This is a genomic window from Lactobacillus equicursoris DSM 19284 = JCM 14600 = CIP 110162 (assembly GCF_001434815.1).
Lineage (GTDB): Bacteria > Bacillota > Bacilli > Lactobacillales > Lactobacillaceae > Lactobacillus > Lactobacillus equicursoris.
Genome location: NZ_AZDU01000003.1, coordinates 1 through 57265, shown reverse-complemented (window position 1 = coordinate 57265; position 57265 = coordinate 1). Strand labels below are relative to the sequence as shown.

Annotated in this window: 57 protein-coding genes, 1 tRNA gene and 2 riboswitches (1 of these 60 cut by a window edge); of the genes, 32 read left to right on the top strand and 26 right to left on the bottom strand. The window is 47.2% G+C overall.

What is annotated here, in order from left to right; all coding sequences use genetic code 11:
• Positions 1 to 518, bottom strand: partial view of an MFS transporter gene (locus FC20_RS01430; RefSeq protein ID WP_056945283.1) — the start only. It extends 967 nt beyond the left edge of the window; the window shows 518 of its 1485 coding nt (coding positions 1-518); it begins with the start codon at positions 516 to 518; the stop codon falls past the left edge of the window.
• A 182-nt stretch (positions 519 to 700) separates the two neighbouring features.
• Positions 701 to 790: riboswitch (TPP riboswitch) on the top strand.
• Between the two features lie 13 nt (positions 791 to 803).
• On the opposite strand from FC20_RS01430, the gene FC20_RS01425 reads away from it, so the two are divergent.
• The 3 genes from FC20_RS01425 to FC20_RS01415 all read left to right on the top strand — a co-directional run bounded on the left by FC20_RS01425 (position 804) and on the right by FC20_RS01415 (position 3343).
• Positions 804 to 2174, top strand: a complete 1371-nt coding sequence (locus FC20_RS01425; protein ID WP_201779597.1) for an ATP-binding cassette domain-containing protein — start codon at positions 804 to 806, stop codon at positions 2172 to 2174.
• 11 nt (positions 2175 to 2185) lie between these two features.
• Positions 2186 to 2839: an energy-coupling factor transporter transmembrane component T family protein gene (locus FC20_RS01420; protein WP_039944205.1), complete on the top strand. Its 654-nt coding sequence runs from the start codon at positions 2186 to 2188 to the stop codon at positions 2837 to 2839.
• Positions 2840 to 2974: 135 nt separating this feature from the next.
• Positions 2975 to 3343, top strand: coding sequence for a pyridoxamine 5'-phosphate oxidase family protein (locus tag FC20_RS01415; protein ID WP_008462823.1), 369 nt, complete (start codon positions 2975 to 2977; stop codon positions 3341 to 3343).
• 84 nt (positions 3344 to 3427) lie between these two features.
• Here the strand turns inward: FC20_RS01415 and FC20_RS01410 are convergent, their stop codons facing one another.
• From FC20_RS01410 to yycF, 11 genes are all read right to left on the bottom strand, one after another.
• Positions 3428 to 3895 carry a hypothetical protein gene (locus FC20_RS01410; RefSeq protein WP_051011268.1) on the bottom strand — a complete coding sequence of 156 codons (468 nt, stop codon included), beginning with the start codon at positions 3893 to 3895 and terminating at the stop codon, positions 3428 to 3430.
• Between the two features lie 13 nt (positions 3896 to 3908).
• Positions 3909 to 4805 (bottom strand): hypothetical protein, encoded by an 897-nt coding sequence (locus FC20_RS01405; RefSeq protein WP_008462827.1) that lies wholly within the window; start codon positions 4803 to 4805, stop codon positions 3909 to 3911.
• A gap of 140 nt (positions 4806 to 4945) precedes the next feature.
• Entirely contained in the window at positions 4946 to 5749 is an 804-nt protein-coding gene (locus tag FC20_RS01400; protein ID WP_008462828.1) for a helix-turn-helix domain-containing protein, read from the bottom strand.
• Positions 5750 to 6113: 364 nt separating this feature from the next.
• Positions 6114 to 6827 carry a hypothetical protein gene (locus FC20_RS01390; protein ID WP_008462832.1) on the bottom strand — a complete coding sequence of 238 codons (714 nt, stop codon included), beginning with the start codon at positions 6825 to 6827 and terminating at the stop codon, positions 6114 to 6116.
• A 152-nt stretch (positions 6828 to 6979) separates the two neighbouring features.
• Positions 6980 to 7459 carry a 23S rRNA (pseudouridine(1915)-N(3))-methyltransferase RlmH gene (gene rlmH, locus FC20_RS01385; protein ID WP_008462834.1) on the bottom strand — a complete coding sequence of 160 codons (480 nt, stop codon included), beginning with the start codon at positions 7457 to 7459 and terminating at the stop codon, positions 6980 to 6982.
• Between the two features lie 519 nt (positions 7460 to 7978).
• A complete protein-coding gene (locus FC20_RS01380; protein ID WP_008462836.1) occupies positions 7979 to 9262 on the bottom strand; it encodes a S1C family serine protease in 1284 nt (427 codons plus the stop codon).
• A 103-nt stretch (positions 9263 to 9365) separates the two neighbouring features.
• Positions 9366 to 10163, bottom strand: a complete 798-nt coding sequence (locus tag FC20_RS01375) for an MBL fold metallo-hydrolase (protein WP_054667941.1) — start codon at positions 10161 to 10163, stop codon at positions 9366 to 9368.
• Between the two features lie 8 nt (positions 10164 to 10171).
• On the bottom strand, positions 10172 to 10972 hold the full coding sequence (locus FC20_RS01370) for a two-component system regulatory protein YycI (RefSeq protein WP_039944215.1): 801 nt from the start codon (positions 10970 to 10972) through the stop codon (positions 10172 to 10174).
• Positions 10972 to 12543, bottom strand: a complete 1572-nt coding sequence (locus FC20_RS01365) for a hypothetical protein (RefSeq protein ID WP_039944217.1) — start codon at positions 12541 to 12543, stop codon at positions 10972 to 10974. Before FC20_RS01365 ends, FC20_RS01370 begins: the two co-directional genes overlap by 1 nt.
• Positions 12533 to 14434: a cell wall metabolism sensor histidine kinase WalK gene (gene walK, locus FC20_RS01360; RefSeq protein ID WP_056945282.1), complete on the bottom strand. Its 1902-nt coding sequence runs from the start codon at positions 14432 to 14434 to the stop codon at positions 12533 to 12535. The genes FC20_RS01365 and walK overlap by 11 nt, the downstream gene beginning before the upstream one ends.
• A 41-nt stretch (positions 14435 to 14475) precedes the next feature.
• Complete coding sequence (yycF, locus tag FC20_RS01355; protein WP_008462856.1) at positions 14476 to 15204, bottom strand: response regulator YycF; 729 nt, start codon at positions 15202 to 15204, stop codon at positions 14476 to 14478.
• 124 nt (positions 15205 to 15328) lie between these two features.
• Here yycF and FC20_RS01350 point away from each other — a divergent pair.
• The 5 genes from FC20_RS01350 (at position 15329) to FC20_RS01330 (ending at position 18911) form a co-directional block, all read left to right on the top strand.
• Positions 15329 to 15401 (top strand) — tRNA-Lys (locus FC20_RS01350).
• 61 nt (positions 15402 to 15462) lie between these two features.
• The gene (locus tag FC20_RS01345) at positions 15463 to 16251 is read left to right on the top strand and encodes a lysophospholipid acyltransferase family protein (protein WP_008462859.1); all 789 of its coding nucleotides are present in this window, start codon (positions 15463 to 15465) and stop codon (positions 16249 to 16251) included.
• Positions 16252 to 16282: 31 nt separating this feature from the next.
• Positions 16283 to 17104 (top strand): glycosyltransferase, encoded by an 822-nt coding sequence (locus FC20_RS01340; RefSeq protein ID WP_008462860.1) that lies wholly within the window; start codon positions 16283 to 16285, stop codon positions 17102 to 17104.
• A gap of 63 nt (positions 17105 to 17167) precedes the next feature.
• The gene (locus tag FC20_RS01335; protein ID WP_008462862.1) at positions 17168 to 18037 is read left to right on the top strand and encodes a 1-acyl-sn-glycerol-3-phosphate acyltransferase; all 870 of its coding nucleotides are present in this window, start codon (positions 17168 to 17170) and stop codon (positions 18035 to 18037) included.
• A gap of 304 nt (positions 18038 to 18341) precedes the next feature.
• Positions 18342 to 18911 (top strand): hypothetical protein, encoded by a 570-nt coding sequence (locus tag FC20_RS01330; RefSeq protein WP_008462864.1) that lies wholly within the window; start codon positions 18342 to 18344, stop codon positions 18909 to 18911.
• 417 nt (positions 18912 to 19328) lie between these two features.
• Here FC20_RS01330 and FC20_RS01325 read toward each other — a convergent pair whose 3' ends face one another.
• The 4 genes from FC20_RS01325 to FC20_RS01310 all read right to left on the bottom strand — a co-directional run bounded on the left by FC20_RS01325 (position 19329) and on the right by FC20_RS01310 (position 23949).
• Positions 19329 to 20519, bottom strand: a complete 1191-nt coding sequence (locus tag FC20_RS01325; protein WP_008462867.1) for an ATP-binding protein — start codon at positions 20517 to 20519, stop codon at positions 19329 to 19331.
• Positions 20520 to 20665: 146 nt separating this feature from the next.
• Positions 20666 to 21412, bottom strand: coding sequence for an alpha/beta hydrolase (locus FC20_RS01320; RefSeq protein WP_008462869.1), 747 nt, complete (start codon positions 21410 to 21412; stop codon positions 20666 to 20668).
• 173 nt (positions 21413 to 21585) lie between these two features.
• Entirely contained in the window at positions 21586 to 22053 is a 468-nt protein-coding gene (locus tag FC20_RS01315; RefSeq protein ID WP_008462872.1) for a hypothetical protein, read from the bottom strand.
• Between the two features lie 18 nt (positions 22054 to 22071).
• Complete coding sequence (locus FC20_RS01310) at positions 22072 to 23949, bottom strand: flavocytochrome c (RefSeq protein WP_039944225.1); 1878 nt, start codon at positions 23947 to 23949, stop codon at positions 22072 to 22074.
• 144 nt (positions 23950 to 24093) lie between these two features.
• Between FC20_RS01310 and FC20_RS01305 the strand changes: the two genes are divergently transcribed.
• Positions 24094 to 25026, top strand: coding sequence for a LysR family transcriptional regulator (locus tag FC20_RS01305; RefSeq protein ID WP_008462877.1), 933 nt, complete (start codon positions 24094 to 24096; stop codon positions 25024 to 25026).
• Between the two features lie 52 nt (positions 25027 to 25078).
• Here FC20_RS01305 and FC20_RS01300 read toward each other — a convergent pair whose 3' ends face one another.
• From FC20_RS01300 to FC20_RS01280, 5 genes are all read right to left on the bottom strand, one after another.
• Positions 25079 to 26272 carry an MFS transporter gene (locus tag FC20_RS01300; protein WP_008462879.1) on the bottom strand — a complete coding sequence of 398 codons (1194 nt, stop codon included), beginning with the start codon at positions 26270 to 26272 and terminating at the stop codon, positions 25079 to 25081.
• A gap of 140 nt (positions 26273 to 26412) precedes the next feature.
• Positions 26413 to 27345, bottom strand: coding sequence for a shikimate dehydrogenase (aroE, locus tag FC20_RS01295; protein WP_056945281.1), 933 nt, complete (start codon positions 27343 to 27345; stop codon positions 26413 to 26415).
• An 81-nt stretch (positions 27346 to 27426) separates the two neighbouring features.
• Positions 27427 to 28185 (bottom strand): type I 3-dehydroquinate dehydratase, encoded by a 759-nt coding sequence (aroD, locus tag FC20_RS01290; RefSeq protein WP_008462890.1) that lies wholly within the window; start codon positions 28183 to 28185, stop codon positions 27427 to 27429.
• Positions 28186 to 28210: 25 nt separating this feature from the next.
• Positions 28211 to 29428 carry an MFS transporter gene (locus tag FC20_RS01285; protein WP_008462892.1) on the bottom strand — a complete coding sequence of 406 codons (1218 nt, stop codon included), beginning with the start codon at positions 29426 to 29428 and terminating at the stop codon, positions 28211 to 28213.
• A 22-nt stretch (positions 29429 to 29450) separates the two neighbouring features.
• Entirely contained in the window at positions 29451 to 30383 is a 933-nt protein-coding gene (locus FC20_RS01280) for a shikimate dehydrogenase (protein ID WP_008462895.1), read from the bottom strand.
• Positions 30384 to 30589: 206 nt separating this feature from the next.
• On the opposite strand from FC20_RS01280, the gene FC20_RS01275 reads away from it, so the two are divergent.
• The gene (locus tag FC20_RS01275; RefSeq protein WP_008462897.1) at positions 30590 to 31510 is read left to right on the top strand and encodes a LysR family transcriptional regulator; all 921 of its coding nucleotides are present in this window, start codon (positions 30590 to 30592) and stop codon (positions 31508 to 31510) included.
• Between the two features lies 1 nt (position 31511).
• On the top strand, positions 31512 to 31757 hold the full coding sequence (locus FC20_RS10225) for a hypothetical protein (protein ID WP_156402934.1): 246 nt from the start codon (positions 31512 to 31514) through the stop codon (positions 31755 to 31757).
• A gap of 174 nt (positions 31758 to 31931) precedes the next feature.
• Here the strand turns inward: FC20_RS10225 and FC20_RS01270 are convergent, their stop codons facing one another.
• Complete coding sequence (locus FC20_RS01270; RefSeq protein WP_156402933.1) at positions 31932 to 32627, bottom strand: hypothetical protein; 696 nt, start codon at positions 32625 to 32627, stop codon at positions 31932 to 31934.
• Positions 32628 to 32693: 66 nt separating this feature from the next.
• The gene (locus tag FC20_RS01265; protein WP_008460844.1) at positions 32694 to 34529 is read right to left on the bottom strand and encodes an FAD-dependent oxidoreductase; all 1836 of its coding nucleotides are present in this window, start codon (positions 34527 to 34529) and stop codon (positions 32694 to 32696) included.
• 321 nt (positions 34530 to 34850) lie between these two features.
• Here FC20_RS01265 and FC20_RS01260 point away from each other — a divergent pair, with 321 nt between their 5' ends.
• The 3 genes from FC20_RS01260 (at position 34851) to FC20_RS01250 (ending at position 38906) form a co-directional block, all read left to right on the top strand.
• Positions 34851 to 35507, top strand: a complete 657-nt coding sequence (locus tag FC20_RS01260) for a YczE/YyaS/YitT family protein (protein ID WP_236697614.1) — start codon at positions 34851 to 34853, stop codon at positions 35505 to 35507.
• Between the two features lie 195 nt (positions 35508 to 35702).
• Positions 35703 to 36941 (top strand): MFS transporter, encoded by a 1239-nt coding sequence (locus FC20_RS01255; protein WP_008460848.1) that lies wholly within the window; start codon positions 35703 to 35705, stop codon positions 36939 to 36941.
• Positions 36942 to 37979: 1038 nt separating this feature from the next.
• Positions 37980 to 38906, top strand: a complete 927-nt coding sequence (locus tag FC20_RS01250) for an L-lactate dehydrogenase (RefSeq protein ID WP_008460850.1) — start codon at positions 37980 to 37982, stop codon at positions 38904 to 38906.
• A gap of 132 nt (positions 38907 to 39038) precedes the next feature.
• Here FC20_RS01250 and FC20_RS01245 read toward each other — a convergent pair whose 3' ends face one another.
• Complete coding sequence (locus FC20_RS01245) at positions 39039 to 39977, bottom strand: ROK family glucokinase (RefSeq protein ID WP_008460853.1); 939 nt, start codon at positions 39975 to 39977, stop codon at positions 39039 to 39041.
• A 158-nt stretch (positions 39978 to 40135) separates the two neighbouring features.
• On the bottom strand, positions 40136 to 41254 hold the full coding sequence (locus FC20_RS01240; protein WP_008460854.1) for a 5-methyltetrahydropteroyltriglutamate--homocysteine S-methyltransferase: 1119 nt from the start codon (positions 41252 to 41254) through the stop codon (positions 40136 to 40138).
• Positions 41255 to 41407: 153 nt separating this feature from the next.
• Here FC20_RS01240 and FC20_RS01235 point away from each other — a divergent pair, with 153 nt between their 5' ends.
• The 8 genes from FC20_RS01235 to FC20_RS01200 all read left to right on the top strand — a co-directional run bounded on the left by FC20_RS01235 (position 41408) and on the right by FC20_RS01200 (position 47294).
• Entirely contained in the window at positions 41408 to 42319 is a 912-nt protein-coding gene (locus FC20_RS01235; protein ID WP_008460857.1) for a LysR family transcriptional regulator, read from the top strand.
• A gap of 234 nt (positions 42320 to 42553) precedes the next feature.
• Positions 42554 to 43261 (top strand): hypothetical protein, encoded by a 708-nt coding sequence (locus FC20_RS01230; RefSeq protein ID WP_008460860.1) that lies wholly within the window; start codon positions 42554 to 42556, stop codon positions 43259 to 43261.
• Positions 43262 to 43590: 329 nt separating this feature from the next.
• Entirely contained in the window at positions 43591 to 44049 is a 459-nt protein-coding gene (locus tag FC20_RS01225; RefSeq protein ID WP_008460861.1) for a hypothetical protein, read from the top strand.
• 83 nt (positions 44050 to 44132) lie between these two features.
• Positions 44133 to 44315: a hypothetical protein gene (locus FC20_RS01220; RefSeq protein WP_008460863.1), complete on the top strand. Its 183-nt coding sequence runs from the start codon at positions 44133 to 44135 to the stop codon at positions 44313 to 44315.
• 215 nt (positions 44316 to 44530) lie between these two features.
• Positions 44531 to 45190 carry a hypothetical protein gene (locus tag FC20_RS01215; protein WP_008460865.1) on the top strand — a complete coding sequence of 220 codons (660 nt, stop codon included), beginning with the start codon at positions 44531 to 44533 and terminating at the stop codon, positions 45188 to 45190.
• A gap of 18 nt (positions 45191 to 45208) precedes the next feature.
• Complete coding sequence (locus FC20_RS10785; protein ID WP_008460867.1) at positions 45209 to 45508, top strand: hypothetical protein; 300 nt, start codon at positions 45209 to 45211, stop codon at positions 45506 to 45508.
• 408 nt (positions 45509 to 45916) lie between these two features.
• Positions 45917 to 46396, top strand: coding sequence for an S-ribosylhomocysteine lyase (locus FC20_RS01205; RefSeq protein WP_008460870.1), 480 nt, complete (start codon positions 45917 to 45919; stop codon positions 46394 to 46396).
• Between the two features lie 22 nt (positions 46397 to 46418).
• On the top strand, positions 46419 to 47294 hold the full coding sequence (locus tag FC20_RS01200) for a MetQ/NlpA family ABC transporter substrate-binding protein (RefSeq protein ID WP_008460873.1): 876 nt from the start codon (positions 46419 to 46421) through the stop codon (positions 47292 to 47294).
• Positions 47295 to 47331: 37 nt separating this feature from the next.
• On the opposite strand, the gene FC20_RS01195 is transcribed toward FC20_RS01200, so the two are convergent.
• Complete coding sequence (locus FC20_RS01195; RefSeq protein WP_008460875.1) at positions 47332 to 47763, bottom strand: peptide deformylase; 432 nt, start codon at positions 47761 to 47763, stop codon at positions 47332 to 47334.
• Between the two features lie 128 nt (positions 47764 to 47891).
• Positions 47892 to 48007: riboswitch (FMN riboswitch) on the top strand.
• A gap of 145 nt (positions 48008 to 48152) precedes the next feature.
• Here FC20_RS01195 and ribD point away from each other — a divergent pair.
• The 10 genes from ribD to FC20_RS01145 all read left to right on the top strand — a co-directional run bounded on the left by ribD (position 48153) and on the right by FC20_RS01145 (position 57193).
• Entirely contained in the window at positions 48153 to 49202 is a 1050-nt protein-coding gene (ribD, locus tag FC20_RS01190) for a bifunctional diaminohydroxyphosphoribosylaminopyrimidine deaminase/5-amino-6-(5-phosphoribosylamino)uracil reductase RibD (protein ID WP_008460876.1), read from the top strand.
• Complete coding sequence (locus FC20_RS01185; RefSeq protein ID WP_008460878.1) at positions 49195 to 49782, top strand: riboflavin synthase; 588 nt, start codon at positions 49195 to 49197, stop codon at positions 49780 to 49782. Before ribD ends, FC20_RS01185 begins: the two co-directional genes overlap by 8 nt.
• Before the next feature lie 39 nt (positions 49783 to 49821).
• Complete coding sequence (locus tag FC20_RS01180) at positions 49822 to 51012, top strand: bifunctional 3,4-dihydroxy-2-butanone-4-phosphate synthase/GTP cyclohydrolase II (protein WP_008460880.1); 1191 nt, start codon at positions 49822 to 49824, stop codon at positions 51010 to 51012.
• 62 nt (positions 51013 to 51074) lie between these two features.
• Positions 51075 to 51536, top strand: coding sequence for a 6,7-dimethyl-8-ribityllumazine synthase (gene ribH / locus FC20_RS01175; RefSeq protein ID WP_008460882.1), 462 nt, complete (start codon positions 51075 to 51077; stop codon positions 51534 to 51536).
• A 178-nt stretch (positions 51537 to 51714) separates the two neighbouring features.
• Positions 51715 to 52716 carry a D-2-hydroxyacid dehydrogenase gene (locus FC20_RS01170; protein WP_008460885.1) on the top strand — a complete coding sequence of 334 codons (1002 nt, stop codon included), beginning with the start codon at positions 51715 to 51717 and terminating at the stop codon, positions 52714 to 52716.
• A gap of 320 nt (positions 52717 to 53036) precedes the next feature.
• Complete coding sequence (locus tag FC20_RS01165) at positions 53037 to 54863, top strand: heavy metal translocating P-type ATPase (protein WP_008460887.1); 1827 nt, start codon at positions 53037 to 53039, stop codon at positions 54861 to 54863.
• A 103-nt stretch (positions 54864 to 54966) separates the two neighbouring features.
• On the top strand, positions 54967 to 55188 hold the full coding sequence (locus FC20_RS01160) for a heavy-metal-associated domain-containing protein (protein ID WP_008460889.1): 222 nt from the start codon (positions 54967 to 54969) through the stop codon (positions 55186 to 55188).
• 40 nt (positions 55189 to 55228) lie between these two features.
• A complete protein-coding gene (locus tag FC20_RS01155) occupies positions 55229 to 55783 on the top strand; it encodes a hypothetical protein (protein WP_008460891.1) in 555 nt (184 codons plus the stop codon).
• 20 nt (positions 55784 to 55803) lie between these two features.
• Positions 55804 to 56433 carry a Crp/Fnr family transcriptional regulator gene (locus FC20_RS01150; protein ID WP_008460893.1) on the top strand — a complete coding sequence of 210 codons (630 nt, stop codon included), beginning with the start codon at positions 55804 to 55806 and terminating at the stop codon, positions 56431 to 56433.
• Positions 56434 to 56554: 121 nt separating this feature from the next.
• Positions 56555 to 57193, top strand: a complete 639-nt coding sequence (locus tag FC20_RS01145) for an endonuclease III domain-containing protein (protein ID WP_008460894.1) — start codon at positions 56555 to 56557, stop codon at positions 57191 to 57193.
• Positions 57194 to 57265: the final 72 nt, after the last annotated feature.

Here is a 57265-nt window from a genome sequence, read left to right as displayed (position 1 = left end):
ATGGCGACCGGAATATTGATGTAAAAGACCCAGCGCCAGGATAAGACGTCAACGATCCAGCCACCAAAGAGTGGCCCCAGGATAGTCGCCGTCGTGAAAAAGGCCGACACCATCCCTAAAACCTTGAGCCGTTTGTAAGGGTTAGGATAGAGGTCAGAGTAGATGATGTAAGGCAAAGATACCATCCCCCCGTTGCCGATCCCAGCCAAAAGACGGAAGGTTAGCAGAAAAGGCATGGAGTTGGCTGCCTCCTGAAGGAAAGCCCCCAGCAAAAAGCAGGCTGCCGCCAGCTGGTAGGCTAGTTTATTGCCCTTCCGCTCGCCCAGCTTGCTCCACAAGGGAGTTGATACCGCCGTCCCCAGCAAGAAAATAGCTACCAGCCAGCCGGTATACTCGATCCCGCGCAAGTCGGCGATGATCCGGGGCAAGGCCGTGTTGATGATGGTGTTGTCCAGGCCCGACATGACATTAGACAGCATCAAGGCCACGGTAACAATACGGATCTGCTTTTCCTTCATTGTTCACTTCTCCTCTTTTCTAACTTCTTACCTATTAATAATAGTAAAAATCCAAACAGACCTATCTTACAACTGAAAAGGCTTACAATTAAAGGGGAGAATTGTAAAAAGCTTATTTACCACCACTACCTATTTTTTTATATTAGACAAGCATCCCTTGATCTAATATAATAGAAGAAAACGAGAACATTACGGGGTGCCATTTGGCTGAGATTATACCCATTGAACCTGGACGGATAATGCCGGCGTAGGGACAGCTGAGTCACCCCCTTTGAGGTGACTTTTATTTTGGAAAAAATTACTGTTGATCATTTAACCTTTGCCTATACCGACCAGCCCCAGCTGGCTGATATCTCTTTGGCCTTCCCTATCGGCCAGTTTTCTCTCTTGATTGGCCCGACTGGCTGCGGCAAGTCTACCCTGCTCAAGATCATGGCAGGCCTTTACCCCAAATACGGCGGCAAAGTCGCATTAGGCACGGTCGACCTGGCCGGACTCAAGCAGGCCATGATGTTTCAAGATGCCGGCGAGCAGTTCACCATGGCTACGCCTAGAGAAGAAATCATTTTTACCCTGGAAAACCTGGGCCTAGATAAAAACAGCTATGAAAAAAGGCTGGCTAAAGCTGCCGACTTTGCCCAAATCCAGGACCTGCTGGACCAAAAGATCGTAACCATGTCCGGCGGGGAAAAGCAGCGCGTGGCCCTAGCGGTCTTGATTGCCATGGACGTCGACCTCTTCTTATTGGACGAGCCCTTTGCCAGCGTCGACCCAGTGGCCCGGACCTTCCTGGTTGACCGGCTGGCCAAGCTGCGGGACCAGGGCAAGACCATCATCTTGACCGACCACCTGTTTAACGACTACCTGGGCAAGGTAGACCAGCTCTACCAGTTTAAAAACCAGCAGGTGACCCAAGTGGACAGCACTACCCGGGACCAGATCCTATCAGCCTTAGACGACATCCAGTTGGCTTTCCCTTTGCCGGCTGAAAAAAATCTCCACGATCCAGCTTTTGTCCTTAGTGACTTAACCCTTAACCCGGGTAAGCTCCTCTTAAAGCAAGACCAGCTCGCCATCCCCAAAGGTAAAGTCACCCTTTTAACCGGACAAAACGGGACGGGGAAGACCTCCCTTTTTAAAGCCATGACCAAACTGATGCCTTATACCGGCTCTTTAAAATGGGAGAGGCAAGAGGTGGCCAAGGCCAAGGAGCGCCAGTACTTCAGCCACGTGGCCCAGATTTTTCAAAATGCGACTGACCAGTTCATGGCGATCACGGTCAAAGACGAGCTGGCCATCAGCCAAAAGGGCCAGCATAACCCTTACTTCACTAAAGACCGGCTAGAAGCGGCGCTAGGTCAGCTGGACCTGACCGACCACCTGGACCAGGTGGTCTACTCCCTGTCAGGCGGGCAAAAGAAAAAGCTGCAGATCCTGCTCATGCTTTTATCTGGCCACGAGGTGCTCTTAATTGATGAGCCCCTGAGTGGCCTGGACCACAAGTCCATCGACCAGGTCCTGGCTCTCTTAAAAGAAAGCCAAAAAGCCATGGGCCAGACCATCATCGTCATCAGCCACCAGTTTTATGGTCTTAACAATTGGTGTGACTACCACTTGCGCCTGGCCGACCAAAAGCTTACTTATGTTACTGATTGAGAAAAAAAGAAATGAATCCAAGTCTAAAATTTTTGCTGACCTTAATAATTTCGCTGGAGCTCTCCTTCAGGGTCAGCCTGATTACTAATTTAATCGTGTGTGCTCTAGCTCTAATCTTTTTACTTTACAAAAAAATCAAGTCCAAGGACTTGGGGGCCATGCTCTTTGCCGCTGGCTTAGCAGCCTTCACGGTCTTCACCTCCGGCTACTGGTTTTCCGACCACCCCAACCTCTGGTATGCCCTGGACATTGCCAGCCGGGTCTTCGTCTACACCCTGACTACGGCCTGCTTGACCATCACCACGACCGCCGAAGAAATGGCGAGATCCCTTGAGCAGAACCTCCACCTACCAAGCAAGTTTGCCTACGGCACCCTGGCAGCCTTGAATATCATCCCCAAGATGGCAGCTGCCGTCAAGCAGATCCGGGTGGCCGGGATGATGCGGGGCGTTTATCTGTCTTTTTGGTCACCAACCTTGTACTTTAAAGCCATCCTGGTTGCCCTGTCATCAGCTGACAACCTGGCCCAGGGGATGGAATCGCATGGCTACGTCGAAGGGGCGCCGCGGTCAACCATTGTCGAGGTCCCTTTGACTAGTAAGGACTGGCTCTACTTCCTGGCCGGGGTCGTTTTAGTCAACTTATGCGCCTTTTTACTGCCTTAGTTCAAAAAGTAAATAAAAACTTGTAAAAAATAAATAAAACTTGACTTAGGTCAAGTTTCTTTTTTATAAAAGGGACTATAATAATCTCAGAATCAAGAGAAAAAATTGTAAGTAAACAAGAAGGGACCTATTATTATGAAGAAATTAGAAGCTACTACTTTGACTGCCGACCAACAAAAGTTCTTTAACGACGCTTTGGCCTTTGTTGCCTCCGTTGACAAGGACGGCAACCCACAAGTTGGCCCTAAGGGCTCAGTAACTGTCTTGGACGACAAGCACTTGGTTTGGAGCGAAGTAACTTTTGCTCACGTTTGGGAAAACGTTAAGGCTGGCAGCAAGGTTGCCATCGTTGTTGCCGACGTACCTAGCCACACTAACGTCCGTGTAGTCGGCACTGCTACGGTTCACGAAGGCGACGACTTCGCTAAGGAATACGCTGCTAAGGTTGGCAAGCCAGCTACTGCTGCAGCTGTAGTTGTGGAAGTTGAAGAAATCTTCGCTTAAAGTAACAAGAAGCTACAAAACATTTTCGATACAAGAAAAATCCGCCTGCTTACGCAGACGGATTTTTTGCGTGAAGTTCTAATTTTAATAGAGGAAACCAACAATTGCGCCAAGACCTAAGACAATGTCGCCGATAAAGACAACCCAATCTGACCAGTCTCTAGTCTTGAGCCGACCACGCCAAAGGTATGTCAGGTAAACCTGGTTAATAGCGACCATAATCGTTTCCAAAACCCAGTACCAGTCTAATGAGATGCCAAAAGGCGCAATGAACCGATCAACAAACAGGCATACCAGGATAAAAATGCTGATTGCCCAGGCAATAATTGGATGAAGAAAACGAGAAAACCACGGAGATAAGGTCGCAAAGATAAAAGCAAGCACATAGGCATCAAAGAATGCTTCTCTAGTACTGCCGCCAGCTCCTTCAAAAGCGTATCCTGAAGCAACTTGACCAACCAGGTTAATGACTATCCCTACTGCAGCCAAGGTCAACACCAAGCTAGAAACTAGCCACATGACCTTATCCCTTTTTGTCATTGTTAGATTCATGATTTTTCCTCCATTAATAGCTTGTTACCTTGTACTTGTAACTTGGTACAAAACTATCTGAGAAGTAGCTAGGTAATTGGTGTGGCGGAATAATACCGTGTCTTGCACCGTCTCCCCAACTCTTCTTAGTGGCACCCCAATAATATGCTAAAACTACATACTTTGAACAATAGCTCGGCGACTTTTGGAAGATTGTTGAGGTAATATGATACGTTGGATTATCTTCCTTGTACATATGTCTATATGCATACGTAGAAGCACGATCAGAATAAACAGGGTGATTATTCCGATACACAGCTACATAATCGCTTCCCTTTGTATGTTCTTTGAAAAAGGTTGCCTTAGATTTTACGTGTGCATTATTCTTTCTCCAAGAATCACCCGAAGCGTTATGAGGCTTACCAGACATTTCAATAATATAGTTAGCAGAGGTAGCCATGGCCGCATGACCAATCAGTCGACTTCCTGATGACCCCGTACCGTAACAGATAAGGATATCCCCAGCCTTCATCTTGTAACTTTTCTTAGCAGATATGAAGCTGGTAAATGGACTACCGCTCTTGCTACTTTTAACCTCTTCGGCACTCACTTCTTCAGGGTGATCGCCTGGCTTTTGAACTGGGACTTCATAATTGTCACTTGCCACGAATTGCTCAAAAGTTAACGTTGGATTGCTCTTAACCGCCTCTAGATATGCAGGGAACACAGAATTCTTACACATTTCAATGAAGTCAGCTTCTGAAATGTTATTGTTCCTAATGATCCCTTTCGCCTCACCTTCTTTGTAACACTTTACAAACTCATCGTTATTCTGAGTCGCATCAGTCTTACTATCAGCAGATGCATTTGAAGCCATTGAAGCAGCCATTAAAACCGTAGCCAATCCTGCTGCAACTACAAGCTCTCGCATATTTTTTCCTCCTAAAATGATCAACTTTGCTCTTTCACTAGTGAAAGAGCTTAATTTCAGTTCACGCCCCTACTATAGCGCAAATTAGGAGAAAAGAATTCAAAATTGCATAAATGATTTCGAATTTCATATATGAAATTCTACTGCCACCAAAAATTGAAAAAGTCTGCCACACCTGCTTCATTCAAAGCAAAATTCAGCTTCTCCGCCTTATCTGTATCTCCTACAGATAGGCTTTGGTAATACTTTGCTACCAACTTGCAGATAGCAAATTCCGGGTAGGCTGGGAAAGAATCAACGAAAGCAACAATTGGCTTAATTAACTGCTCAGATTGCTCTTGATGGCAGCGAATCATAAAACTAATGCAGATCTTTGCAACAGCAATTTGGATCTGTTCTGGATACTTTTCAATTTGTCGGTACTTATCTAATAGCTCATTCATCCAAAAAACAACCATTTCAAAGTTAAAGATATGTAGGACAATCGTAAATAGCTTTAAAGATTCTAGATTTTCCATCCAGTTGTCTTGATCAATAAAGTACTGACAAATTTTCTGCTTACTCGTCTGACTTTTATCCAGCCTCTGGCCAAGTACTTGCTTAATAGTTTCTGCTTCAACCAGCAAAATTTGATCGTGAGGATTGATTTCGAGCTTTTCTAAACTATCAAGATTACAGCCATAAAATGCCTTTTTTACGCCATCCTTGTTTTCATCAAGCAAAGCCTCTTGCCTCAGCTGACACTGCAGCATTAGTCTGGTAAAAAAGAGCCCTAGATCATAGTCGTGCTTTTGCAAAATGGCTAGCAAGTCATCTAGCTTGATTTGTTGCTCGTCTTTTTCGATGCGTAAGTACTGGGCTGGTGAAACAATATCACCAGCCATTTCCTTTTGCGTCAAGCCAAGCTCAACGCGGACTTTTCTCAACAACTTTCCGATCTTCATCATCATACTTCCCTAAGATACTTTTACACTTCTATAACTTGTATTTTAACACTCGGTAAGAGAACTGTTAAATCGCTACCAAAAAGACCAAGATCTGTTACTTGAGATCTTGGTCTTCTAATCTATTTAGCTCTTACAAGCCAATCATTCACAATTAGCACAATTCCAAATAAAGTGAATAAGATCGGCCACATCACAAAGGCATTAAAGCCCTCTTCTGCTATCTCGTAAACCAACCAGATTACAGAAACAACGCTGATTAACCATCCGCGATGCTTTCGCAACCAGCGCATCGCTGGATTATCAATCTTCTTAAAGATAAAGTAGAGGACTACTGGTAAAAAGCAAAAAAGATATCTCCACATCATTTAAGCACCTTAATTTTATATACACCAGAATAATTGATATCCATATATAAAGAACTGTGGGGATGTTTCTTATGCATGCCGTCCAAATCACTTCTAATCTTAGAGAAATAAACTGAACCTACAGTTCCAATTGCTGATGCATAGCCACTACTTACTATACTTGCTAAAGCACCAATTAACTCTACGGACATTGCCTTACTTTCCAACTCATGTTCCATCTGGTCAATAGCTTTATTACTGCGGAAATAATATCTACTTCCCCACCAAAAGTTTTTAAATGTATATGACTTAGCCTTCTTTTTAGCTTTTGCTCTCGCAAGTACTCTAAACTTTGTGTTGAAAACTACATTTTGTGAACTAGTTTCTGAAGCTTCTTTTGTGACTGGATCAATGGATAAATTATTTTTCTGAATATTTCTATTAGACTCTTCTATTACTGCCTTAGCTACTTTTATCTCCTGTTCACTTAAATTAGAACTGCTTGGAACATTCAAAACATACTGATTATTTTTGACTTCTACATAGTCGTCTAGATCATCAATTTCTGAATCTGTCAAAGTATTTTTAGATGTATTATTACTCTCAATACTAGACACAGTAGTATTTTCAGTATTATTGGTTGCTGCACCAACATTCTGAGCTGACATCAACATTGCTACTATGGTTACAGACAATAGTGACAATGACAATAATTTGAAAGATTTAATCATATAATTCCTTTCCCTGTTTCTAATGATTAACTAATTCTTATTAGAGTACGCTCTTCCAATAAAAAAGTCAACACACTTATCGCAGAAATATCGCATTTTAGCATATTTTGTTCACAATTATTCTAATTTTTAAGCCACAAACTTTAACCGCCTTATTTATGGTATGGACTCCCAGAGTTGATCATGAAGGCCCGGTAGATCTGCTCGATCAAAACTAGCCGCATCAGCTGGTGGGGCATGGTCAGCTTGCCAAAACTGAACAAGTCATCAGCTCGTTTGTTAACTACCTGGCTCGTCCCTAGGCTCCCACCGATCACAAAGGTGATGTCAGAATGGCCATATGTCGCTAGGTCCTTGAGCTCCTTGGCAAATTCCTCACTAGCCCGCTCTTTCCCCTTGATGGCCAGCACGTAGACATATTCCTTGTCCTTAATCTTGCTCAGGATCCGTTCGCCTTCCCGATTCTTGACCTCTTCCATCTGGGCTGGGCTCAAGCTCTCTGGTGCCTTTTCATCTGGCACTTGCACGATCTCCACCTTGGCAAAGCGGGTCAGCCGCTTTTGATACTCCGCAATCCCATCTTTAAAATACTTCTCTTTTAATTTTCCAACGCAAACAATTTTGATATTCATAATGCTTCTATTTTACCATAGGCTTTTCTGACTCAGCTAACCAGAAATTAACAGTCTTTAACACTTTATCAACCGCTCTTTTCCACAAGCCTTTTTCCCCTTCCTCTAGATCTAGTAGTTCTGCTAAATGTCTTGTCTAGCACTAGTTTTTTCAAAAAAATTTGGCTCAAAAGCGTGGAACACTTCCACAAGCAGCCTGTGGACTAGCTCTTTTCACAAATAATCAAGTGTAAAGCCCGGTTTACCGCCTTGAACACCTGTTTTAGCATGTTATTTCACTGTGAAACTTACACACAATCCACAGCTTATCCACAGTTTTCCACCGAACAGAAAGCCCTATTTATACACAATCCACAGTCTTTTCCACAAAATTGGGGATAACCCTGTTATTTAAAAAGGACTTGACAAGAAATAAAGCCGAACCTTTCTTTCATTCTATCTGCTTTATGTTAACAAAAAAGCCCGAGAAACTGGATTTAACAGTTGCTCGAGCTTTATTTGTTCTTATTTAACTAATAATTACTTGCTTGCTTCCAAGGTTACCGTAAAGGTCTGGCTCTTGCCATTTCTGGTAACGGTGATCTTGACCTTGTCGCCAACATTGTGGCTGTAAAGGATGCTGTGCAGGGTTGCTACGTCGCTAACCGTCTTGCCATCAGCTGCGGTAATGACGTCCCCCTTCTTGATGCCAGCCTTGGCTGCGGCGCTGCCGCTGGTTACGCTGGCAACGTACAGCCCCTTCTTCAGGCTGGTGGAGATCCCCAATTGCTTCTTGTAATAGCTGTTTAGTTCAGAGATGTCTGCGACCTTGATCCCTAATTGTGGCCGGGTGATCTTCCCCTTCTTAACCAGCTGGTTAACGATGGTTACGACTTCGTTTGAAGGAATCGCAAAGCCCATCCCTTCAACTGAATCCCCACTCGTGGAGCTGGACAGTTTCATGGAGTTGATCCCGATGACTTGACCATCTGAGTTAACCAGTGGACCACCGGAGTTACCAGAGTTGATGGCTGCGTCAGTTTGGATAACCGTCATCTGGTTAGAGTTGTAAGTGATCGTCCGGCTTGGTGAGGAGACAATCCCTTGGGTAACCGTTGAGGCATATTCTGAACCTTCTGGTGACCCGACGGCAATTACGGTTTGACCTGATTGGAGGGAACTGGAATCACCAAAGGAAGCCGTTTGGGTAACGTACTTAGAGTCAATGGACAGGACTGCCAAGTCACTGGTTGAGTCCTTGCCGACTACCTTAGCCGCAATGGTCTTGCCAGATGCCAAGATAACCTTAACCTTGGCGGCGCCAGAGATAACGTGGTTGTTAGTGACGATGTAGCCCTTGCCGTTGGAAGTCGTGTAGATAACCCCAGAACCTTCTGAGTACAGGGTCAATGACTTCTTGCTTGAGCTGGATGAACCAGAGCTAGAATCAGAATCCGAGTCCCCATAGCCAAAGATGCTGTAAAGGTCTGAGCTAGATGAAGAGCCGGACGTATACTTATAGTTCAAAACGGAAACAACCGCGTTTTGAACCTTCTTATAAGCACTAGTCATAGTCCCGTTGGTCGTGGTTGACTTGTTGACCTTGGTCGTACCACTAGTCGAAGTCGTTACTGAACCAGTATCCCCGCTGTTGACTGAGGACGTTGAGGATGATGAGCTAGTTGAGTTGCTATTAAGATTAGCTGCCGTTAGACCACCATAAGCAACCCCACCGCCGAGCAAGCCGGCAACGACGCCGACAATTGCCACTTTAGCTAAAAAACGATTATTTTCTTTTTTTCTCTTATCTTGTTCTTCAACCATAATTTATCACTCCTTGTTACTTTCCCTTATCTTAGCCAAGTTTTTTGAACTTAATATGAATAAAAGGTTTTGATTCATTTAAATACTTAAGTAAAAAAACATATTATAAATTGATTAAAGGAGTGGGCGTGTAAGGCTCTGTATCAACCAGCTCTAGGTCACTGGCCACATCAACTTCTCTTTCAGACAAGACTTTCTCTGCCGCATCCCTAGCCAGGTAGTTGATATTATTCTTCTGGCTCCGGTGAGCCAGAAAAACATGCTTGGTCCTTGCCGTAATCACATCAGCCAGGGCTTCCGCTGCCTGCTCGTTAGATAAGTGACCATGATCTGACCGCACCCGCTCTTGCAATCGCCAAGGGTAAGGGCCGCTTCTGAGCATTAGGTCATCATAGTTAAATTCCAGCAAATAGGCGTCAGCATCCGCGATTTCATATTCAACCGCTTCTGACACATAGCCCGTATCTGTCAGGCAGGCCAGGCGCTTGCCGCCGCTAGAGAAGACATAGTACTGGGGCTTGACGGCATCGTGGCTGGTGGCAAAGGCTGTCACCTCTAAGTCGCCATAGGTCTTGGTCTGCCCTGGCTCAATCACGTTGATCTGGTCTTCAGGCAGCTTGCCGATCTTGCCAGTTTCTGTAAAATACTTCCAGGTTTCTTCATTAGAAAAAGCATTCAGCTGCGGGTAGCGGCGCATCAACACGCCCATCCCGCCGCTGTGGTCGCCGTGGTCGTGGCTTAAAAAGACCATGTCTAGGTCCTCAATCGCCACGCCGACTTTGGCCAAGAGCTCCTTGGTCTTCTTGCCAGACAAGCCGGCATCCATTAAAATCTTGTGCTCTCCAGTAGTGATCAGGCTGCAATTGCCAGCTGAGCCACTGGATAATACTGTAAACTGCAAATTATCTCCTATTCATTGATGGCATTGGTCTGCATCAATTGGCCGCTAAAGGCATTGATTCTTTTTAATGCCGTACTCTTGCTGCGCTTGTTTTCAATCAAGACCAGCCAAGTTGGAACAAAAATCACGTTGCCCTTAACCTTGGTTAAGCGAGTATAGGCCGGCTTAACCCACATCACCTTGGAATTACTGGTCAGCTCCCGCGTCGTGTAAAGGTTGGTAACCGCCCGCCAAGGACTGATCGTAGCCTGCAATTCCCGGACACTGGTTAGATCATTCAAGTAGGTTTGGTAGTAGCCAGTAATCGCCTTGTTTTTGACATTGATCACTAATTGGCCCGCCCCGCTATAAAGGGTACCAAACTTAGTCTTTTGCAGGTAAACATAGGTACTGCTGTTGGACAGGCTGGAATCATAAACGTAGTCTTTGCTATGCAGAACGTAATTAGTGTCATTTTTAAAATTCTTGACCGTCATCCGTTCAAGGGCAATTGGCGTTTTCAAGGTGCCATACAGGATATTGTCACTATCAGAGTAGCTGGTAGTGAGGCCACTGCTTAAAGTCTTCGCCTTTTCCTTCAAGTCGCTCTTATTTTTAGACGCGAGGTAATAGCCAGAACCTGATTGCTTGGAAAGCTTTGGCAGAGTGATGTTGTCCGACTTCATCTCGCTTTTCAAATTAGCGGTACTCGTCGTCGAGGTCGTCGACGAAGTTAGGGTCACCGGTACCCGCCATAGTTCTACAAACAAGTAGATGTCGACTAACAGGAATAAAATGAGAAAAAGCCATTCAATTTTGCGATGGTCCATTATTGATCCCCCTCTGAATTAGTCGAACTGGAGCTGGAACTAGAGCTAGACTTGATAGCTGAGCTGCTGGACGAAGAAGCAGACGCTTGCGAGCTAGAGCTCCGGTAAGTCGGTGCTTGCCCCGTAGCTGAGCTGCTAGAAGCGGCCGCGGTACTTGAGCTTACAGCTGACGAGCTGCTCGAGCTGCTGGAACTGTTAGAACTGGAACTAGAGCTGAAACTGCTATAGACATTTGCAGAACTATCAGTCAGGGTATCTGGATTAGTCTTCGCCTGTTTCCAGCCTTCCAAGCTATTCCATTTCCCATTAACCTTAATAAAGTAAGTTGGCACCAGGGTAATCAAGTCAGAACGCTTGGCATCATTTTTAATATGGTAGCCAATCGTAATTTCTTGAATCTGACTTTCCTTGATCCCAATCTCGGTTAATTCTTTAAGCAGGCTGGCCGTCTTGAGCAGCTTTTTCTTGTGGCCGTCATATGGAATTGGGATCTGCAGGTTTAAACTGTTGAAGCTAACGCTGACAGATTCCTTTTTAAAGGTTGCCTGGGCCTGGGCCAGCTGGTCATTGACAAAAAGCGGATATCCTTCTACAAAGTTGACATAGCTGATCTTGTGGCCATCAGCTTCAAAAAAGCGCAGGTCCTGCTCGGTCAGCCCTAGCTTTCTGACGTAAGCCGCACTTTCTAGCAGCTGCTGGGTCATAGTCCGGCTCTTCTTGGTCTGGTAGACCTGATACAGGTACTGGTGGTCGCTGTTTTTGCCCGCCAAAGGCAATTGCAGCCTTTGAGAATAATCTGACGTGTAGACGGTTTGGCCATTTTTAGCCACAGACTTGCGATAAGAGCTGCCCAAGAGCTTAGAAGCATAGTAGCTGCTGGCCTGGTAGCTGATCAGGTAGCTGTATTCTTTAACTGATACGGCTTTTGAATAAAAAGGCACATAGCGGTTCTTCAGATGCAAGAAGGAAACCTTTTGCTGGTCTTCCGCCTTTTGCACGTAAGAAACCAGCTTAGTCAAAGAGCCCTTCATGATTCTCATCCGGTAGATCTTAGTGCTAATATCATTGCCAAAATAGAGGTAGTGCAGGTTGCTTTTAATCGGAACGAAGACCCGGTTAAAAAGTAGGCCGGAATTGGTCTTCTTTTTGCCAAGCAAGAGGGAGAAGTTGATCTGATCCGGATAAGCAAAGTGGATATAGTTGCTATCATCCAACAGCTTTTGGTAGTCGCTAGTTGCAGTCGACATCTTTTCAATCTTACCTAAACCCAGCTTTTCAACTTTTTGTACAAATTTTAAAGGAAGGTTTTCTTGTGCATCGTGCACCTGGTAGCGCACGCCATCCTTAAAGCTGTAAACTTGTCCAGGCGCATAAAAGGCCTGGACTCCCCGGTAGCGGCTATTGACCGTGGCCGAGCTTTGCGCCGAATCTTCATTGCTGATCTGGCTAAAGCGCTGGTCACTGGTCATCACCGTGACCCAAAGATAGATGGACAAGGCAATCACCGCAAAAGTGGCAATGTTAAGCAGAATGTCTTTGAAATTGATTTTAAGCTTGAATCTAAACCTCATCCCATTCATCCTCCTCTTCCATTGGCTCATATGGCAGGGAAATATAGAAAGTTGAGCCGTGGCCTTCCCGGCTGTCGGCCCAGATCTTGCCGCCATGGGCGTTGACGATTTCCTTGGCAATAGCTAAGCCTAAACCGGTCCCGCCTTGGGCGCGCGACCGCGCCTTGTCTGCCCGGTAGAAGCGGTCAAAAATCTTGCTTAAATCCTTGCGCGGAATCCCCAAGCCTTGGTCAGCAATACTCAAGAGGACCTGGTTTTGTCTTTGCTGCAAGCGAACGGTGATGGTCCCGCCATCTGGTGAATACTTGATGGCGTTGTTCATGATGTTGTCGATCACCCGCATCATCTGGTCGGTGTCGATTTCAATCCACAAGGCCTGGTTGCCCAGATCTCGCTTGATCACATACTGCTTGCTTTCGCTTTGGGCCTCGCCTTGGTCGTGCTCAACAATCATGTCAAAGCGGTTGAGCAGGTGGCTGACAAAGTCGGTAAAGTTGACCCATTCCAGTTCCAGCTTGGTTGTCCCCCGGTCCATTCTGGACAAGACTAAGAGGTCGTTAACCATCCGGATCATCCGCTCAGTTTCATCTTGAGTCACCTGCAAAAATTGCGGCGCAATTTCGGGATCCTTCCAGGCTCCTTCATTCAAAGCTTCAATATAGGCCCGGACGCTGGTCAAAGGCGTTCTTAATTCGTGAGACACGTTAGAAACGAACTGTCTTTGCTCATCTTCGTTTTTGATTTGCTCGGTCACGTCGTGCAAGACGCAAACGGCACCAGACACAAAACCGGTTACCCGCTTGATCAGGGTGAAGCTCGCGTGCAAGATCATTTCATCATTGGTCCCGCCATTGACCGTGACTTGCATGTCGCTTTGGCTGGAGATCAGGTCTTGGGAGGTATATTCCTCACCCAGACCCAGGATCTGGGAAATTGGCTTGTTGATAGCATCGTCAGCCTTAATGTTTAAAAAGTCCTGGGCCATCTGGTTGATGATCGACACATTGCCGTGCCGGTCAGTCGCAATCACCCCGTCGGTCATGTGGGACAAGACGCTGTCTAGCCGTCTTCGCTCTGATTCAGACTGCTCCTGAGTCTGCTCGATCCGGGCTGACAGGGTGTTAAAGGCAGCACCCAATTGCCCTAATTCGTCATTGGAGTAAATCTTGACTTGAGCGGAGTAGTCTCCGTCAGCCACCTGCATGGCCTGCTGGCGGAGCTCCTCAATTGGCTTGGTTATTGCCCGGGAAATAAACATGGAAGCCACTGCCGCTACCACTACGGCTAACAAGGAAGCCGTTAAGAACATGATGGAGACATTGCGCAGGTTGTCAAAAACGTCCGCCATGCTGGCCTTGACGTAGACGGCCCCCACAATATTGGTCCCGCTAGTTAAGGGCGTAATTTGAACCATGTAGCTACCAGTCTTGTCGCTGGTGACTGTCGTCTTGGTTTGGCCGGTATTGATGACTTCCCGGATGTCCCGGTTGTTTGACAGCTGGCCCACCCGGTCGTTTTCGTTCAAGCTAGACACGGCCCGAATGACGTTTTTGCTGTCGACAACCTCAATTTCAGAAATGGCTGAATTGTTGTAGTCGGTCACGATCTGGTTCATCATCCGGTCAGAGCTCTTACCGTTTTTCACTAATTGGTTGGTGAGCTGCTCAGTCACAATGCTCTGCAGCTGGATGGTGGTTTGGAAGTTATCGATACTGGTTTGTTCCATCTGCCGGGTAAAGTAAGCCCCGATGATTTCAATCGTTGCTAGTAACAGCAACATGAAGATCACCGTGATCTTGGTTTGGATGGAGCTCAGCAGCCACTTCAGCCAGCCACGTTTTTTCTTTTGCTTTTGCTGTTTCTTCTCTTGACTTTTCGTTTTTTTCTTCATCGTTCTACATAAAGAAAGCCACTTGATCAGTGGCTCAACTCTTATTCTTCTGTCTGCCCCTTAACAAAGTAGCCAACGCCCCGTCTGGTAACCAGGATCTTGGGCTTGACTGGGTCATCTTCGATCTTTTCTCTTAAGCGGTGAACGGTGACGTCAACCGTCCGTACGTCGCCAAAGTAGTCATAGCCCCAAACCGTCTGCAAGAGGTGCTCACGCGTCATTACCTGGTCCAGGTGCTGGGCCATGTAGTAGAGCAACTCAAATTCCCGGTGGGTCAATTCAATCTTGGAACCATTCTTTTCTACCAAGTAGGCATCTGGTTTGATCACCAGGTTGCCCAGCTGGATATCGTTATTTTCTTGCTCTTTTTCCTTTTGCTGGGTGACTTCCACGGCCTTTTGGACAATGTCCCGCCGGCGCAGGTTAGCCTTAACCCGGGCCACCAGTTCCCGGTTAGAGAAAGGCTTAGTCACGTAGTCGTCAGCCCCCATTTCCAGGCCCAAAACCTTGTCAATTTCGGCCCCCTTGGCCGTCACCATGATAATTGGCATGTCGTGGGTTTGCCGAACTTCACGGGCAACCTCCAGGCCATCCTTCTTTGGGAGCATTAAGTCTAAAATCATTAAGTCAGGGTTGTATTCTTCAACCTTTTCAACAGCTTCTTCACCATCGTAAGCTGTTTCTACATCGAATCCTTCTTTAGTCAAGTTGAACTTGATAATATCGGAGATTGGTTTTTCGTCGTCTACGACCAGAATTTTCTTAGGCATGTGAACCTCCTTACCTTGTTTATTATACTTGATTTACTGTAAAAATTAAGAAAATTACAATTATTGTAAAAAAACGGATTGCTTTTTTAAAAATTTGTGTCATAATAAATATTGTTAGTTGATCGGGTCGTTAGCTCAGCTGGCAGAGCACCGGACTCTTAATCCGGGTGTCCAGGGTTCGATCCCCTGACGACCCATAACTTTTGGCACTGCACTCGCAGTGCCTTTTTTATTTTACTACAGACGGCGGTGAAATACATGTCAAAGACCTTTTACTATCATAGCGAGCAAGACGATTTAATCGATTCAGCTGACCAGGATTATACCCTGCCGGACGATTACCAGGTTTTTAAACAGGGAATTGGCTTCAAGATTTGGAACGCGGTTGTCCGCACCTTGGCCTGTGCCTTTGCCTGGCTCTACTCCCGCCTCTTTCTCCTGGTCAAGGTTAAAGGAAAGGATAAGCTCAAGCCTTTTAAGCAGCAGAAAAAGGGCTACTTTATCTACGGCAACCACACCCAGATGCTGGGCGACCCCTTTACGCCGATGACCATCGTTAATCCTTACCGCTTTTACACCCTAGCCGCCCAGGCTAACTGGGGCATCCCCTTTTTGGGCAAATTCGTCATCCCCGTGGCCGGCCTCCCTGTTGGCAAGAAGCTCAAGCAGTCCATCCGCTTGCTCAAGGACGTTAAGACGGCCTACCAGGATAAAGGCGCAGCCGTCATTATCTATCCAGAAGCCCACCTTTGGCCCTACTACACCAAGATCCGGCCCTTTCCGGCAACTAGCCTGAACTTCCCGGTTAGCTTAAAGGCTCCCTGCTTCACCATGACGACGACCTACCAAAAGTGTAAGTGGAGGCAAAGGCCCAAGATTACCGTCTACATCGATGGTCCCTTTTACCCTGACCCATCCTTAGGCAAAAAGCAGGCCCAAGAAGCCCTAGCCAACCAGGTCTACCATACGATGGTGGACCGGTCTAAGCTGAGTGACTATTATTTTTATTCTTATGTTAAAATTGATGGTAAGAATAGTAATGACTAAAAAGACCTAAATAGAAAAGGAGGGATTGAGTATGAACTTTCTTTTTTGCGGCGACCACAATGCCGAACGTGGCGTTTTAATCGCAGTTTTATCCTTATTAAAGGCTGAGCGAGGAGAAGAAATCCACGTGTACATCTTGACCATGAAGGCCAAGAGCAAGCAGCGGAACTTCCGCCCCTTCAGCCAACACGCCGCTGACTTTATTGGCTCCTTGGTGACTGCCGACAACCCAAAGAGCAGCGTGGAACTGATCGACTGCACGGACTTGTTTGTCCAGGAGCCGCCAACAGCCAACATGGGAACCCGCTTTACCCCTTACGCCATGCTCAGACTTTTTGCCGACGAACTCGACCTGCCAGACCGGATCCTCTACTTGGACGATGACGTGATCATCCGGAAGCCAGTTGACCAGTTCTACACCCAGGACTTAACTGGCACTGAACTAGTCGGGGTACTCGACTACTTTGGCCGCTTCTTCTTCCACCACCAAAAGCGGGTCTTTGACTACATCAACTCCGGCGTCTTGCTCTTGAACATGCCAGAAATCAAGCGGACCGGCCTCTTTAAGCGGGTACGGCACTTGATGCAGGTAAAAAAGATGTTTTTGCCTGACCAAACAGCCATCAACATCCTGGCCAAGGAGAAACGCTTTGCGCCAAGAAAGTACAACGAGCAATACAAATTGCAGGCAGATACAGTCATCCAGCACTTCACAACCAGTTTCCGCTTCTGGCCCTACTTTAGAACCCAGACGGTCAAGCCTTGGGACGTGAAACGGGTCCACAGCGTCTTGCACCTGCATGAGTACGATGACTTGTTAAACGAATATCTCAAGTTAAAAGATCAACTATAGTTACACGTGAAACTTACAGGTATCACAGAGATTAAATGAAAAACAAATAGAAAGGTATACAAGATGATTATTGGTGACCACCGCCTGGACGTCATCCACAATATCGAGCTCGCCGCAAACAACCGCGACTTTACGGCGAAAACCGAAATCGGCGACCCACAAATGTCTATGGAAGAGCGGGTTAAGCTGGTTGAGGACTTCTGGGCCAAGCAGGATAAGTTCAAGACTAAGGCAGAAGGCCTAGCCGGCAACCTGATCTTGCAGGCTTTGACGCAGAAATTTTTTGGCAAGATTCAGGTAACAGGCTTAGACAAGCTGCAGCACCTGGCTAAGGGCGGGGCCATCGTAACCGCCAACCACTTCAACCAAGTTGATGCCTTAGCCGTCAACCGCCTAGCCCAAAAGTCCCACCACCGGATGGAGATCGTGATTGAAGACACCAACTTGAAGCTGCCGGGCTTCTTCAGCTTCATCATGAACAATATGGGGTCCATTCCCCTAGTGCAAAGTCCCAACTACATTGGGCGAGAATTCATCCATCACCTCAGCTACGCCTTCAACAAGGGCCACTGGGTCTTGATTTACCCAGAGCAAGAGATGTGGTGGAACTATCGCAAGCCAAGAAAGCCGCAGCGCGGGGCTTACTACTTCGCGGCTAAGTGCAACGTGCCGATTATTTCAACTTTTGTGGAGATTCAAGACCTGCCAGAAGTTGAAAAAGATAACGAGCACTTTTACCAAACGCGCTATACCCTGCACGTTTTGGAGGTGCTGTATCCGGACCCAACCAAGTCGGTAAACTTTAACGCGACGGACTTGATGGAAAAGGACTATGCCTTGAAGGTGCAGGCTTTTGAAGACTGCTACCATAAGAAGCTGGACTACGACTTCACTCCATGGGATATCGCCGGCTGGCGCGGTGAAGACGATTAATGAACAAAAGACGCAGAGCATCGAGGTGCTCTGTGTTTTGCTTTCTATTCAACTTTTTCTAGTAATTTACTGTCGACGATTTTCTCGATTTGCGCTACATCTTCGTTAGAAAGCTTGATAGTAACAATTTGCTCTAGCTTTCGGTTCTTTACATGGATTCGCCTTAAGATAGTTAACAAAGCTAGGCTAACGAGCCAGATGGCAAACGCAATTAATTCAGGATATACACTTATGAGCTTTTCACCTTCGTCCTTTTTGAAATGTGCTAGAATCAGAATATAAATTATTTTTCTAAGAGGTACTTATGGATACTACCGAAAATATAACATTTACCAGCAAGCTGACATTCTGGGATAAATTCAAATGCTTCTATCTGCTGCACCTTTACAGTCTTATTTCTTTATATAACGCAAAAAAATGGCAAAGAATATTGGGGCATCTGATTTACATTTACATTTGGATTGTCATGCCTGTCACAATCTTTTTAGATGATGACCTTGGATCAAGACTTTTCGATATTTTCTGTCTGCTTTCTTTTTTCTGGATGCCCGCAATAACAGCGCTTAAAATTGCGAAAGACGTTCCCGACAAGGTGCGGCTTATTCTTACTCCAGGAAACGGAAACAAGACCCCTGGCGCTCTAAGTTTAAAGGTTCGTTTTTCTGATACCAAAATTGACCATTTTAAAAACGCAATCTTGTTCGACACTCCCAATTTCTACTTTATCGCATGCTATGACAAATCAGCAGGCAAGAAAATGCGATTGATATATAACATAATTTCCAAGAAGCAAAACAGTGACATCTTGGCAAAATTCAACTTTGTTAAAACAATTTCTCCAGACCTCAAAAAGGTAATCAAACTGCATATCTAAACATTGTTATTGCCGATTCAATATTATTCTACTGCTAGTGCTCCAGAGGAAAATAGTTGCTGAACAAGATACAATAATCCTGCAGCAGTCCCACCCGTAGAAATGGATAAACCCACAAATGCTGAAACTGCGGTAACTACCAGAATCCTGGTTAGAATAGCCCACGCATTTGTATCAGTCTGAAGCTTAAGTTTCAGAAAAATTCCTTTCTATGCTATAATTAGGTATAGAAAAAGGCCCTTGCTGGAACAAGAGCCTTCGCAGAACCGTTAATAGCGGTGGCATTAATAATAATTAGCTAAAAAGCCGTGAACTTGCCAAAGTAATCAGCGGCTTTTTTGCTTGTCCTTTTTTCTCCGATATCAAAATAGTAAAGACGCAGAGCCTTATACATGGCTCTGCGTCTTACTTTCATATTCATTCCCCCATCAACCAATCAATAATGTTCACCTGGCTGATCCCCTGGTCGTCAAAATGCCCCGGATCTTCAGTCAAGATGATCTTGGGATAGTTGTCATCGATCAGCCGCAGACTTCTAACTTCCCGTTGGTAGGTCTGTTCATCGTCCAAAGACAGCGATACCTGGTAGTACTCCCGTCTTCCATCCTTCACCACCACAAAGTCCACCTCAGTCTGCTGCATCACGCCAACATAAATCTCATATCCCCGCCGGCGAAGCTCCTGATACACAATCGTTTCCAGCCGGCTCCCCTTGTTGGGCCGCTTCTGCCCCACTAGGGCCCGGCGCAAGCTAATATCAACTGGATAATATTTGGGATTGATGCTCAGATACTTTTTTCCGCCGATATCAAAACGGTCGCAGCGGTAAAAAAGAAAGGCATTTTCTAAGAGCTCCAGGTAAGAGGCCACCGTGTTCGGCGTCGTCTTCTCTCCCATTGAGGTCAAGGTACCCGCAATTTTCTTAGGGCTAGTCAAGCTACCTGCTGTGTATGTTAAAAAAGCTGCTAATCGTCTAACCAAAGTTGAATCGCTCTTATCTTTTCTGGCAAGCACGTCCTTGACTAAAACCGTGTTTACCACGCCATCAATGTAGTCGCGGAAACTTTCATCATCTGGCAGCTGCAAGGCAAAAGGAAAGCCGCCCCTGAGCAGGTACTGCTGGTAGCTCTCTTGCAAAGATTGATCAGGCTTAGCTTGGGCAAATTCCTTAAAAGATAAGGGATATACCGGAATTTCGATATAACGTCCAGAAAGCAGCGTCGCTAATTCACCTGACAGCATAAAGGCGTTAGAACCGGTAATGTACAAGTCAACATTGCTTTTAATAAAAAGACTATCAACTGCTTTTTCAAAATTAGGAACATTTTGGATTTCATCCAAAAAGATATAGTTCATCTGATCAGGCAGCAAGCGTTGACTTAGGTAGCGATAGAGTTCCTGGTAGTCAGTCAGCTTGGAAAAAGCTAGGTCCTCAAAGTTGATTGCTTGAATCTGCTCTGGTTGAACGCCATCAGCTAAAAGCTGTTGCTGAAACAGCTGCAACAGGCTAGATTTGCCGCAGCGTCTAACCCCGGTTAGAACTTTAATAATCTGCTTATTAGCTAATTTTTCTAGTTTTTGTAAGTAAGTTGGTCTTGGTACTAGCATAAAATCATCTCAATTAACTTCAACAAAATCGGATCTTCTAGATATATTTTAAGTTAATTGAGACAAAATTGTAAATCTACTGTTTTGTTTAAATTAATTGAGACAAAATCAAAAAAACAAGTTCTATCCGGAACTTGTTTTTTCTATTATTTAGTTAAAAAGTCAACCACTCTGGTATAAACTTCCTCGCGGTTTTGGTGCAAACCGTGGTCACTGCCTTCGATTAAGTGCATTTCGCAGTTGTCCAAGATTGCTTGGTAGTGCTTAACCGCATATGGGTTAACAATTTTATCTTCACTGCCGTGCAAAGCCAAAACTGGACCGTGGAAGGCACGCGCAACTTCAAAGGTATTGATAAACTTAGCCGTTCTAAAGTACCAGTCGTTCAGCTTAAAGTCTTTGAAATCAAGCTTAGCTGGAACATGGTTAGGATCGTAGTCAATCCCCATGCAAGTCCCGATGCGGGCATCATCAACCAAGGTGGCAGCTGGGGACATGATGACCAGCTTGTCGACCTTGTCAGCGTAAAAGCCAGCCATCATTGAAGATAAGACACCGCCTTGGGAGTGACCAATCAAGTAGATGTGCTTCACGCCGTCCAGATTCAAAACGTAATCCATTACTGCATGGTAGTCTTCCAGTTCATTATAAATGGACATGTTGTCCAGTGGTCCTTCGCTTAAGCCATGGCCGTTAAAGTCAAAGCGAACGGTTGCCAGGCCTTTTTCTTGCAATTTTTCTGCTAAAACTGGCAATAAGTCGTTAACCTTAGGGTCCATCATCCCCACAAAGCCGTAAGCCAGGATCGCAATGTCGTATTCTTTACTTTCCGGAATTGAAACCTTCGCTGCTAGCTTTAAACCGTCACGCATGATCGTGATATCTTTTTCCATTTTTACTTTTCTCCTTAAAAAATGTTACTTGTTTTTTCTATATTAGCATATTTAAAAAAATCTTTTCTGCCTTGGCTATTGCTGCTTTTGACTGCCTGATTCTGGGAAAGTCAAGAAGAGCCTAGGTAAACCTAGACTCTTTTGACGATCATAGTGTAATCATTAAAAATACTCTACTTAACGTACTTTTGCGCAACCTTTTTGCCTAAAGCTACTGCCGCAAAGGAGGCAATGTAGGAAACAATGAAGCAAGGAATCCAAGCTTCTTTGCAACCATTCAGGTAAGCCGTCATTCTGGCAGCCTTAGGAATGGCTTCGTTGTAGAAGATGCTGGCACCCGTACAAATAAAGGTGTTGAGCGTATTCAAAACAACTGAAGGGATGATGCCTTCAACCAAGCTGTAGGCCAACGTGCCTTCTTTCAGGTGGAAGAGGCCGGCAAACCAGGCACCCCAAGCGTTGTAGGGGATAAAGAGGCTGGCTAAGAAAACGATTAAGTTGATTTCTGCCGTTAATTCGAAGAGGTTAACCCAAGTAAAAGGCAGGTGGTTCAAGAAGATGATAAAAATCGCCATCACCAGCCCCATGAAGAGGGATAAAACCGTGGTTAAAATCGTACCAAAGTGGCTCTTGTAAAACATACTATTTCCTCGCTTTTTTTAGTGAGACGCGCCGCTAGCTGCGTCAACGGTGGCATTTTCTTCGTTAGCCGTGTCAGCGGCAATCCGGCCGAAGGTAAAGATGTCAGCCAATGAGTTACCGCCCAAACGGTTGCCGGCGTGCAAGCCACCAGCATTTTCACCAGCTGAGTACAGACCTGGAATGACGTGGCCTTCTTCGTCCAAAACGTGAGCCTTAGTGTCAATTACCAAACCGCCCATCGTGTGGTGGATAGCTGGCTTACGAGGGGTTGCGTAGAATGGCGCCTTTTCGCACTTCAAGTGGAAGGCACTCTTGCCAAATTCTGGGTCATGACCAGCATCAACGTAAGAGTTGTACTTCTTGATGGTGTTAACCAAGACTTCTGGGTCCATGCCTACTTGCTTTGCCAAGCCTTCCAGAGTGTCATCTCTAAAGAGGGTGCCAGCTGCCACTTGGGCATCGATCGATTCTTGAGTGGTGTTGTAAGCAGTCTTCTTGATTTCATCATCGGCAATCAAGTAGAAAAGGCCGCCGTTGGCAATCGCTGCCTTAGCCAAAGTGTCGCGTTCAGCAAATTCATTAACAAAACGCTTGCCTTCTTTATTAACCATGATGAAGTTTTCTGGTGGAGTTTGCAGACCAGTGAAGAGTTCACCCGTTACTGGGTCAGAAACTGGCATCAATTGGATGAAGCCCATCCCAGTTAAAGCAGCGCCTGCTTCTTGACCCAGGGCAATTCCGTCACCAGTGATGGCTGGGGAGTTGGTGGTGGCGATGTCGTCATCAATATGTTCCCAGTAAGTGTTGTACTTTTGCACCATCTTGGTGTTGGCCCCAAAGCCACCAGCCGTCAAGATGACGCTCTTAGCGTGAACCGTTACCTTAGAGCCATCAGTCTTTTCAGCGATGACGCCAGTTACCTTGCCATTTTCAATGATCAGGTGCTTAGCACGGGTTTCCGTCAAAACAGTTGCACCATGAGCCTTTACCCAGTCGCCTAATACGTGGATAAAGGCGTAGCCCATTGGTTCAACTGGCTTATGGCCACGACGCCACAAGGCTCCAACTGGCATGGTAACGTCACTTCTGTCAAAGTCAACGCCCAAGTCAGTCAACCACTTAACTGAGTCCAACACATTGTTAACCAGCGTGTTAACCAAGTCGTACTTACCGTGGATTTCGTTGCCATTTAAGTCAGTCCGCTTGCCGCCCAAGTAAGTTTGGATTTCGTGCAGACGAACTGAGTCAAAGAGGTAGTCAGCACCAGAGTCAACGTAGTCCTTGATTTGGTCACGAAGTTCTTCAAAGTCCTTAACGTATTCTGGATCAATTTCGCTAGTTGGCATTGCTGCCAATTCTTCCAGGGTTTCCTTTTCACCTGGCAAGGACTTAAATTGCTTTTGCCATTCTGGTTCAGCAGCGTTCATTGGACCACCAGCACGGGTAGTGTTACCACCGATTTGTGGAAACTTTTCTAAAATAACAACTTGCTTATCGTGTTGGATTGAGCGCGTAGCAGCAGCCAGACCAGCCCCGCCGGCACCGATGACAACAACGTCAGTGGTATATTCAGCATCTTCACTAGCAGCAGCTTCCGGCTTTGCCCGCTTCTTCCATTCTTCAGCATCACCGCCGGCTTCGTTAATGGCATCAGCTACCCCATCAATCACACCTTGGCTGGAAATTGAGGCACCAGAAACGGCGTCAACGTTCAAAGTTTGGCCGGCGATGATAGCTTGTGGCAAGCGCTTGAAGACTTCATCAGCGATCCCGCTAGTTTCACCGCTGGCGTCAACTTCGATCTTTTCAACCTTGTCTGCTGATAAAGTAACTTCCATTGGCATGAAGCTTGAGCCGTGTCCCTTTGCCTTAACCTTGTAGGTACCTGGATTCATTGACATAATTTTTCTCCTTTTCGTCTTTTTGTAATCGTTTACTTGTTATATGTCAATTATACGGCCAGCACTTACACTTTGGGAAATACTTGTGTTATTATAGGGAACGATAACAAAAATATTATTGACGTAAGGAATGATAAAATGCACGATCCAGACATAATGCTAACCTACCTTGAAGCCCTGCTCAAACACAGCAACTTTACCAAGGCAGCCGGCGAACTCTACATTTCTCAGCCCTACCTGACTCAACTAATCAAAAGAGTGGAAAAAGAGCTGGGGGCCACGATTGTCAACCGTAAGCAAACGCCCTTTACCCTAACGGAAGCAGGACAAATCTACTATCAATATTTAGAAAATGTGTCAGCTCAAAGACAAAAGCTCAATTCTCGCTTAGAGCGCTATAGCGAACAATACCGTGACCGGGAAATCATCCGGATCACTGTTTTGGAAACCCTGGGCACTTTTTTGCTGCCTGAAATTATTCCGCCTTTTTTAGCCAGTCATAACAATGTGAAGGCTCAGATTTTGGAAGGCTTCCCCCACCAAAGCGAAGAGCGCATCTTGGGTGACCAAGCAGAAGTCTACATGGGCCAAACGCCCGAAACCCTGGATAACAACATCCAGGCTTATATCAACGGGGGCGAGCCATATTACGTAGTAATCCCTGCGCGGTCCAAGTTCTTTATTCCGGGAGAATTCATATTGGACCCAAGCACTTATGATCTCAAGACGCTTTTGCAAGAGCCCTTTATTCTCAGTACTTCTGGCTCAGCCATCCGCCGGCAAATTAACGGGATTTTCCAAAACTACCATGTTGTGCCCCACATCGTGGTGACCTCTGATAGCGTGATTACGGCGACCAACCTGGCCATCCACGGTCTGGGTCTAACCATTTCAGCAGCCAGCATCATCAAGCGGATGCGGCAGCAGCCAATCAATCTTTACCCGATTGATCCCGACTTAATGCGCATCACCTACTTTATCGGCGTCAAAAAGGGCAAGAAACTCACGCCGGCCATTGAAGACCTGATCAAAGACTTCCAAGAAGCCAACTTAAATCCTTCAATCCATTAAAAAAGAGGCAGACTTTCGTCTGCCTCTTTTTCATGCTGTTTAAAATTAAAGATTATTTACTCTTTTCCTTGTGGCTGCTGCCTTTAACCATAATTGCCAAAATCGTGCTGACCAGCATGTTGATAACGTTCAAAATCACAATATTACGCGGAGCACTGCTGCCAGAAATACTGGTGATCCAGGCTGCAAGTGAAATAATGGCAAAGTTAGCAAAGGCGGAGAAGAAGCCGGCCCAAGACTGAGCCGTGGCCTTCATGTCCGCATACAGTTTACCTAAAACCGCCAAGGTTAATTGGTACAAGCCACTAGCCGCAAAGAAACCAACTACCAAACTAGTGACATAGAGGATCCATGGCTTTTGGATGAAGTAAGCTAGAGCCAAGCCGACTGCCGTAATCAAAGGGTAGTAAATCAAAATATCGATTTCCTTAACACCCTTTTTAACAATCAAGGAATTAAACAAGACTGCCACTGAAGCCCCAATTGCATAAACCGACTGCAGGGTACTTGGCTGGCTGATGCCGTATGACCGGGCAAGTTCTTGGTAGGTGTTGATCCATAAAAGAAAGGCTGCTGTCGTCGTGAAGCCCATCAAGATCAAGCAGACCGTGCCGACGTTAAAGCGGTGCTTTTGTGCAGGAACTTCTGCTTGGGTCTCAGTTTTGGCCTTTGCTACCTGGCTTGGGTATGGGGCAAAGATTAAAATAACCGCCAGGGCTAGGTAGAAGATCCCCGTTGCCATAAAGACCACCCGGTAAGGCAGGCCGATAAAGCCGCCCAGCATAATCGCTATTGGCAAGAAGAATTGGCCTAAGTTGATGGCAAATTTTGACATCAGACCTGCTGCTGAGGCAGCTTTCGGGAAAATCTCCATCAAGGTTGGGAAGTTGGAGGAGTTCAAGAAGGAGTTGGAAATCCCGCCAATAATCGCAATGATATAAGCTACCGTCTGGTTTGGTGCGTAAAGCAGGCCGATGTAGTAAATGGCCCAGCCCAAGTGACCAATTACGGCGCTGATCCGGCGGCCAAATTTATCTGAAACTGGACCGGTAATTAGAATGGAGATAATCCCCCCAATCCCGACAGCCCCGCCCACGGCTAAAACGCCGGCAATATTGGTATGCCAGAGCTTGGCAAATTCTGGCTTAAATTGGGCTAGAAGCGACATCCCCAGCCCCATAATAAAGTAGGAAAAGTAGATTGCAGCTGTCGTTGATCCATAGCGTTTTTCTTTAGTTTCAGTCATAGTTTCCACCCTTTCTCTCAATTAACGATCAAAGCATCTATTACTATCATATCAATCTTTAAAGCGCTTACCAAAAGTATTTTTTTAATTATTAATCAAAATATTTAATTAAAAAAGGCATCCAACTGGACGCCTTTTTGCTACGCCTCATCTACAATCTTGCTGATGTAGTCGACCGGCATCTCCTTGCCCGTCCACAGCTTAAAGGAAGCGGCACCTTGGCCAACAACCATGCCTAGGCCATTGTAGATGTGCTTCACTCCAGCCTTTTTCGCAATCTTCATCAGCTTGGTTTCCCGCGGCTGGTAGACCGTGTCGCTGACCACCATGTCCTCGTGCAGCCAAGATGGATCTTCGACTAGGGACAAATCGTCTAGTGGCGGCATCCCTACCCCGGTCGCGTCGCAGTAGATGTCGGATTCCGCAATCGACTTTTTGAAGGCTTCCTTGTTTTCCATCGCGTTCAGGCTGCAACGGCAGTCCGTCTCTTGGTTGATTAAGGCAACCTTTTCCTTAGCCGGTTCCCAGTTCCGGTCATGGATGTTAAAAATCCGGATTTCCGCAGCACCCGCCAAGGCGCTGGACACGGCAATCGGAATCGCGGCACCGCCGGCACCGGCTAGGGTAATCACCTTGCCAGCAACCTCTTGGCCGTCTTCTTTCAAGGAGTTGACCCAGCCAATCCCGTCTGTAGTGTAGCCGGTCAAGACGCCGTGATCGTTAACTACCGTATTGACAGCGCCGCACATTTCAGCCGTCTTGTCCAGCTTGTCTAAGTACGGAATAATCGCTTTTTTATTGGGCATAGAAACGTTGGCGCCCCGCATCCCCAGCATCCTAATGGCCTTCACCGCCCCTTCAAGCCGGTCACCCTCCACCTCAAAGCAGAGGTAGAGCCCGTTTAAGCCCAGCTTGGCAAAGGCGTTGTTGTGCATGGTTGGGGAAACCGAGTGGCGGATGGGGTTAGCCAAGAGGCCGACCAGGATCGTGTGTCCGTCCAGCCAGTCGGTGATGGGACCGGTCACGCCAGTAATCGCTGTTTCATTAATGTCGTTGTTTCTTTCGTCTTGCATTTTTTAGTCCTATCTGCCAAAAAGCCCCCCTGTTGCAGGAGAGCTTTTTAGCTTATTAAGATTTAGAGAGTTGAGTGAAAATTAGTGCAATTCCAAGTATTGTTCGGCGTTGCGCAGGTCTTCAATTGACAATTGACCTGGTGCTGAAACCTTGCCAACCGCCCCAAAGGAGAGGCAAGAACCGAAGACTTGACCAGCCACCCGGCTAACCTTGCCTAGGTCAGCCATGGCCATGGTGATGATTGGGTTAGCCAATTCCTTGTGCACGTCATTAGTGGCGCTGAGCAAGGTCAAAACGTCGTCAGCGCTATGCGGCATGCAGGCCAGTTTTGGCACGTCGGCGCCCAGTTCAGCCATCTTCTTCAAGCGGAATTCGATGACGTCCTTAGCTGGCACCTTTTCAAAGTCGTGGTTGCTCATGATCACTACCACGTTGTAGTTGTGGGCTTGAGCTACGATTTCCTTAACGCGCTTTTCGTCATGGAAAAGTTCTACGTCAACGGCATCACCCAAGCGGTTTACGATCACGGTTTGTACCAGGTCCAGGTATTCGTCTTCGCCCAGTTCCAAAACGCCGCCTTCGTTCTTGGTTCTAAAGGTTACCAAGACTGGCAATTCGCCGACCGTTTCACGGATTTTTTTAGCAGTGGCAATCAACTTTTCGTTGTCCTTGATGCCGGCTTCGTAGTAGTCGATCCGCCATTCCATGATGTCTGGCTTAGCGGCTGCAATTTTCTTGGAAGAAGCCAAGATTTCTTCTTCGCTAGTCCCCACGTTTGGTACGGCAATTTTTGGCAAGCCTTCGCCCAAAACCATATTTCTAACTTTTACAGTAGCCATTTTTATCCCCTATTTTTTAAAAAATCTACTTCTTCAGTGAACCGAATAAGTGCTTGTAACGAATGGCGATGAGGCTAGTGTCGATAAAGCCAAGCAAAGCAACGATCACGTCAAAGAACATAACTTCTCTCATCCCTGGCAAAGCGTTGATCACCAACGGAATGGTGAAGGAAGCGATAGAACCGGCCGTGTAGAAGAAGCCAGTAACCGTCCCCTTGCCAGCTGGGAAGAAGTCGGCCATGACAGTCAACCCCAGCTGCATTACGCCGCCGGCTGCAAAGAAACCAACCGCGAAGGCCAAGATTGCCATCAAAACAGCGTTAGCTGGGTAAGCCCACATCAAGAAGATGGCGATGAAGGCACCCAAGGTGTAAACTGGCACCAATTGGACTTCCTTGAACTTGCTGCCGATAACTGCAGTAAAGAGAACGCAGCAGATTGATCCTAATGAGTACCAGGAAACCAGGGCGTGAGCAGCGCTGTCGCTCATGTGGCTGATGGATTGACCATATTGGGTTAACATCTGGCTGACCATGTAGAAGGTAGCTTGAGAAATGTAGCCGTAAAGGATGAAGAGGGTACCGTCAAGCCACTTGTTGGACTTAACTGGTGCAGCATTTTCCTTTTGAACAGCTGCTTCAGCTTCTTCAGCCTTCTTTTCTTCAGCGGCGGCAACAGCCTTAGAGTCTGGGAAGGCACCCTTGATGAAGTAGATGCCAGTGATGACCAGGATGGCAGCTGGGATCACGATGGACCAGCCGTACCATGCCCCGGCGCTTGCCAAGCCGCTAACGATGAATGGAAGCAGGAATTGAGCACCTGAGATGAAGGCCTTCAAAACAACATTGGAAGTACCCTTTGCATCTGGGAAGATTTCCATCAAGGCTGGGTAAGTACCCGTGTCCAAGAAGGAGTTGGCCATCCCGGCGCAGATCCCTAAGACATAAGCCACAGTTACGCTCTTAGAGAAGAGCAAGCCAACGAAGAAGACCAGGTAGAAGACGATCCCCAGTTGGACAAAAGGCTTCCGGCCAAACTTGTCAGACAAAATACCGGAAATCAGCAAGTTGATGATCCGGCCGATCCCCAGTGAAGAAACAACGGCGATCGCACCCGTGGTAGTCGTGCCCCATTGGTGGGCCAGGTTGGTCGCGTTTTGGGAGATGATGATGACGCCCATGCCGTGAACAAAGTAGTTCATGTATAGCATGAAAGCAGTCAAGAGGTATTTGTTCTTTTTCATGATTCTTACTCTCACTTAATTACTAGTTTTGGTCCATGATTTCTTGGATGTAGTCAGTTGGCATTTCCTTGCCAGTCCACAATTTGAAGGCTGCAGCGCCTTGTTCGATCATCATGCCGATCCCGTTGTAGATGTGCTTTACGCCAGCTTTTTCAGCAACTTCCATCAACTTGGTCTTGCGAGGAGCGTAAACAGTGTCAGAAACAACCATGTCTTCGTGGAACCAAGATGGGTCGTCAACCAAGGTTTGGTCTTGGAGTGGGTTCATCCCTACGCTAGTAGCGTCGCAGTAGATGTCGGATTCAGCGATGGACTTCTTGAAGTCTTCTCTGTCTTCCAAGTGGTGAACAGTTGCTACGCAGTCAGTTTCCTTGTTGATAGTGTCAACGTTCTTAACTGCTTGTTCCCACTTGTCGTCGTTCAAGTTGAAGATGCGGATTTCCTTAGCGCCAGAAAGTGAAGCAGTCACAGCGATTGGAGTAGCAGCGCCGCCGGCACCAGCCAAAGTGATCACCTTGCCCTTAACGTCTTGGCCGTCCTTGTTCAAGGATCTCAGCCAGCCCATGCCGTCAGTGGTGTAGCCAGTGAGTACGCCGTGGTCGTTAACGATGGTGTTAACGGCGTCGCACATTTGGGAAGTCTTGTCCAGCTTGTCCAGGTATGGGATAACCTTTTTCTTGTTAGGCATTGAAACGTTTGAGCCGCGCATGTCCAAAGTACGGATGGCGTCGATGGCACCTGGCAACTTTTCATTGTCGATTTCAAAGCAAAGGTAAGCACCATTTAAGCCCAACTTGGCAAAAGCGTTGTTGTGCATGGTTGGTGACATGGTGTGACGGATTGGGTAAGCCATCAGACCAACCAAGATAGTGTGGCCGTCCAGCCAGCCAGTAATTGGGCCGTTAACGCCCTTAATCGTCGTTTCTTCGATATCGTTGTTTCTTTCGTCTGCCATATTAAAAATCTCCTTAAAATAGCATGTTACTTTTTTCTCAATTCACCATTATGTTATCGTTTTCAAAAGTAAAAATAAATAAGGCTGTTTCTTTTAATTAATCAAAGACTTTTATTGTTTTTTAAATCACGCTACAATATAAAGTATGAATGGGAAAAATTGACATACCGTGCTTATGAGTAATAGCGCTTTTTTAGGAGGCAAACATGAATATTCGGCACCTGCGCTTTTTTGTCGAGCTAGCAAAGACAGAGCACATGGCCAAATCGGCGGAAAAATTAGGCATTTCACAACCTTCCTTGTCCTATGCCATCAGCAGCATTGAAGAGGAATTGGGCGTACCCCTGTTTGAAAAAAACGGGCGCAACATCCGCTTGACCAATTACGGCAAGATTTACCTGGAATACGTTAAAAGCGGCCTGAACGACCTAGATCAGGGCAACGAGTACATCGCAGAGCTTTTAGACATCAACCGGGGCCACATCCGGGTCGGCTTTACTTTTACCATGGGCCAGGACCTGATCCCGCAGCTGATCTACGAGTTTAAGCAAGAGCCGGACACCGAGAACATTTCCTTCTCCTTTGTGCAAGGGACGACGGAGGAATTGGTGGAAAAGCTGGTCAACGACGACCTGGACTTGGTCGTTTCCTCAGCACCGAACACGCCGGCCTTGGAAGAAGAAGTAACCATCACCCACTTGGTGGACCAGGAAATGCTGGCGGCGGTGCCTTTTTCCAATCCTTTGGCTAAAAAGGATTCCGTCAGCCTGGCCGAGCTAGCCAAGTACCCGCTGATCTACTACAGCAAGGAGAGCGGGCTGCGCAAGCGGCTGGACAAGATGTTCCAGAATGCCGGTTTGACGCCGAAGATCATTATGGAAACGATGGAAGACCACACCATCATTGGCTTCGTCCACTGGGGCTACGGGGTCGCTGTGATCCCTCACCTGCCGCAGCTGGACCCGAAGACGGTGAAGCTTTTGCACATCGAGGACAACGTGGGCATCCACCCAATTTTTATCGTGAAAAAGGCTAACCACTTCTTGACGCCAGCGGTCACGCGCTTTGAGGCGTTCATACTGACGTACTGCCGCAAACATTACAATAACGAGCACAAGCTGGTGTAGCTTGGCTATGTTGGACGCGCCGTTTGGCGCGTTTTTGTTTTGGGCTGGCGGCGGTGTGACGGGGGTGGCTTGGCTTGGCCCCCATTTTATGTCAACCGACTGTAATTTCGATGATTTTTGCCCCCAATCTATGTCAACCGACTGTAATTTTGACGATTTTTGCCCCCGAGTTGACTCAACCGACTGTAATTTCGATGATTTTTGCCCCCAATCTATGTCAACCAGCTGTAATTTCAGCGATTTTTGATCCCGATCTATGTCAACCGGCTGTAATTTCAGCGATTTTTGACCCCGATCTATGTCAACCGGCTGTAATTTCGACGATTTTTGCCCCCAATCTATGTCAACCAGCTGTAATTTCGACGATTTTTGCCCCCAATCTATGTCAACTCAAAGCGGTTGACTCAACTTGGGGGAGATTTTACAAAAAATCTAGGTTGGTTGACATACTTTGGGGGTGATTTTCGTTAAAATCCAGCTCGGTTGACATACTTTGGGGGTGATTTTCGTCAAAATCCAGCTCGGTTGACATACTTTGGGGGTGACTTTTACCAAAATCCAGACCGGTTGACATACTTTGGGGGTGATTTTCGTCAAAATCTAGACCGGTTGACATACTTTGGGGGAGACTTTTGGCAAAATCCAGCTCGGTTGACATACTTTGGGGGTGACTTTTGTCAAAATCCAGACCGGTTGACATACTTTGGGGGTGATTTTCGTCAAAATCTAGACCGGTTGACATACTTTGGGGGAGACTTTTGGCAAAATCCAGCTCGGTTGACATACTTTGGGGGTGATTTTCGTCAAAATCCAGACCGGTTGACATACTTTGGGGGTGATTTTCGTCAAAATCTAGACCGGTTGACATACTTTGGGGGAGACTTTTGGCAAAATCCAGCTCGGTTGACATACTTTGGGGGTGATTTTCGTCAAAATCCAGACCGGTTGACATACTTTGGGGGTGATTTTCGTCAAAATCTAGACCGGTTGACATACTTTGGGGGAGACTTTTACCAAAATCCAGCTCGGTTGACATACTTTGGGGGCGGTTTTTACCAAAATCCAGCTCGGTTGATATACTTTGGGGGCAACCCCATCCCACAGCTAAATAAAACAAAAACGCCGAATCTGACGATTCGGCGATACCTAAAAAGTTTTTGTAAGAGAGATTATCAATGTTAAATTAGTGGCTGGCTCCGCTGGTTGCGTCTGGCTTAGGCGTCGGAGCAGCGTGGTGGCTAGCCCCCGTCACTGCTTCAACCTTAGGCGCTGCAGGCGCAACACTAGCGCTCGTCACCACATCAACCTCGCGGTTGTTGCAGTTGTCGGCTGCGGCGGTCCCGGCCACGAAGCCAGAAGCGTATGACCAAGAGTTCATCATAGATGGCATAGAGTCCTTGCCGTTAGCTCCGCCAACGATTTCGCCGGCTGCGTAGAAGTTTTCAACTGGCTTAAAGTCAGCATCTAGCAGCTGCATTTCTGGCGTTGCTTCGTAGCCGCCCAGGGTGGTGCAGAAGCGCAGCTTTTGTTCGATCAAGTAGAAGGTGTCCCCTTCGTATGGGTGCAGGAACTTCGCATCCCGGCCAAATTCAGGGTCGGCACCGTTTTTAGCATATTCTTGATACTTTTCAAAAGTTTCCTTCAAGTTGCCGTATTCCACGCCAGCCTTTTGCGCAACCGCAGCCAGGTCGCCCTTGACCAAAATTGGGCTCTTCTTGCCGTCGTTAGCAAAGAAGCCTTGCACTTCTTCTTCGTTGAAGCCATACTTCAGCATCAATTCGTAGAAGCGGTCCCAGATGCGCTGGTCCATCAAGACAAAGCAGGTCTTATCTGGTTCAGCGGCGATGGCGTCGCGGAAGTGGGTGTATGGTAAGCTTTCGTTAACCACCCGCTTGCCGGCCCGGTTGACAAAAATAGCCCCCATGTCGCTGGCTTCCTTGGTGGAGTAAGTGGTCAGCTTGGCAATCCCCGGCTCAACTTCCAAGCCGTGTGGGTAAACCTTGTACCAGTCCAGGTTGCGGCTGGCCAGGTTCATATTTTTGGCAAAAGTAAAGTAGTCCCCAGTTGAGGTCATTGGACCGTAGTAAGGAATGTCAGTCTTGCCTTCCTTGTAGTCCTTAGCGCCCCAGCCGCCGGCAGCCATGACCAATGACTTGAAGTTAACGGTCGTAGTTTGGTGCTTGCCTTCAGCCACCAAGCTGGTCAAAACGCCTTTGTCGTTCTTCTTCAAAGCTTCCACTCTCGCGTCGGTCAGCAGGATCCCGCCCTTGGCTTCAAAAGCCTTGGCAACCTTAGTTACAACTTCGTATGAGCTTTGGCTTGGCATTTCCACTTGACGGTTAACGCTGTGTTCAATGGTTTGAGTTTCTGCCTTTTGGTAGGTCAAGTCAGCGAAATCAGTAATGAAGTCGATGGCCTTGCCGATGTTGTTGGCCAAAAGGTGAGACAGTTCTGGGTAGTTGGTACCCCGGCATTCCTTGGTAATGTCGTTAAAAAGTCTCTCTGGTGAGTCCTGGTCTGCCAGTGGACCAAACAGCTTTTTAGCTAGTCTTGAACCAGTAGCGGTAACGTTAGACCCGTTCAAGATGGAGGCCCCGCCAACGTAGCCGTTCTTTTCCAAAACGACAACCTTCTTGCCCATGGACAAGGCGCGGCTGGCAGCCAAGAGGCCGGCCATCCCGGAACCGATCACGGCTACGTCAACGTTCAAGGCCACGTTCTTGTGAGTGGTGTCGACCTTGCGGGCAACTGGGCGCACGCCGTTTTCAGCCAGGGCCTTTTTACCGGATTCCAAAATGGCCTTGGTCATGATGGAGGCCCCAGAAATGGCGTCAACGTCAAAGCTTTGGGCAGCCAAGACGTTATCGCGCAGCTTGCCAAAGGCCTGGTCAAAGACGGCCTTGGTTTCTGAGCTCTTTGTGACCTTCAAGTCAGCCAGTTGTTGGTCAACGACTTCGATTTCAAAATCAATTTCACCATTGCGCCCTTGTGCTTGGGCTTTGATCGTTTCTTTACTCATGAAATGGTTCTCCTGAATCTTGTTATTGTTGTAAATTTGGTTTATTTTTCTTCTACAATCGCTTTCATTATATAAAAGCCGGGCTAGTTAAAAAATAAGCAAAGTTCGGTTTATTGATAGAGGTATTTTATCGTTAGATAAGATTCTATAGAAACTAATTGATTATTAAAAGAAATCTATTAAACAAGAGCGCCATTCTGGCTTATAATGATACAGCCGAAAGAATCAACCTTATAAAAAGAAAAATGGAAGGAACTCAATTTGCACAACCTTGCCCTCTCCGCTAAAAAAGCCTCAGTTAAGCAAAAGACTTTTGACCCCATGTCCAAAAGATTGCTGGCCCTGGTCATCGGCCTCACCCTCAACGCCTTTGGCAACGGCCTGACCATCTCCAGCAACATCGGGGCCGCTCCTTGGGGAGCGTCGGAAGTCAACCTGGCCCACCTCTTTCACGTCAATATCGGGATTGCCATGTTTGTGGTGGGCTCAGCCGTCGCCGTGATCAACCAGCTGCTGTTAAAGAAAAAAGATTTTCTGCGCTTTGCCGGCGAGGTCGCTTTTATTGCTAGCTTCAGCTACTTTATCAACCTCTTTACCGGCTTCTTTACCCAGATTGGCCTACCCCAGGCGCCTTTAGCCTGGCGGATTGCGGTCGGCTTTTTCGGGATCGCCATCTTGGGCGTTTCGATCTCCTTTTACCAAAGGGCCAACCTGATCATGCACCCCAACGACAGCACAACCAATATTCTGCGTTTTCTGTATTTAAAAAATAATGTGGTGAGAGCCCAGTTCATCAACTTCCTGGTGCCACTGGGGATGACTGGGATTTGCTACCTAGCTACTGGGCGCGTTTATTCTGTGAATATCGGAACCTTGGTGATTCTGCTGGTCAACGGGCCGATGATTGCCTGGACTGACCGGCACCTGTGGCATAGCCTCCACCACAACGTTAAGCAGCCAAAAGCTATTCATGATTAGCCTATTTTGATCCTCCGTTCAACCAGGTATGCCTTAATAGAAAAAAGTAATAAAATAACTACTTTTCCTGCCTCCCTTCCTGGGAGGCTTTTTTCTTAACTAAATCTTGACAGTCTTTAGAAAAAAGTAATATATTAGAAGCAATACAAAATAAGTAATGTCCGTGAGCATTAGTTTTGGAGGTACAACTAAATAATGGATAATACCCAAAATACAGCTATGTCCACTAACCAAAAGTGGGTTTTGGCATCCATGTCATCTGGCTTCTTGCTGGAAAACATGGACGTCATGTTCTTGTCATTCTCCCTGTCCGAAATTATCGCGCAGATGCACATCTCTGCAGCGGCAGGCGGCTTGATCGGAACCTTCACCAACCTCGGCATGTTCTTCGGTGGCGCTTTGTTTGGGCTACTTGGAGATCGTATCGGCCGCGTGAAGACGTTTAGCTATACGATTTTTATTTTTGCCATCGCAACTGGCTTAACCTACTTCGCCCATGATATCAACATGCTCTACGCCCTGCGCTTCTTAGCCGGGATCGGGGCCGGGGGTGAATACGGCGTCGGGATCGCCTTGATTGCCGAAAACTTTGAATCAAGCCAGATCGGCCGGGCCAGTTCTGTTGCCGCTATCGGGGGGCAGATCGGCTCCATCGTGGCCGCCCTCTTAGCGGCCTGGATCATCCCCAAGTATGGCTGGAACACCCTCTTCCTCTTTGGGATTGTGCCAGTGGTCTTGACCTACTTTGTCCGCCGTCACGTTAAGGAAAGCGACGAATTTTTACAAGCTCATCAAAAAGCCCAAGAAACCCACGAAAAGATTTCCTTCGGCCGCCTGTTTGCAACGCCGCACCTGGCCTTGCAGACTTTGGGCCTGATGGTGATGACCATTATCCAAATCGCCGGCTACTTTGGCCTGATGAACTGGCTGCCATCCATCGTCCAACAAAAGCAGGGTCTGTCCGTTTCCGGCTCTTCTTACTGGATGATCGCCACCATCGTGGGCATGAGCATCGGGATGATGGTCTTTGGGACCGTGATGGACAAGATCGGTCCTCGCTGGGCCTTTGGCATCTTCCTTTTGGGCAGTGCCATCGTGGTCTTCGCCATCGTCAACGTCACCAGCTACTGGGCCATGCTCTTCGCCGGCGCTTTGACTGGCTTCTTCTCTAACGGGATGTTCGGCGGCTACGGTGCGGTAATCAGCCAGCTCTACCCGACCGAAATCCGGTCAACGGCCAACAATCTGATCATGAACACCGGCCGGGCAATCGGCGGCTTTTCATCCGTAATCATTGGCCTTTTGATGGATCACTACAACCTGTACGTGGTCATGGGCTTCTTATCTGCCCTCTACATCATCAGCTTCTTGGTCATGATCACCCTGCCTGGACTCAAGCAGATCCAAGCTGCTAAGAAGCAGGCCAAGGCCTAAACTTTGTTAAAAAATATTACCCATACCATGTCAAAAGAGTCTCAGCGCCAGCTGAGGCTTTTTAATTTCTTCACAAAGTTAATGATTCCACTTTCAAAAAGTGGGTAAAGCGTTTACTGGCTCAACCATTTTTAAATAATCAAAAAAGTTAGTAATTTTTTTGATTATTACCACAAATCAGAGTATTATATAATTCGAAAGTTATGCGGCTAGTTATTTTTCTCATTTTTTCTCCTTCAGTCGTTATAATTTTCGGTGCCTGTTAGTCGCAAGACCGGCAGATCTCTTATGGCATGGGCTATGCCTTAGTATGCTTTTGCTTTTCTATTTATGTTACTTGTTTTTTTAGCCAAGGCATAGTCAAGCCAAACGATATGTATTTCAACATTTTTCGGTTCCTGTCTGTATAGACAGATAGACTTATTTTTTCCTTACTCATCACATGCGACTGTGGTTATTTACTCCTATCACTTTCCTCAGTCGCTTCAAGTGCACTACATAATGTAGCAAACTTAAGTTTTATCACATCACATTTCTAAAGAAGCAGCCCTCCCAGGCTGCTTTTTTGGTTTCCGGGGGCCTGGTGCACAGTCAACTGCCGTTGATCATGCACAAAAGTTGACTCAACTAGCCAAAAAGCTGCTCATAAACTTACTCAACTAGCCATATCGATGCTCATAAACTTACTCAACTAGCCAAACCGATGCTCATAAGCTTACTCAAGTAACGAAAATATTGCTCACGATCTTACTCAACTGAACCTTCTAATCAAGTAGTTGAGTAAATTTTGGGCCGGCATCTTGGCTACTTGAGTATATTTGTGTGCAGCTTTTTTAAAAAAATCGATTTAGTTGAGTCAATTTTGGGCAGCTGAAACAGACTTTCTGTGCAAGTTGAGACAACCCACATCGCTCCAGGCAAAAAATCTTGTCCAAGACGGGTATGATACCTAATAGTTATTAGCAATTTTTCCGAAAAAATTCAGTATAATAGAGTTAACGAATTTACGAAATACTATTCCTTAATAGGAGGCAAAAAATGACCAGAAAAGTACTGTTAGTTGGCGACGGCGCCGTGGGCTCCAACTTCGCTAACGACCTGCTGCAAGCGACCCACGTGGATGAATTAGTCATCTGCGACCTGTCAAAAGACCGCGCCACTGGCGACAGCTTGGACCTTGAGGACATCATCTACTTTACCGGCAACACCTACATCCACGCCGGCGAATACAGCGACGCTAGTGATGCGGACGTCGTGGTGATCACGGCCGGCGTCCCCCGCAAACCTGGCGAAAGCCGCTTGGATCTGGTGAAAAAGAATGCGGCCATTTTAAAGAGCATCGTCGATCCCGTAGTTGCCTCCGGCTTTAAAGGGATCTTCGTGGTTTCCGCTAACCCTGTTGACATCCTGACCACCCTGACTCAGAAATTGTCCGGTTTCCCGAAGAACCGAGTAATCGGGACCGGGACGTCACTTGACTCAGCCCGCCTGCGGGTCGAAATTGCCAAAAGGCTCAAGACCCCAATTGAAGCCGTCAATGCCTGGGTCTTGGGCGAGCATGGCGACAGCAGCTTTGAGAACTTCTCTAGCGCTGTCGTTAAGGGCAAAAAGCTGCTCAGCTACCCAGAAATTACTCCAGAGGCCTTAGAAGAAATCGAAGCCCACGTCCGGCAAAAAGGTGGCGAAATCATTGCCAAAAAGGGCGCAACCTACTACGGTGTTGCCCTGATGCTGGCCAAGATCGTGGCTACCATTTTAGACAACCACGACCTGGCCCTGCCCCTGTCAGCCCCAATCAACGGTGAATACGGCATTGAAGGCGAACTTTACTTAGGCACCCTGGCCATCATTAACGGTCAAGGGATCAGTCATGTTTTGGAATTGCCTTTAAATGAAGAAGAAACCGCCAAGATGCAGGCCTCAGCCAAGACCATGCAAGAAACACTGAAGCAACTGGAAGAATAAAGAAAAGGTCATTAGATCCATAGATCTAATGACCTTTTTGCATGGACTTAACTCGCAAGAGTTAAAGTCCCTTGATTAGATAAAAAGCTCGCTAGATTACCTAGCGAGCTTTTTGCTATACTATTCACTTTTTTACAGAACCATCTTCACAGCACCGTACATCCCGGCATCGTTACCTAACTTAGCCAAGGCAAATTCTGCACCTTCTGAAGCGTGGAAGGCCGCAGCTACAAAGTGCTTTTGCACAGTGTCAATCAAGATTTGACCAGCCTTGGAAACCCCGCCGCCGATTACGTAAACCTCTGGATCGAAAACGCAGGACACTGAAGCTAAAGCAGTACCCAAAGTTTCACCAACAAAGTCCACGATTTCTAAGGCCAGCTTGTCGCCGTCCTTAGCGCAGTCAAAGACTGCCTTAGCGTCAGGATCTTTAATGTCTCTCAAAGCAGATGGTTCATTGCTGCTCGTCAAGACTTCCTTAGCTCTTCTAGCAATCCCCGTTGCAGAAGCATATTGTTCCAGGTGGCCCTTCTTGCCGCAGCCGCAAAGCTGGGTTTCTTCCTTATTAACCAAGAGGTGACCGATTTCACCAGCAGCACCAAAGGCACCGGCAATAATCTTACCGTCGGAGATAATGCCGCCGCCGACACCAGTCCCCAAGGTAACCATAACAACGTTTTGGTGGTTTTCACCGCCACCTTGCCACATTTCGCCAAGAGCAGCGGCGTTGGCGTCGTTAGCAACCTTAACTTCGCTGATGCCAGTCAAAGTGCGCACTCTTTCAGCAACGTTGAAGACGCCCCAGCCCAGGTTAACGCAGCGGTTTACGATTTCGTCATCCAGGATTGGGCCTGGCACGTCGATCCCGATACCGGCAACGTCGTCCTTGCTGATGCCTAGTTCGTCGATCTTGGCTGCAAGAGAATCTGCGATGTCTGGCAGGATCTTCGTGCCGTTAGTTTCTTTTCTAGTTGGGATTTCCCACTTTTGAGCCAGCTTGCCGCTAGTTTCGAACAAGCCGATCTTAACCGTCGTACCACCAATATCTACACCAAATGCATATTTTTTCAAGATAATTGCCTCATTTCATTTGTCCATTTTTCAACTAGTACTATTATAAGGAAAAAAGGCGAATGCTGGAAGCGTTTGAAGCATTATTTTTAGGCTAAGCTGTATTAGTTACCGGTAACAAAAAGTCCAAGATCTTTTGATCTTGGACTTCCTTATACCTAACCCCAAACTTCTTTTGCTACTTCTTCAACCAGCTTGATCTTGGCCCATTGTTGGTCCTCAGTCAGGTGGTTGCCTTCTTCCGTTGACGCAAAGCCGCATTGGGTGCTCAAAGCGGATGTTTCCAGTGGGTGGAACTTGCTTGCTTCCTTGATTCTTGCCTTCACCTCTTCCGGATCTTCCAGTTCCGCCTTCTTAGACGTTACCAGCCCCAGCACAACTTCCTTGTCAGCTGGCACTTCCTTCAATGGTTCAAAGCCGCCGGAGCGTTCGTCGTCAAATTCCAGGTAAAAAGCATCCACGCCCTTTTCCTTGAAAACATATGGGGCAGCTGGGCCGTAGCCGCCTTCTGAAGCCCAGGTTGAGTCGTAGTTGCCCCGGCAGATGTGGGTGGTAATCCGCAAGTCGTTTGGCAAGTCTACCAAAGCATTTTCATTTATTTCTTTATATAATTGCAAAATTTCTTCCCGCTTCAGGCGGCCACCTTCGTCAAAGGCGTGCCAGAAGTTGTCGTTGACTAAAACGCCCCAAGTACAGTCGTCCAGCTTCACGTCGCGGGCCCCGTGTTTGTACAAATCCAAGATCAATTCCCGGTAAACCTTGGACACGTCCTTGGCTAGTTCGGCCCGGTCAGGGTAAACGGCGTCAGTGGCTGCGATCAGCTCATCATTCCGGCAGATCAATTCACAGTATAATTGCGCTGGAGCAGGAATGCTTTGCCGCGGGGTCACGCCGTACTTTTCAGCTAGCGGCTTCAAGTAGTCAAAGGCTTCAACGTCAGGGTGGCCCGGTTCATAAGTTAACTTGCCAACCAGCTTGGCCGCGTCAGGTCTAGTTTCTTCATCATGGAAAAAGTAGCCGTGTTCTGCCTTGACATGTTCTACGCCACCAAAGCCCCAGAAGGTGTCCAGGTGCCAATAGGACCGGCGAAATTCGCCATCAGATACGACCTTCAAACCGACCTTGGCTTCCTTTTCCACCAAATCCGCAATTTCCTTGTCTTCGACTTGTTTCAAGTCTTCGCGGCTAATCTCGCCCTTTTCAAACTTCTCTCTCGCTTCCTTCAAGCTGGCTGGACGCAAGAAACTGCCGACAATATCGTAACGTGGGTATGACATAAGAATTACCTCCAAGTGTTAAAAAATAAACTGTGTTTTAATTTGCTCTTAATGCTTGTTATTATAGGGAATTTTTCCTACAATTGAAAATAGCTATTTAAAGCACTCAGCCATAGTTATAGACTATGGATAACCGAGAAAAGAGGTCCTACTATGAAACTGCAGCAGCTCCGCTACTTGCAAAAAGTCGTTGCCCTCGGCAATATCACTGAGGCCGCCAAAGAACTCTTCATCGCCCAGCCCACCCTGTCGGCGGCCATCAAGCAGCTGGAAGCAGAGATGGGCATCACCATCTTGGTCCGAGGCAAAAAGGGCGTCAGCCTGACCGAAGACGGACAAGAATTCATGCAGTACGCCCAGCAGGTCTTAGACCAAGTCGACCTGCTGGACCGCCGCTACCACGGGGAAAGCACGGCACCCAAGATTTTTTCCGTAGCCGCCCAGCACTATGCCTTTGCCGTTGACGCTTTCGTTCATCTGTTAAAGGAGATTGGCCCCAGCGACTACCAGGCCAGCTTGAAGGAAATGCGGACTTACGAGGTAATCGAGGACGTGGCCCAGCTCAAAAGCGAGGTCGGCGTCATCTACCTCAGCCGCTACAACCGCCAGGTCTTGACCAGCAACTTTAAGGAGAAAAAGCTCCTCTTTACGCCCCTCTTTAAGGCCAAGCCCCACGTCTTTTTGTATAAAAAACATCCCCTAGCCAATAAAAAGCAGCTGACGCTCAAGGACCTCCTCCCCTACCCCAAGCTCAGCTACGACCAGGGCCGGCACAATTCCTTCTACTACTGGGAAGAGACCCTGGCCGACCAGCCCAGCCCCCGCTCCATCATCGTCAGCGACCGGGCCACCCTTTTCAACCTGGCCATTGGTCTCAATGGCTACACCATTTCCTCCGGGATCATCAACGCCGACTTAAACGGGGATGACATCATCGCCCGGCCCCTGGTCAGCGACGAATATATTGAGCTGGGCTACCTGGTCAACCAGCTACACCACCTGTCGCCGATTGCCAACCAGTACATCGAGCTTTTAAAGATCAGTATTCAAAAGAATGCTAATTAATCTAATTTCCCTTTAAGGATCATAAGCTAATACTTTTAGCTTTTGGCCCGGGCTAAGTTAAAATTATTAACTTTCTCACTTTTCCTTGGGGGCTAAACTTTGCTAACTCGGCTTTTTGTAGTAAAATAAAAAGATATAAGGACTTTGCTAAGCAAAAGCAAATCTAGCATTTTTTAACTTAGAATTAATCAGACATCTTTTTCAGCTAAAAGGTGACAACACTGGAGGTTTAATATGGGCTGGATACTTTTATTACTTATCATCATCGTTGGCGTAATCTTGTTTGTTAGCTCACGCAAAGAAAAGAAGAAGCAACAAGCACTTTGGGCTTCACGGCAAAAGGACAGTTACGTTCCCCCAATGCCAGTCACTAGTCTGGAAACTGTAGACGGCTCAAACAAGCTGGTTGTCAACAACGACAGCAACGTTTACTTCACCCAATACGAAAAGGGCAAGGCTGCTTGGCCAGGTGGCGTAGCCAACTTGAGCGTTTACTTTGACAAGGACACTAAGCACTTGTTGATCTTGTCCTTGGTTCAAGAAAGCGACCAAATCGACTTTGGTGAAGTTGATCCAGAAGCCACTGAAAAGTTCTTGGCTGTTTTCCAAAGCATGGGCGGCCACTTGGCACAACACTACGAATTGCTGACTTTGAACAAGGTTGACTCAAGCGACTTGAACTTGGCAGTTAAGTCAAGCCCTGCCAAGGTTTATCTGTACACGGAAAACTCAGCATACGATGGCAAGAAGCGCTTGTTCTTCTCACCAGACCCAACTTCAACGGCCTACAAGCTGCTCGGCGTTGCTGTAAGCAATGACCCAAGCGGTGACAAGGGCGTTGACTTGAGCTTGGAAGACTCCAAGGGCGTTAAGGGCTCAGTTTACACGACCTTGACCTCAGATGCCTTGGCTGACTTACAAGCCAACTTTGTGCAAGCTTAATTGGTCAATGGTAAAAATAGTCCCCGTTCAAAGTCAATGTCATTAAGTTAAGGCATTGACTTTGAACGGGGAATGCTTTAGGACACTCATCTAAGTTGAAGTGCCCTACAATTGTTAGACATAGACATCTAACGATTGTGGGGTATTTTTATTGCAAAAAAGTGTTATGCAAACTTAACAGGCAGTGTTATACTTTATACAGTTTTATAAAAGCGCTTTACAAAACCAGCATTACTTTAAGTGTAAAAGAGGTATATTCATTATGAACAAGAATAGAATTACTACTTTGATGGCACTACCAATTGCCACTGTGCTTTTCCGCAAATACAGTGAAAGCTAATACTTTTTCTACTAGCACAGCTTCTTTAACTAATCAACAAATCAAGAAGATAAACGATGAACAACAAGGAATTGCAAACGAATTGAAAGAAAGATTATCTGGATTAAGTGAATCAGACGTAAAAGCGGACGCTGATGCAACTACTACAGAAATTATCAAAAGTAAATACACGCAATTAGAGTCAGCAGTTTCCAATAATAAATTGCAAAACACGAATCCGAATAAATTAGAAAAAATCAACAATAGCTACGAAATTACTCCAAATGTAACGATTAGCTTTGAAGGGAGTGCTGTTTTAGTAGATGTTCATGATGAAACAGAATCATCTACTAACGATTTGATAGAAACCTCGTCTTTGCGTGCTTCAACTGTTAGCTCAACAAGGGCCAGCAAAGTGAAGGCGCTTTCTAATCAACTCTCCCCCAAAATCACCTTCGCGTCAATGTAGAATGCAATTCTCATGGTACAATCAAAAAGAGCCATTTATTCAAATAAAGTATCGATTTCTTAGTAATAATGGAGTGAGAAAAAATGATTTTAGCTGAGGTAGCTTACAACATCTGGCCAGTCTTGCTTGCCCAACTGGTCGGTATCATCATCTTCTTCGTAATCGCCTACTACTTTGCCAAGTTCCTGGTAATCAAACTGACCCCTTTAGTCCTCAAGATCAAGCGCGAGGAAGAAGCAAAGCAGGACCACGGCCAAGACGATTAGCCGGCTTGGATAATTTTTGCCACGAACTATTGCAAAATAACTATCAGCGATAGTTCCAAAATAGAACATTATCAATATTTTTCCAATATACATCCTCCTTATTTACATTATTGCCAGCAAATAAATATATTTTATAAAACACTTGCATGCAGTCATGCACCATACTATAATTCTAAGTGTCAATATCATATTTAGTGTTATATTAGGAGGAAAATATGAAATCAAAGCATCTATTACTCAGTGCCATTTTCGCTATCGCACTTTTTTGGGAAATCTCTTCTGGCACAGTTGTTAAGGCTGATAGTTTTAACGGAACATCAACTAACTCCCAACTAACTACTAGTCAAATCAAACAAGCCGATAAGTATGTTGATGTTTCTAATAATCAATATGTTTTATCCGATTCTGGGAAGAGCAAGCTTTCCGAAAATACTAAGAAAGTTGTTGAAAATCAATTAGCTACGGTTAATGCTGATATTCAAAAAAATGATCTAGTTATCAATACAGAAACGAAATCTCTCTCTACACAAGCTTTATATGTTTCTAAAGCTGCCCGTGTTAAAGGCGCTGCTCGACTCCATAGTGGTTGCTATGTTCGCGCCTTTTGGTGGGGTGTCAGAGTTTACTTCACTTCAAATGCGGGCGTTTATTGGTTTGCCGGGAAAGCCGGAAATGTCTCTACAATTTCATCTTTAGCATCAGCTATCGCAACAGTAACAGGACACGAAATTGCATCGACATTAGGTGAAGCCTTTGGGATGTATGTCGACTCTTTTAGCAGTCAATTGTTAAACTACAATAAGAAACACAAAAAGAGCAAAATTTATACTGATATTAATTATACCGTTGGATTTTCATTCCACATTTATAAGTAAATTTTCTGAGGTACTATCATGACTCGTTTATTAATCAGCTATTTTTCAGCTGGGTTAATGATCGGCTTTATTTTGACTGCACCCTTTGCGCCAAGGATGCAAAAGATTACAGACTTCTTCCGCTACCGGATCGGCTATTGGAACATGCTGATTCCTATCGGAATCATCGTAGTTACCAACGCGGCAGCCTATAGCATGCTGAACATTGCCGGCCTGGCCCTTTTGGTTCCCTTTGACTTGATCTTCATTGGCGCGACGATTGCAGACTATCTGCGGGACCGGAAGTTTAATTCCGGCAAGCATAAACAAAACGATTAGCCGGCTTGGATAATTTTTGCCGCGAACGGTTGACAAGCGGCTATCGTTATTATATTATGATTAAAAAATGAAAACATGTTGACAAGGAAAAGATAAGTAGCTGGTCAGATCTTCTTTCAGAGAGGCGCGGTAGCTGAAAAGCGCTGAAGAGGCCCCGGCGAATATGGTCTTTGAGTCATACGGGAGGCGAGCTACGGCAAGCTTCCCGCGGGAGACGCCCGATAGCGCGTCCAAGTATAACTCCCTTAAGTGGAGCGTACTTAAAGGCGGCCTCTTTTGGCCGTGAAGATGGGTGGTAACACGCTAATACGTCCCTGAGCGAAAGCAATTTCGTTCAGGGACTTTTTTTGTCACGTTTTTCAAGTAAATTAGTTAAGTAGTATTTTTTTAGAAAAAAGGAGTTTTATCATGGCAAAAGTAGAAAGTTTTGAATTAGACCACACTAAAGTTAAAGCACCTTACGTCCGTTTAATCACGGTCGAAGAAGGCCCGAAGGGCGACAAGATCTCCAACTTTGACCTCCGCCTGGTGCAGCCAAACAAGAACGCCATCCCAACTGGCGGCTTGCACACGATTGAACACCTCCTGGCCAGCCTTTTGCGGGACCGCTTGGACGGCGTGATTGACTGCTCCCCATTCGGTTGCCGGACGGGCTTCCACTTGATTACTTGGGGTGAACACTCAACGACTGAAGTTGCCCGGGCCTTGCGCGACTCCCTCAAGGCCATCAGAGACGACATTACCTGGGAAGACGTGCCCGGTACCACCATCGAAAGCTGCGGCAACTACCGCGACCACTCCCTCTTCAGTGCCAAGGAATGGTGCAACGACATCTTAAAAGAAGGGATCAGCGATGATCCTTTCAACCGCCACGTTGTAGAAGACTAGTCAACTAAGCGAGGACCAAAACATGAGGAAGAAGAAAAGAAACCGCATCATCATTATTGTTTCTGCTGTAATTATCGTCCTGCTTGCTTTTTTCGCCTTTAGATTCTCTTCTTCCAAGCAGACGAGTACCAAGCAAACCACCATCACCATTGGCTCCATCGGCCCTGACGTTCAGGTTTGGCAGCACATCGCCAAGACCAGCCAGGCCAAAAAGCTGGGCCTGAAGATCAAGGTGAAGGCCTTTACCGACGGGCCAAGCCTCTTGCGGGCAACCTCCGATGGCAGCATCAACGTTAGTGCCTTTGCCTCTTGGGCTTACTTGCAGGCTTACAACCAGTCTAAAAATAACGCCGGCACCCAAGTGGCGCTAGGTACGACTTACCTGGAGCCAATGGGCATCTACTCGGCTAAGTACAAGAAGCTGAGCCAGTTGCCAAAGGGCGCCACCATTGCCCTAGCCAACAACGCCGCTAACGAAGCACGGGGCCTGCTTTTACTAGCCGATGCCGGCCTGATCAAGCTGAAGAAGAACTTCAACGTGGCAAGCGGCAGCGTGAACGACGTGGCTGCTAACCCTAAGCAGTTCAAGTTTAAGCTGATCGATGACACCACTGGTCCCAGAGTGATCAAGTCAGTTGACGCGGTTTTGATTGGGAACACGATCGCCCTTTCCGGCGGCTTGAACGTTTTGAAAGACTCGCTTTATCATGAAAAAATCAACCAGAGCACGAAGAACAATATCAACGTGCTAGCTACGGCCAAGAAGAACAAGAACAATGCCGCTTACAAGAAGCTTGTAGGTCTCTACCACAACAAGCAGATTCAAAAGTGGATTGCTAAGAAGTACTCCGGCACCAAAGTCGAAGTTAATAAGCCAATTTCCTACTTGACCGATTAAAAAAGCCGCGCCATTTGGCGCGACTTTTTTGCTTCTTTTAAATCAGCTTCCCCAAGCAGTGATCGACCTCGTGCTGAATAATTTCTGCCGTGAAGTCCGTAAAGGTCTGCTGGTGGGCCTGCATCCCCAGATCCTGATAGCTGACCTCAATCTCCTTATATCGCTGAACCGGTCGCTCGCCCTCTAAAGACAAGCATCCCTCCTGCGTCAAGTATGCCCCACTCTTTTTGACAATCCGCGGATTCAGCATCACCATTGGCAAAAAGCCCGCAAAGAGCGTAATGATCGCCTTCTTCTCCCCAATCATGTTGGCGGCTAGCCCCGCCGCTGCTGGCAAGCCATCCTTGCTTTCCCGGTGTACCATCAATGTATCCAGCAAGTCTTGGGCAACTTGCAGGTCATTTTTCGTTGCTTTTGCTGCCGGTTGACTCAAAAACAGGGGGTCATGGATAATTTTTTTCGCTGTCATTTTTCTACCTCAAAATCCTTTAGCTTCGCCTATTGTAACAGATTTTCTCTCCCACTTTTCCTGTAAGCGGTTAAAAAATTCCTTGACAGACCTTTAAAAGTTTTCTATAGTTACTAGTGAATTGAATAAATGTTCTTCGGGGCAGGGTGAAATTCCCGACCGGCGGTAAAGTCCGCGACCCACATTTGTGGTGGAATCCTTTTTAAGGTACCGATAGTTACAGTCTAGATGGGAGAAGTCAACAATAGCGATATTGTTTTATTTGGTACGGCCAAATTATGTAAATTAACGCTATTCTAACTTTGAATGCAACTCAGAGCCTCGAGATTTCGAGGCTCTTTTTATTTTATCTTTTATCGATTTGATTTTTTGCAAAGGAAGTGATCTTAATGGCAGATGAAGACTACATGCGCCTGGCTATCCAGGCCGCTAAAGAAGGCCACGACACCTGGACCAACCCCCACGTGGGTGCCTGCATCGTCAAAGATGGGCAGGTCCTGGCCACTGGTTGCCACTACCACTACGGCCGTGAACATGCCGAACGGAACGCCATTAATAAATTAACTCCAGAGCAATTATTCGGTTCAACCATTTACGTTACCTTAGAGCCCTGCAGCCACTACGGCAAACAACCGCCTTGCGCTGAGCTCCTGGTTCAGTCCGGCTTTAAAAAAGTTGTCGTTGCTGCCCTGGACCCCCACCCCCTGGTCACCGGTAAGGGCATCAAAATCTTAGAAGATGCCGGCATTGAGGTAGAAGTTGGCCTCTTAGCCAAAGAAGCCCGTGCCTTAAACCCCTTCTACAATTTCTACTACGAGCATGGCCGCCCTTACATCTCCTTAAAACAGGCCATTACTTTAGATGGGAAGGTTGCTGTTAAAGGCGAGCGAACCCCTATCACCAACGCAGCTGTCAAAAAGCAGGTCCTACAAGAGCGGGGCGACTACCAAGCCATCATGGTCGGCGCCAAAACCGCCATTATCGACAACCCCACCCTCCTCACTTCCAAAGAGGGCGACTTTCCGCCAATCCGGGTGGTGGTTGACCGGCGGGGACGGCTCCTTGACCACTTAGACCTCAAGCTCCTGCAGACAGGACCTGAAACTTGGGTCTTGACCTTGAATGAGGACTTAGCCAATACCGTCTTTCCGGACAATGTCCACGTGCTCCTGCTGCCTGGCAGAAAGGCCCGGGATATCGCCCAGCTCTTAGGGGAAAAAGGCATCCAGTCCGTCTACTTAGAAGGTGGCCCAACCCTGGCCAAGGCCTTCCTCGATGCTGATCTAGCCGATGACCTGATCACCTATCTGGCCCCTTTTTACCTGGGCAAGCAAACAACTAACGGGGTTAACAGTCAAGAGACATTGCAATTAACTGACACCAAGATTCAAACTTTTAACGACAATATCCGCATCTACGGGAGGATTCAGCATGTTTAGTGGATTAGTAACCGGCAAGGCCGAATTGGCCGAAATTAAAAAGCAGGGCCACACCATGGCCTTGACCATCAAGACGACGCCTGACTTTTTAACCGGGGCCAAGATTGGCGACTCCATCGCCGTCAATGGCTGCTGCTTAACGGCGGAAGAACTGACGCCTAACAGCTTCACCGTTACCATGATGCCGCAGAGCTTTAACAAGACCATTTTTAAAGACTCCCAAGTTGGCGACCAGGTCAACGTGGAACGGGCCCTGGCTGCCGGTGGCCGCTTTGAAGGCCACATCGTAACCGGCCACATCGACGACACCATCCAGCTTTTAAAGAAAAAGGTTAACGAAAATGCCTTAGAACTGACTTTTGACAGACCCAAGAGACTAAAAAAGCAGCTAATCTCCCAGGGTTCCGTTGCCTTAAACGGGGTCAGCCTGACCATCATGCAGGCCAAGAAAGGCAAGTTCTCAGTTGGCCTCATCCCCCACACCCAGGACGAAACCAACCTGTCCAAACTGGAAACTGGCGACTATGTCAACCTGGAAACGGACGTAATTGGCAAGTATGTTGAAGCCAATTTGAAGTAAAAAATAAAAATAGACAAAAGCAATAACGAGGAAATCACCATGGATGTAAAGAAAATTCAAGACGCAATCGAATGGATGAAGCAAGGCGGCTTAGTTATCGTCGCTGACGACGAAGACCGCGAGGCTGAAGGCGACATGATCGGCCTGGGCTCAAAGGTAACCCCAGAAAATATCAACTTCATGACCAAGCACGCTAGAGGCCTGCTCTGCACCAGCATCGGCCGCAAGATCGCCGAAAGACTGGAACTGCCACAGATGTGGGTCGACAACACCGATCCTTTCAAGACTGCCTTTACGGTCAGCGTGGACTACAAGACGACCACCACTGGCATCTCTGCCTTTGACCGGGCTGCGACCATCAAGGCTTTGGCTGATGACTCAACCAAGCCGGAAGACTTTTTCAAGCCTGGCCACTGCTTCCCATTAGTTGCTAAAGACGGCGGGGTCTTGGAAAGAAACGGTCACACCGAAGCTTCTGTAACTTTAGCCCGGCTTGCTGGGGAAAGCGAAGTTGCCTACATCTGCGAAATCTTGAAAGAAGACGGCCACATGGCTCGCCGGCCGGAACTCAAGCAGATCGCCAAGGAATACCACTTGCCTTACTTCACCATCGCTGACCTGCAAGAATACTGCCGCAGCCTGGCGAGTAAGCGCCCAGAATTTGTAAAGCTGCCAACTGAATACGGGGAGTTCCAGATCAAGAGCTACGGCCATGGCAACGTCGTGTTGCAAAAAGGTGAGCTTGACGTTAATAAGCCCGTCTTGCTCAGAGTCCACTCCAAGTGCATGACCGGGGACGTCTTTGGCTCCAAGCGCTGCGACTGCGGACCACAGCTGCACCAAGCCATGAAGAAGATCTCAGAAAATGGCTCTGGCGTCATCCTCTACTTAAACCAAGAAGGACGCGGGATTGGCTTGACCAACAAGCTTCGCGCCTACGCTTTGCAAGACCAAGGCCACGACACTTACGATGCTAGCCTCCTCTTGGGCTTCCAGGCTGACGAACAGGACTACGACCTAGCAGCCGAAATTCTGCAGGATCTGGGGATTAAGGAAGTTGACCTGTTAACCAACAAACCTGACAAGATCGACCAGCTGGAAGACTATGGCATCAGCATCCACAAACGGGTTCCTCTGGAAATCCCAGCCACGCCAATCGACTTCAAGTACCTAACTACTAAAAAGGAACGCTTTAGCCACATGCTGAAGCTGGACCAAGAAGCTTTATAAAAGAGTAAAAGCAGCAAAAAAGAATAGAAAAAAATACATATAATAAGGAAGGAATATTTCTCATGACCACCATTCAAGGCCAATTCAAGAAGACAGACTTTAAGGTCGCAATCGTTGTTTCTCGCTTTAACGAGCTGGTCACCAAGGCGCTAGTTGACGGGGCAGTCGCTACTTTAACCCAGTTCGGCTTAAATACTGACAATATTGACGTTTACTGGGTGCCAGGCGCCTTTGAAATTGGCTACCTGAGCAAGAAGCTGGTTGACAGCGGCAAGTACGACGGCTTGATGACCCTGGGGGCCGTTATTCGGGGCGAAACCGACCACTACCAGATGATCATTAACGCCGTAACTAATGCGGCCATGACCTTGAACCTGGAAGGCAAGATTCCGGTAACCTTCGGCATCCTGACCACCGACAATATCGACCAGGCCTTGCAAAGATCAGGCTTGAAAGTGGGCAATGAAGGCTCAGCAACCGCCCAAAGTCTGCTGGAAATGATGAACTTGACTAGCGAAATCTAGCATCTCATTCCTGACTTTGTGAAAATTAATAATTACACAAAGTTTCGGGTAAAGCCCTTTCTCGCGGTTAGCGCTTACACCAAAAATAACTTGTTCATCGCCTCACATTCTTCTTTTTTCCTAGCCGGATTTGTGCTAAAATTATCAATGTAAAAGCAAGAATAACGGAGGGACAATAATGACTAAAATTTTTGCTTACGCAATTCGTGAAGATGAAAAGCCATTCTTGAAGGAATGGGAAGACGCTCACAAGGACGTTGAAGTTGAATACACTGACAAGCTTTTGACTCCTGAAACTGCTGCTTTGGCTAAGGGTGCTGACGGTGTTGTTGTTTACCAACAACTCGACTACACTGCTGAAACTTTGCAAGCTTTGGCAGACAACGGCATCACTAAGATGAGCCTTCGTAACGTTGGTGTTGACAACATTGACATGGCTAAGGCTAAGGAACTTGGCTTCCAAATCACTAACGTTCCTGTATACTCACCAGACGCTATCGCAGAACACGCTGCTATCCAAGCTGCTCGTATCTTGCGTCAAGACAAGCGGATGGACGAAAAGGTTGCTCGTCACGACTTGCGTTGGGCACCAACTATCGGCCGCGAAGTTCGTGACCAAGTTGTTGGTGTTGTAGGTACTGGCCACATCGGTCAAGTATTTATGCAAATCATGGAAGGCTTTGGCGCTAAGGTTATCGCTTACGACATCTTCCGCAACCCAGAACTGGAAAAGAAGGGCTACTACGTAGACTCACTTGACGACTTGTACAAGCAAGCAGACGTTATCTCATTGCACGTACCAGACGTTCCAGCTAACGTTCACATGATCAACGACAAGTCAATCGCTGAAATGAAGGATGGCGCTGTTGTTGTTAACGTATCACGTGGTCCACTTGTAGACACTGACGCTGTTATCCGTGGTTTGGACTCAGGCAAGCTCTTCGGTTACGTAATGGACGTTTACGAAGGTGAAGTTGGCGTCTTCAACGAAGACTGGGAAGGCAAGGAATTCCCAGACGCACGTTTGGCTGACTTGATCGCTCGTCCAAACGTTTTGGTAACTCCACACACTGCTTTCTACACTACTCACGCAGTTCGCAACATGGTTGTTAAGGCATTTGACAACAACTTGGAACTTGTTAAGGGTGAAGAAGCTGAAACTCCAGTTAAGGTTGGCTAATCTTAACTAGATAATAATCCCTTTTAAACTTACAGATTTTCTTACAATAATCTACTTAAAAATTACTTACATTACTTTACAAACAATACTTTTAACTTATCCATTAAAAGCTAAAACTTAGGCAAAAGCCCGCGGATCCTTCTCACCCGCGGGCTTTTGTTATACCCTTTTTTTGTGTGTCGTTATTGCCTGTTTTTCTCGACTTTTGCTTACTTTTTGTAACTTTTTTGCCAAAGATGACAGGTATCAAGTACTTTTCTTTCATTTCCTAATAAACTATCAGTATCAATCAAGTACGAAAAGTTTAGAAAGGAACTGAAATGATTACCATCCAAAACTGGTTCAGCGAGCATAAAAAGCACTTAACTATCTCCATGACTGTCTTAGTGGCTATCGCCTACCTGTCCCGGCTGACCCCCTACAACTTATATAATGTCTCCATGATCGCTATCGCCGCCCTTGGCGGCGTCCCCATCCTCTTACGAGCTGCCTCGGCTCTGCGCTACAAGATCGTCTCCATCGAATTCCTGGTCTCCATCGCCGTGATCAGTGCCCTCTTCATCGGCGAATACAGCGAAGCCGGCATCGTAATCTGGCTCTTCTCCTTGGGCGACCTGCTGGAAGAAGCCACCTTGGCCAAGAGCCGCCAGTCCATCCAGGACTTGGTTAACCTAGCCCCAAAGACAGCCTTGAAGATCACTGACCTGGATAGCAAGACTAGCGAAGAAGTCGACGTCGATGAAGTTGAACTTGGCGACCTGCTCTTGGTCAAGACCGGTTCCCAAGTTCCAGTTGACGGCAGCGTCTATCAAGGCGACGGTCACGTCAATGAAGCCAGCATCACCGGTGAAAGCAAGCCTAGCCACAAGGAAGTTGGCACGCCGGTTTATGCCGGCACCAGCCTGGAAAGCGGCACCTTGATCGTTCAAGCCGAAAAAGTTGGTGAAGACACTACTTTTGGCCGCCTGATCGAACTGGTCGAAGAAGCCCAAGACAGCAAGACCAAGGTTCAAAAGCTGATCGACCGCTTCTCCCAATACTACACCCCATTTGTTCTGCTCCTCGCCTTAGTTGTCGGCTTTTTCACTAAGGACGTCCGGCTGGCTACCACCATCTTAGTCCTTGGCTGCCCTGGCGCTTTGGTCATCGGAGTTCCAATCTCCACGGTGACTGGCATCGGGTCTAGCGCCAAGAGCGGCATCATTGCCAAGGGCAGCGCGGCTTTAGACCAGCTGACCAAGATCGATACCTTTGTTTTTGACAAGACTGGCACCCTGACCACGGGTAAGCCAAGCGTTTCCCAAGTAGTTAACCTGACTGGCAATGAACGTGACAACCTGCAGCTGCTCGCCAGCCTAGAAGCCGAATCTGACCACCCCTTGGCCAAGGCCATTAATGCCTACTATGACGGCGACCTTTTCCCAGTAGCAAAAAGTGAAGTCGTAGCTGGCCGGGGCCTGGCTGCCCAAGTTAATGGTGCCAACCTCCTGGTCGGCAATGAACGGCTGATGAGTGAAAACGGAATTGCCACGGCTGGAATCGACCTAGATCCTACGGGCTCCCACGTCTACTTAGCCGTAAACGGCAAGCTGGCTTTGGCCCTGGCCATCGCCGATACCCTGAGAAGCGATGCTTTAGAGCAATTAGCGGCTCTGCGCAAGATCAAGCCTTACAAGTTTGTCCTTTTGTCCGGCGACCAGCAGACGGTGGTTGACGCGGTAGCAAGAGAATTGAACTTTGACGAAGCTCACGGCAGCCTCCTGCCAGCTGACAAGGCGGCCTACATCAAGAGCCTGCAAGCAGGAGGCCACCAAGTTGCCTTTATCGGCGACGGGATCAACGACAGCCCGGCACTGGCTACAGCTGACCTGGCCATCGCCATGGGCAGCGGGACCGATGTGGCCATCGACGTCTCTGACCTAGTTTTGGTCAAGGACCAATTTTCTCAATTGCCAACCGCTGTCCGCTTTGCCAACAAGACCATCGCCAACATGCGGCAAAACATCGCCATTTCCCTTTTGACGGTTGCCCTCCTCTTCATCGGCCTCTTCGCCGGCTACGTAGAAATGGGCCTGGGCATGCTGATCCACGAGCTCAGCATCCTGGTCGTTACCGCCAACGGCATGAGATTATTGCGCTTGACTTGATAGGTGTCAATTACTTTTTAAAAAAGGCCTGGCATAATCAAACTTAGCAAAAGCAAAAAACAAAATTAATGTATGTAGATTTTTAAAAAAGAGGTTAATCACCATGACTAAAGTAACTTTGAAGCTGTCCAACATGTCCTGCCCATCCTGCATGACCAAGATCCAAAAAGCCCTCAGCCAAATCAATGGCGTTGAAAAGATTTCCGTCTTGTTCAACGCCGGCAAGGTCAAGGCCGAAATCGACGAAAGCCAAACCGAACCAAACGCCCTAGCCAAGGTAGTCACGGGCCTGGGCTACCCGGTTGAAAAGATCATCGTTAAGTAAGTTAGTACCGAAAATCTGTATAATTTTAAAGGAGAAAGTTATGACTGCAACTGAACTTTACCATGCCGAACTTGAAAGAAGCGACTACGAACACCACCACCCAACGGCGGGTGCGGTGATCGGCCATATCACTTCCAACTTGCTGCTCCATACTTTGAAGATCGAACAAGCCAAGCTTTTTGCCAAAGGCACGGCTGCCCTCTTCTTCGCCCAAAAGGGCAATGCCTGGGAAGATACGGAATTTGCTTTTATCCGAAAGCTAAACCGCGAGCTCTTGGCTGAAGGCGACTTGATCCCAACCACCAGCAAGGAAGTCCTGGAATTCGGACGCCTGGAAGAAGACGGCAGCCGCAAGTATGAAGATGGCAACGAACAGCTTTTTGACCTAGTCAAGGACTTTGACACCCAGCTGCTCTACATCGGCAAGGGGCTGGCCCTGGCCAAGCAAGAAGGTCACCTGGGGCAAGTTGCAGCCTTGACTGACTTAGCCAACTGGATGAAGGGCGAAATCGCCTTTGCCCAAAACTTCCTGGGCCATGACTTAAAGGAAGGTCTCTATGTCGAAGAAGACGACGATGATGACGACGAAGATTAGTTTTTAATAGGGAGAAAAATATGATGCTCTGTGTCCAATTAGTACCACTTTTTCAAGACTTGTCACTCGACGAGCAGGCCAAACTCGAGGCCCTGCTGACCCACCACCACTTCCACAAGGGTGAAACCGTCTTGGCGCCAAAGCAGCCGGCCCCCTTGATCATCCTGGAAAAGGGCGAGGTCAAGGTCATGCAGTACCTGGAAAACGGGGCTGAGCGCTTGCAGAAAGTCCTGAAAAGCGGCGACTACATTGGAGAAAACTGGCTGTTTGGCCAGGAAAACGAGAGTATTTTTCTCGAAGCCAGCAAGGACAGCGAGCTCTGCTTCATGCGGGCTACCGACTTCAAGCAGCTGCTCATCCAGCTGCCAAGCCTATCCTACCAGCTGCTCAAGTACACGGTAAAACACGCTAACGAGCTGATCGTCCGCGACTCTTACCTTTCTCTCAGCCGGACGGAAGACCGCTTGTACAGCTACTTAAGCGACCTGGCCCTAGCTGAAGGCAGCGACACGATCACCCTGCCGCTGGCCTTGAAGGACCTGGCTGCCTACCTGGGCACAACGCCAGAAACTATCTCCCGGATGTTTGCCAAATTGATTAAAAAAGAGCAAGTTAAAAAGCTGGATGCGAGTCGCTACCAGCTGCTCTAAACTTTCCACAATTCGAAAACGTTAAGTACAAAGTTAACATATCTCTCAAGACGCCGCTCCAGCCAGGGCGGCGTTTTTTGACTATAATAAACAAGATGCTAAAGATTGAGGAGCTTTTTTAATGGAATTAACCTTGTACGAGCTATACCAAAAGATGCTGCGAGAGATGGGGCCGACCGGTTGGTGGCCAGCTGAATCTAAGGCCGAAATTATTATCGGAGCTTTCATGATCCAAAACACCACCCAGGCTAACGCCGAGCGGGCGGTAGCTAACTTCCGGAAGCACACGGCTTTTGACCCGGACCAGATCCGGGCCCTGCCGCTAGAGACCATGCAGGAGTACGTGCGGCCGGCGGGCTTTTTTAAAAACAAGAGCTTAGCGGTAGCAAACTTCTTTGCCTGGCTGGACGAATTTGCCAATGACTATGATCAGATCGTGCAGACTTTTGGCGCTGGCTTGCGGAAAAAACTGCTGTCTCTCCGCGGCGTGGGGCCGGAAACGGCGGACGTTTTGCTGATCTACGTTTTTGACCAGGTGGCCTTCGTTAGCGATAAGTACGCCCGTACCCTGTTTGGTCTACTGGGGGTTGACGGCTTAAAAAAGTACGACGACCTGGCGCGGAAGGTTGACATGACGGGCTTTACCGTAGCTGACGCCCAGGAGTTCCATGGCCTAATTGATGAATATGGGAAAAAGTGGCTGCATCCCCAGGCCGCTTTTTATGACAGTTTCCTGGGCGGGGATCAGCTGAAGTTGTAGGTCACAAACCAACCAACAAAATAAAGGATCTGCCAGAAGGCCAATGTCATTAAGTTAAGGCATTGACTTTGA

Excerpts from the sequence above, each read along its gene's own strand:
- FC20_RS01420 (WP_039944205.1), top strand. The coding sequence starts at position 2,186 with ATGAATCCAAGTCTAAAATTTTTGCTGACCTTAATAATTTCGCTGGAG.
- FC20_RS01415 (WP_008462823.1), top strand. The coding sequence starts at position 2,975 with ATGAAGAAATTAGAAGCTACTACTTTGACTGCCGACCAACAAAAGTTC.
- FC20_RS01410 (WP_051011268.1), bottom strand. The coding sequence starts at position 3,895 with ATGAATCTAACAATGACAAAAAGGGATAAGGTCATGTGGCTAGTTTCT.
- FC20_RS01405 (WP_008462827.1), bottom strand. The coding sequence starts at position 4,805 with ATGCGAGAGCTTGTAGTTGCAGCAGGATTGGCTACGGTTTTAATGGCT.
- FC20_RS01400 (WP_008462828.1), bottom strand. The coding sequence starts at position 5,749 with ATGAAGATCGGAAAGTTGTTGAGAAAAGTCCGCGTTGAGCTTGGCTTG.
- FC20_RS01390 (WP_008462832.1), bottom strand. The coding sequence starts at position 6,827 with ATGATTAAATCTTTCAAATTATTGTCATTGTCACTATTGTCTGTAACC.
- rlmH (WP_008462834.1), bottom strand. The coding sequence starts at position 7,459 with ATGAATATCAAAATTGTTTGCGTTGGAAAATTAAAAGAGAAGTATTTT.
- FC20_RS01380 (WP_008462836.1), bottom strand. The coding sequence starts at position 9,262 with ATGGTTGAAGAACAAGATAAGAGAAAAAAAGAAAATAATCGTTTTTTA.
- FC20_RS01370 (WP_039944215.1), bottom strand. The coding sequence starts at position 10,972 with ATGGACCATCGCAAAATTGAATGGCTTTTTCTCATTTTATTCCTGTTA.
- FC20_RS01365 (WP_039944217.1), bottom strand. The coding sequence starts at position 12,543 with ATGAGGTTTAGATTCAAGCTTAAAATCAATTTCAAAGACATTCTGCTT.
- walK (WP_056945282.1), bottom strand. The coding sequence starts at position 14,434 with ATGAAGAAAAAAACGAAAAGTCAAGAGAAGAAACAGCAAAAGCAAAAG.
- yycF (WP_008462856.1), bottom strand. The coding sequence starts at position 15,204 with ATGCCTAAGAAAATTCTGGTCGTAGACGACGAAAAACCAATCTCCGAT.
- FC20_RS01345 (WP_008462859.1), top strand. The coding sequence starts at position 15,463 with ATGTCAAAGACCTTTTACTATCATAGCGAGCAAGACGATTTAATCGAT.
- FC20_RS01340 (WP_008462860.1), top strand. The coding sequence starts at position 16,283 with ATGAACTTTCTTTTTTGCGGCGACCACAATGCCGAACGTGGCGTTTTA.
- FC20_RS01335 (WP_008462862.1), top strand. The coding sequence starts at position 17,168 with ATGATTATTGGTGACCACCGCCTGGACGTCATCCACAATATCGAGCTC.
- FC20_RS01330 (WP_008462864.1), top strand. The coding sequence starts at position 18,342 with ATGGATACTACCGAAAATATAACATTTACCAGCAAGCTGACATTCTGG.
- FC20_RS01325 (WP_008462867.1), bottom strand. The coding sequence starts at position 20,519 with ATGCTAGTACCAAGACCAACTTACTTACAAAAACTAGAAAAATTAGCT.
- FC20_RS01320 (WP_008462869.1), bottom strand. The coding sequence starts at position 21,412 with ATGGAAAAAGATATCACGATCATGCGTGACGGTTTAAAGCTAGCAGCG.
- FC20_RS01315 (WP_008462872.1), bottom strand. The coding sequence starts at position 22,053 with ATGTTTTACAAGAGCCACTTTGGTACGATTTTAACCACGGTTTTATCC.
- FC20_RS01310 (WP_039944225.1), bottom strand. The coding sequence starts at position 23,949 with ATGAATCCAGGTACCTACAAGGTTAAGGCAAAGGGACACGGCTCAAGC.
- FC20_RS01305 (WP_008462877.1), top strand. The coding sequence starts at position 24,094 with ATGCACGATCCAGACATAATGCTAACCTACCTTGAAGCCCTGCTCAAA.
- FC20_RS01300 (WP_008462879.1), bottom strand. The coding sequence starts at position 26,272 with ATGACTGAAACTAAAGAAAAACGCTATGGATCAACGACAGCTGCAATC.
- aroE (WP_056945281.1), bottom strand. The coding sequence starts at position 27,345 with ATGCAAGACGAAAGAAACAACGACATTAATGAAACAGCGATTACTGGC.
- aroD (WP_008462890.1), bottom strand. The coding sequence starts at position 28,185 with ATGGCTACTGTAAAAGTTAGAAATATGGTTTTGGGCGAAGGCTTGCCA.
- FC20_RS01285 (WP_008462892.1), bottom strand. The coding sequence starts at position 29,428 with ATGAAAAAGAACAAATACCTCTTGACTGCTTTCATGCTATACATGAAC.
- FC20_RS01280 (WP_008462895.1), bottom strand. The coding sequence starts at position 30,383 with ATGGCAGACGAAAGAAACAACGATATCGAAGAAACGACGATTAAGGGC.
- FC20_RS01275 (WP_008462897.1), top strand. The coding sequence starts at position 30,590 with ATGAATATTCGGCACCTGCGCTTTTTTGTCGAGCTAGCAAAGACAGAG.
- FC20_RS01265 (WP_008460844.1), bottom strand. The coding sequence starts at position 34,529 with ATGAGTAAAGAAACGATCAAAGCCCAAGCACAAGGGCGCAATGGTGAA.
- FC20_RS01260 (WP_236697614.1), top strand. The coding sequence starts at position 34,851 with ATGTCCAAAAGATTGCTGGCCCTGGTCATCGGCCTCACCCTCAACGCC.
- FC20_RS01255 (WP_008460848.1), top strand. The coding sequence starts at position 35,703 with ATGGATAATACCCAAAATACAGCTATGTCCACTAACCAAAAGTGGGTT.
- FC20_RS01250 (WP_008460850.1), top strand. The coding sequence starts at position 37,980 with ATGACCAGAAAAGTACTGTTAGTTGGCGACGGCGCCGTGGGCTCCAAC.
- FC20_RS01240 (WP_008460854.1), bottom strand. The coding sequence starts at position 41,254 with ATGTCATACCCACGTTACGATATTGTCGGCAGTTTCTTGCGTCCAGCC.
- FC20_RS01235 (WP_008460857.1), top strand. The coding sequence starts at position 41,408 with ATGAAACTGCAGCAGCTCCGCTACTTGCAAAAAGTCGTTGCCCTCGGC.
- FC20_RS01230 (WP_008460860.1), top strand. The coding sequence starts at position 42,554 with ATGGGCTGGATACTTTTATTACTTATCATCATCGTTGGCGTAATCTTG.
- FC20_RS01220 (WP_008460863.1), top strand. The coding sequence starts at position 44,133 with ATGATTTTAGCTGAGGTAGCTTACAACATCTGGCCAGTCTTGCTTGCC.
- FC20_RS01215 (WP_008460865.1), top strand. The coding sequence starts at position 44,531 with ATGAAATCAAAGCATCTATTACTCAGTGCCATTTTCGCTATCGCACTT.
- FC20_RS10785 (WP_008460867.1), top strand. The coding sequence starts at position 45,209 with ATGACTCGTTTATTAATCAGCTATTTTTCAGCTGGGTTAATGATCGGC.
- FC20_RS01205 (WP_008460870.1), top strand. The coding sequence starts at position 45,917 with ATGGCAAAAGTAGAAAGTTTTGAATTAGACCACACTAAAGTTAAAGCA.
- FC20_RS01200 (WP_008460873.1), top strand. The coding sequence starts at position 46,419 with ATGAGGAAGAAGAAAAGAAACCGCATCATCATTATTGTTTCTGCTGTA.
- FC20_RS01195 (WP_008460875.1), bottom strand. The coding sequence starts at position 47,763 with ATGACAGCGAAAAAAATTATCCATGACCCCCTGTTTTTGAGTCAACCG.
- ribD (WP_008460876.1), top strand. The coding sequence starts at position 48,153 with ATGGCAGATGAAGACTACATGCGCCTGGCTATCCAGGCCGCTAAAGAA.
- FC20_RS01185 (WP_008460878.1), top strand. The coding sequence starts at position 49,195 with ATGTTTAGTGGATTAGTAACCGGCAAGGCCGAATTGGCCGAAATTAAA.
- FC20_RS01180 (WP_008460880.1), top strand. The coding sequence starts at position 49,822 with ATGGATGTAAAGAAAATTCAAGACGCAATCGAATGGATGAAGCAAGGC.
- ribH (WP_008460882.1), top strand. The coding sequence starts at position 51,075 with ATGACCACCATTCAAGGCCAATTCAAGAAGACAGACTTTAAGGTCGCA.
- FC20_RS01170 (WP_008460885.1), top strand. The coding sequence starts at position 51,715 with ATGACTAAAATTTTTGCTTACGCAATTCGTGAAGATGAAAAGCCATTC.
- FC20_RS01165 (WP_008460887.1), top strand. The coding sequence starts at position 53,037 with ATGATTACCATCCAAAACTGGTTCAGCGAGCATAAAAAGCACTTAACT.
- FC20_RS01160 (WP_008460889.1), top strand. The coding sequence starts at position 54,967 with ATGACTAAAGTAACTTTGAAGCTGTCCAACATGTCCTGCCCATCCTGC.
- FC20_RS01155 (WP_008460891.1), top strand. The coding sequence starts at position 55,229 with ATGACTGCAACTGAACTTTACCATGCCGAACTTGAAAGAAGCGACTAC.
- FC20_RS01150 (WP_008460893.1), top strand. The coding sequence starts at position 55,804 with ATGATGCTCTGTGTCCAATTAGTACCACTTTTTCAAGACTTGTCACTC.
- FC20_RS01145 (WP_008460894.1), top strand. The coding sequence starts at position 56,555 with ATGGAATTAACCTTGTACGAGCTATACCAAAAGATGCTGCGAGAGATG.